We start from the raw sequence: 57,671 nt of genomic DNA, 5'->3' as shown, positions 1-57,671 counted from the left end.
CTTGGTCCTAAACCAATAAAGCTTGAATATCATCTAAGTGATGGTGGGTGGGTCTCAAGTGAAAGACCACGCTACTCTCACCCTTACGTGGTGGATAAGGTCCGTATACATTCAGAAGCAAGGCCATATAACCAGAAAGCTTGGCTTAGTGGTTTTGGAGCTTGTGTGATCCCTGCAAATGAAACGTTTTGTGAGGCTGAGGTCAATGTAAGTAGGACATCAGGCGAGGATACAGCCCAATTCAGTATTATGTAGCAAAAGAAGATGGATCATTTTCAGTGCATGGTGGGTATCTGTACACATTTTGGGATATGAATCCACCAACAATAGATAATGTCTCTGTTGATAAAACATTAGGCCAAATGACAGTACGGGTTATTGATAATGATAGAGTCAATAACTGGCAGATAAGTCATTGGGACACTAATGTGTTTAAAGCATATGCTGATAATGGTGAAGAACGGATCGAGCTGCCGCGTTCATCGTACACTTCACCTGACTATAAAACTAAAATTGCGACGTTTGATTTTGCTAGTCTGACCGATGGTAACTATTCCCTGTCTGCCGAAGCGATAGATACCTATGGGAACAGTGCTACGCAAAGTTATGGTGAGCAAATCTTAGTCGATAACACGCCACCAACGTTATCTGTCAATGTTACTGATGATGTCCAGTCTTTGGATGACGTTGTTATCAATCTTTCTGATAACTTAGACAGTACACCGAAGGTAACGTCGATTGCTTTAGTCGGCGGTCCGGCGGATGAATCTGTTCAATTGTCATGGCGTGAAGAGTCAAATGGTCGATTCCGTTTGGAATACCCTGTGATGTTCCCTTCGCTGGCAGAAGGTGAGAGTTATACTCTTACCGTAAAGGCTGTAGATAACCAGAGTAACGAAGCGACAAAAGCCGTAGTGTTTAACTATAAACCTCGTGAAATTACGCTTTCAGGCGGATTTAACGGCAATATGGCTATTCCGGCAGTTCCGTATGAGTTTACCTATGCAGACGGTAAGAACATCATCGAAACTGAACCTCTAACGTTAAGTGATGGTTCGGTCGTAACTGGCTCATACGACGTAATGGTGACATTGCGAAGTGATGCTCAAATTCCTTTGGTGGTAAACGGTATTCGAGTTGAACCAGGCCAAACTGCTGACATTATGAAAAATCATAGCTTTGCTTCTACTGGAGGACGATTAAGTATTCCAGTTCGAGCTGTTGATGGTGCAGATGCTGGCACAGCAAGCCTTTTGGTTATGACTACAGCGCCTAACTCACCAGTTTTGGTAGCCAATATCAAAACATGGAAAGCGAGTGAAAGCTTAACGGCCAATACCTGGGAAGTTCGACAAGTCATCGACAACTTCAATGTCCAAGTCTCTGCCGACTCAGGTGTACCATGTCGCTATTCGACGAACCTGCAAGAAGCTCAATCATCAGATCCTATCAAAGACCCTGTATGTTTTGTTGAGTGGGAGCAGATTCCAGATGAAGCCGAAGTGGTAAACAGTAATCGAGTTGCTGGTATATCTGGTCAAGCATTGCAGATCGGTGAACAGGATGTCACTTATGGTGTATATCTGTTTAACGGCGAAGATAAGGTAAAAATCGGCGGCGGTAACAGAAAGCTAAATGTGGTCTCTGCTTTGGGTTCAGTAACTTACTTACCAGAGTCAGATATTGCTCAAGTAGACCGTGTTATCCAGAACTTAAATGTTCAGTTACGACAAACCTCAGGTCCAAGCTGTATCCTGACGATGGATGCTGAAAAAGCCAAGCAAGATGAGAGTGGACGTGTATCCGAAGCGGCGCACAGAAGCTGCTTATTTGAGTGGAAAGAAGTTCCAGAAGGGCTGCTACAAGATACTCGATACGACACACCAACACTAATTGGTTCATTGGCAGAAAAAGCAACGGTTCCTTTAAGTTGGCGCGTTAGCATTTTCTCTCGTAGTGGAGCTCGTGTAGCGTTAGCGGATGAGACCTTTAACATCGAGGTTGTTGACCCAGCGGTTCCTCAAGTTGATCTGATGACCGATTATCACTTCAAGGACAACATCTACATCGTTCCTATGACTGGTGATTATTTCGGTGATGTCCAAGTGAATGCGAAGCCATCAGACTTGAGGGTTTCTATATCTAGGAACAATGAAACACTTGAGTCAGAAGTGCATTCATCCGGTATGGGTACAGCGATGAAGGTGAATCGTCGTATTCGAACAGATGACCGCAAACTGTGGGAAGAAGTAACTTACCAAGTTGACTCTTCATATGAAAAAGTACCTGAAATTAAGAGCACTAAAGAATATCGACTGATTGCAATGCCAAGCAAAGGTATTCGTCCAATGCTGTCAATGGATGGTAATACTGTTCTCGATATCCAAACGCTGAACGTAAAAGTCGATATACGCGATTTGTACCGTGGGAACGACGAATATGATGAAGCAACTATGGGGCAGTGGAAGGTTCGTCTGTCTCGTCAGATCTCTCCAGGAGAGATTGAACCAATGTCAGAATGGGTGGATGCAGAAAACGGTTCAGCTGAAATAGCAGTTGAAATGTCGAAAGTAGACTCTAGCTACATTCGATTTACCGCAGAAGCGAAGCTTGTTAGCCCAGTTGAAGGATATGAACGTATCGAGGCATCTCCAAGCCCAATTTTTGCTACGGTTCTTCGTGGTAACAAAATTGATGGTGAGGTTACAACTCGTCGTTTATCAGGTGCAGCTCCTTTCAATGCCGCTTTTAAGTTAGGTATTGTCGATCGGCTTGATTATCGTTCAGTTGGAGATGTCTTCTGGGAAGTGAGTAATGACGATGGTCAGACATGGAATGAACATGCTACAGAAGAGCGTAGAAAGTACAGTTTCGTAGAGAGTTTCGGTGTTGGTAAATATCTAGTTCGAGCTAAAGTTGTAAACGTAAACTCGGGCTTAGAAAAGTACACTGAAAATGTAGAAATTGTTTCGTATGAAGCGCTTGAAGTTGATGTTCCTGGTCCTGATACGCTCTTGGTGGGTAGTTCTTCTGAATACTCAGCGACCATTATGGATGGCGAGAACGCATTTGATGCAAGTAAAGCTGTGATTGAGTGGTCAGAAGATGGTGGTAAGACTTACACTACTGCGGCTCCACGTATCACGCTAACCAGAGAAGAACCACAACGAGTTAAGCTAATTGCTCGTGTACGTTCGACGATGGCTCCAGAAGATGATGCGTATGCGTATAGCCAGGCCAAGAAAACCGTAGAGTTTAAAGCTGTTAAAGCTCCGCGTATTCGTATTGATGGACCTCGTTTAGTAGAGAAAGACTTTACTTACAAACTAACCGCAGATACTCGACTGCCTTATCGAGATTTGGATGCCGAAGTTAAGGGTTTCTTCACGCTTCCTGATGGAACCATTATTGAAGGCAACACTGCTGAGTACGTTCCAAATCAAGCAGACTTGGATCAAGCTCGTGTTGAAATCAAATACACAGCATGGATCGACGGTTACAAGGAGTCTTCTACATCGGAAACGGTATACAAAGCTCGCGTATGGCAATATGTCTGGCCTGAGTTTGCACTCAGCTACAGAGCAAATGCAGATGTAGCACCAGCTATTGTTAGCGCTTCTGTTCGTCCTGTTGGATTCCGAGGCAAGCTTGAAGAGCCTACCTACGAATGGATCTTACCGGAAGGTGCAAAGCTTAAAGATCAACGAGACACGTCTCGCTCTTTTGAAATCACAGAGCCGGGCGAGCACCTTGTGAAGGTCATTGTGCGCGATGCTCGTGGTAACGAAGCAGAAGCTCAGTTAGCGATAACGGTAGGTCAAGCTGAAAACTATAAGGTAGAACTAGAATACTCAGGTTCAAATAAGCTAGATCGTGAACCTCTGGATGTTTTGGTTCGTCCATATATTGAAGGTGGACACCCAAGAGACCGAATTAATGTGATGCAGTACACCGTTAATGGGAAGTCTCTTGAAGACACTGGTCGTTATGGAAGAATGACGCTTGACGCGGGAGAACACACAATTAACTTCCGTATTAAGTCTGAAATGGGCAAAGAAGTGGAGAAAGAGTTGAAGATAAAAGTTATCGAAAACCAAGCTCCGGTTTGTTCTATCGACCACAGAGAAAGTACATTCGCATGGCTTGTGTATGCCTCATGTGATGATGTCGATGGTCGTGTGAAAGGATTTGAATGGACGCTTAATGGTGAACCTGTTGCCTCTTCATCACGAAGATTGACGATCAGCAAACGCAGCTATGATGCAATGCCAGAAGTTACTTTGACTGGTATAGATGATGCTGGTGGTCGCAGTGATCCTGTGACCCTTCAATAAAAGTATGACTATCTAAACCAAGCCCGGCACTCGCCGGGCTTTTTTGTCTCTCCGCTCTAATTGACCAAACAGGGCAACTACAGATGCAGGCTTGTATCCATATCCCGAATAAACTGCCAACTGATGAAAAAGTAACTGACGGTTAAAGGATAGGTATGTTGAAACAAGCAATAGCACCAGTGCTCATGCTGCTTAGTACTGTAGCAACAGCGAAAGATTTTACTGCTGCTGATGTGCAGAAAGCAGAGGCAAAGATTACTGGAATGGTTGAGTTGCCAATTTATGGCATCAATGCAGTAGAAAGTGACGGTCAAATCGTGTTTTTGTCAGAGAATGGACGCTTTGTTATTTCAGGACAAATCTACGATCTCTGGCAAAAGAAGCCTCTCAGTACGTTGACAGAAATGCGCGATGTCGCTGACCGATTTAGGCTACGTGACATGAATGTCGATATAGATGCGATGAATGTGGCAAAGCTTGGGACTGGCCCAAAAGAAGTAGTGGTCTTTGTTGACCCTCAGTGTGGTGCCTGCCACCAGCTAATGGAAGAGGCGAAAGCTCTTAAAGATGAATACACGTTTAAGTTTGTCGTGATACCTATTCTTGGTGATAAGTCAAACCGTTTAGCTCGCGCTCTGTCTTGCATAACTGACCAAGATAAAGCGTTTGAAGCGCTTAGCCAAAGAAAGCTTGGTTCCTACCCAACATCATGCAGCAGTAAACGTCATGATCTCACTCTGCTTACCGCACAGTTACTAAATATTCGAGGTGTTCCTTATTTGATTGCACCTGATGGGCGAGTCAACGCTGGCCGACCACAGAATATGGACCTGAAAACATGGCTGGAGAGCGATAAATGAACATTATTACGATAAGAAAAAAGCTCCAAGAAAAGCTTATCCCAGAGCATTTAAGAGCTGCTGGGATTGTCCCCGTGCTTGCGTACTCAGAAGATGATTACACCTTCTTGATGGATGATAAAAGCATTGGCTTTGGTTTCTACTGCCATCCTCTATGCGGGGCTGACGAAAAGATTCAAGAGCGTGTTAATGGTTTTATGAACCAGGAGTACCCGGCCAAAACCACCATGCAGTTTATCTTGTTTCGATCTCCTGACTTAAACCATGAAATGTATCGAATGATGGGGTTACGTGATGGTTACAGAGATGATCTGTTGACCTCTTCAATCGAGCAGCGAATGGAGTTTCTTCAAAAACATACGACCGAGAGAATGGTTGCCAAATGTAAGAAAGGAACATTTGATCTTGGTCTAATCCACGACCTAAAACTGTTCGTCACCGTAAAAGTGCCCATCAAACATGCCAATGAACCGTCTCAGGAAGAACTAGACTCTCTGGCAAACCTACGGACTAAAGTTGAGTCTTCACTAAGAACGATTGGTGTTCACCCTGTCCCCTTAACTGCTGTCGGTTACATCAGAACAATGAATACCATGCTCAATTGGGGGCCTGAGGCATCATGGCGAACAGATGGTTGCGATTGGGAAACAGACAAGCCCATTTGTGAGCAAATTTTTGATTACGGCACAGATTTGGAAGTTGATAAGAGCGGTCTACGTTTAGGCGATTATCACGTTAAGGTTATGTCTGCGAAGAAAATGCCCGACTCTTTCTATTTCGGTGATGCAATCACCTTTGTTGGGGATCTCAGTGGGGGCAACTCAGCTATTCGTGAAAACTACATGGTCGTGACAAACCTGTTTTTCCCAGAGGTTGAAAACACCAAGAATGCACTTGAAAGAAAACGTCAGTTTACAGTAAACCAAGCATACGGGCCTATGCTGAAATTTGTTCCAGTACTTGCTGACAAAAAGCATGACTTTGATGTTTTGTATGAGTCATTAAAAGAAGGCTCAAAACCTGTCCGTGTAAGTTACTCATTGGTGCTTTTTGCTCCTACAGCTGAACGCGCTCAAGCAGCAGCAACAGCGGCGCGTAACATCTGGCGCGAGAACCGCTTCGAGATGATGGAAGACAAATTTATCTCGTTACCAATGTTTATCAATTGCTTGCCATTCTGTACCGACCGAAAAGCCGTAAAAGATCTGTTTCGTTATAAAACCATGACCACTGAACAGGCATCAGTTCTATTACCGGTATTTGGCGAGTGGAAAGGGACTGGCACTTTCCACTCTGCATTGATTTCTCGTAACGGACAGCTAATGAGCTTGTCTTTGCATGATAGCGACACGAACAAAAACTTAGTGGTCGCAGCGGAATCTGGATCGGGTAAAAGTTTCCTTACCAACGAATTGATATTCAGTTACTTGTCTGAGGGGGCTCAAGTTTGGGTTATAGACGCAGGTAAGTCATACAAAGACCTGTGTGAACTGCTGAAAGGGGACTTTGTGCATTTCGCCGAAGGCTCCAACATTTGTTTGAACCCATTTGAACTGATCACGAACTGGAAAGAAGAAGAGGATGGTGTTGTCTCTATCGTCAAAGCTATGGCATCCGAGAAAGGCTTGTTGGATGAATACCAACTCGCAGGTTTAAAGCAAATTATGAACGAGCTCTGGGAAGTTATTGGCCGTGATATGACTGTAGACCACATCGCTGATAAGTGTTGTGAGTCTGATGAGCAACGAATTAAAGACATCGGTCAACAGCTATATGCATTCACATCAAAGGGTAGTTACGGTAGCTACTTCTCTGGTTCGAATAACGTTAACTTCCAAAACCGTTTTACAGTCCTGGAGCTTGATGAGCTACAAGGCCGCAAGCATTTACGTCAGGTTGTTTTGCTGCAAATGATTTACCAGATTCAGCAGGAAATGTTCCTCGGTGAACGTAACCGTAAAAAAGTCGTCATCATTGATGAAGCATGGGATCTGCTTAAAGAGGGTGAAGTTAGTACATTTATGGAACACCAATACCGTAAGGCAAGGAAGTACGGTGGAAGTATTGGTATTTGTACTCAGTCGATCAACGACCTGTATGAAAACCCTGTGGGTCGCGCTATTGCTGAGAACTCAGCTTCCATGTACCTACTTGGTCAGACAGAAGAGTCAGTAGAATCCGTAAAACGAAGTGGCCGTCTGTCTCTTTCCGAAGGTGGTTTCCATACCCTAAAAACTGTTCACACCATTCTAGGTGCTTATTCAGAAATCTTCATTAAATCAAAAGCTGGCATTGGTGTTGGCCGTTTGGTTGTAGGTGATTTCCAAAAACTACTTTATTCAACAGACCCGGATGACATCCGAGATATCAATAAGTATGTAGATCAGGGCTTAAATATCACTGACGCAATACGTCAAGTAATGCATCAACGTGGCATGGCCGCATAACTAAAAAGGAAAGGATGATGAACTTTAAATCAATTTTAATTGCGGCGTTGTTAGGTGCAGCTGGTGGATTTGGTGGTTCTTATTACTTCATGGTCAAAGAAACCGCAGCACTTCATGACCGATTAGCGTTAACGCCTCCAGTAGTTGTTGTGGATTTCACGAAAATTGCGAGCTCATACCCATCCGGAGCTGATGAGGCTGAGATCGAACAATTGATGCTTAAAACAAACAACGCAATCTTCAAACTCAAAGAAGCGGGGTACTTGATTATTGATGGTGCCGCTACTTTAGGTGCCCCTGAGGATATTTATTTACCTTCGGAGGTAATACTGGAATGAAGCTCATTGTTAGAAAAGAATCTTGGAAGCGATTTGCTTTAAAGGCTGCAATTGTACTTGCTCTTCTTTGGGTTGCTGGGACGTCCTTTGCGGGACGTTACCGAATCGGTTATGACCCTCAATTAGAGCGATGTTTACCTAATCATTCTGTCTACCTTATCGACCTAAAAGATAAAGAACTCCATAGAGATGCTATTTACGCCTTTTCAGCAAAGGGTATGGAGCCACTTTATGATGATGGAACAAGGATGTTAAAAGTCCTTTCCGGGATGCCAGGCGATACTGTTGAAGTCAATAAAAACTGGGAAGTTGTAGTGAACGGAGAGGTTAAACAAGTAGGGTTACAACTGGCTAATAAGTTGAATGTTCCTGCTAGTCATTTCTTTGGGAAAGGTGTTCTTCCAGAGAAACATTATTGGTTTCTCGGGGAAAGTATATCGAGTTTTGATTCACGCTATTGGGGAGATGTAAAAGATGAGCAAATCATTGGCCGCGCATATCCGCTTTTCTAAATTGTCTGTATTAGTTGCGGCCCTCATTTCAAGTTCTGTTTTTGCTAGTAACAGTCCTCTAACTAGCGAGGATATGGCTATCATCGAGCAAGGAAGAGAGTTGGCAGAGAAGGCTCGCCAAATGGAAGAGCTTCCTGTTTGGGCGAAGAATAAAAATCTAGATCAATCTCAGGTAGAAGCACGTCAGTTTTTTCAGCAATTACAAGAATCTGACCCCACGCTGAAAGCAATGGCAGAAAGACAGGCCGAAAAAAGTGTCTACACAGGGCACTCCACTCTTATTTTTGCATCTTACTCATTGGGAAAAGAAGGGCTGAAAGACGTCCTTGATACGGCATCAGGTGAAGATGATGTGGTAGTGGTTTTCCGTGGAATTCCGGATGGTATGAGCATTGGTGATGGCATCAAAGCTGTTCAAAAATTAGCAGAGCAAATGGACCCAGTGCCTAATGTCGTTATCAACTCTGTTTTGTTCCAAAAACATAATGTCACGTCAGTACCAACAATAGTCGTGCTTGAAGAAGAAACTAAGCCTGGACACGATCCCAAAGAACTCGCAAAAGTTACAGGTTTATCGACGCTGGAGTGGATAAGAAAAGAGGTGGATGCTGGTGAGTCTGGCGACTTCGGAGTTCGAGGTCCAGCAGTTGAAATTGCGGAGCAAGACTTTATCGAGAGAGCTAAAGCTCAACTAGCGGGTATTGACTGGGAAGAAAAGAAAGATCAGGCAGTAAAGCGGTTTTGGCATAACCAGCAGTTCAACGAAAGACCACGGGCACCACGATATAGAGAGCGATTGCTTGACCCAAGCATATACCTATCGAAGGACATAAGTACCGCTGAGGGAGTTGTGTTTGCTCGTAAAGGTGAGGTTATAAATCCACTTTGCGCTCACGGCGAAGAGTGTAAGCCGGGAACTCGTCAGTTTACTCAGGCCGTTATCATTTTCGACCCTTTAGATAAAAAGCAAATGGAACTGTTGACTGAACTTGTCCCTAAAGTGCAGCAAGAACGTGGGGTTCAAAGAGTCACATATATTGCTACTCAGTTTGAGCGCGATAGTGGTTGGGATTCATATAAACATGTTACGGACACAGTTGACGCTCCTGTTTATCTGCTTACGCCGGATGTAGTTAATCGCTTCCAAGTCGAGTACACGCCAACAGTAATTACAGCTCAAGGGAATAACTTTTTGGTAAGGGAATTTGATGTTAAGGAGGCTGTGGAATGAACCTGATCCCTGCATTTCAGACGATTACCTCAAATGGTAGCAATACTGTTGGAGCAGAAGTACTTTCTAGATGGCACCATCAAGGTCAAGTCTATGGTCCAGCAGACCACAAAACACCGATTAATTGGGGTATGGTGGATTTAGAGATAATGAAATCTCTGATTCCCCTTGTCCCTGTTATCGAAAGGCTTTACCCCAGTATTTTTATTAACGTATCGCCACAGACATTGAGCTTTTCAGACATGCGAATGAAGTGGTTCAAATTGTTGAAAGAGCTTACAGATAAAGCCCCATTCCAAGTAGTTATAGAAATCACGGAAAAGGTAACACCAGAACAGTTGGATAACGCATGGTCCTTACTTAGTCAGTTCAATGTTGCTTTAGCTATGGATGACTTTGGAGAAGATCACTCATCAGTTAGTCGCCTAACATCTTACTCTTGGCAATTTTGCAAAGTTGAAATAGGACAATTGAAGGGTTTGGCAGGTAACGCGGCGGTTCAGTATTGTCGTCTTAACAACATAACACCGATTGCAGAACGAGTTGAAAGTGTAGCTCAATCAGAAGTGGCAAAACTTCTTGGATTAGAGTGGCAGCAAGGTTTTTTGCATGGCAAACCCGTCACGTTCGACCTTGAAGTGAACTCATTAATAAAACAAGCACAAGTATCTGAGCCAGTTAGAGTTGGAGTTATGTCGTGAATAAAATATTGAATTCAATTTTATTAGTGGCCCTATTTGCCTTGGCGGGGACTGCTAAAGCTGATCCAGGATGCCAGAATGCAGAAGTCATTGGCCCTAAACTTTTTACTGATATCTGTTGGTCATGCATATTTCCGATTCGAGTGGCAGGGGCAACAATGAGCGGAGGTGGTGGTTCTTATCCGTCTGATGCAGTTGGGAGCTTTGTGTGCTTGCCAAGATAACAATGGGATACCACGACCAGGTGTAACTACGTCAATGTGGGAACCTGCTCGTTTGGTTGAATTTCAACGAGTTCCAGGGTGCTCTTCTGTGCTTAATGGAACTAGATTCCCCTTTGACAGAACGTTCCAAGGTCATCATGGAGAAGGAACGATGGACGGTGGTGATGGCTCATTTATGCATTATCACTTTTACGCCTTTCCTCTTATGACAATGTTGGAACTGTTCGTGAAGAAGACCTGCAATGCTGATGGTTACTCTGATTTAGATATTATGTACCTGTCCGAGTTAGACCCTACTTGGAACTCTGATGAACTTGCATTTTTTACTAATCCCGAAGCTGCTGCTGTCGCTAATCCTATAGCAGCGGCAGCATGTACAGCTGACGCTGCGGCTGCGAGTATTGGTAAGCCTCTCAAGCAGTTGTTTTGGTGTGCAGGTAGTTGGGGGTCAATTTACCCTTTAAGTGGAAACCAAAATGGTGGAAAAGGGGTGATCAAAGACAGTAGTCTACTTGCAACCCGTGTTCTAACAGCTTTGCATCGTCGAGGTTTGTCATGGAAGACGATGGGTTCTGATGCAATGTGTAATGGTGTCATAAGCCCAACATTACCCAAAACACAATACAAATTTACCTTATTGCATCCAGTCGCAGAAACAAATTCTTCACATGTTATCGGAGAGTCAACGTTAACGTGGGGGATAGGGAAAACAATTCCAGCAATAGGTCAAGATCCTATTTACACGATATGGCGCTGGAATGATTGTTGTAATAACTAAAGCTCAACAAAGAAATCACTAATAACTAGCCCCGTTTTGGGGCTTTTTCTTTATATGGAGGACATGAGCAGCGTAGGTAAACGACCCCAGTGTTGTCCAAAATGGACAGTTCCACAGTCTAAAGAAACTCGGTCGGGCGACTATCATGGCGATATATGTTGAGGGGTAATAAGAACGGGTTACAGGAATAAAGTAATGAGAAATTATACAAGGTTGATGAGGGCTGTCGCTTCTCTGCTAATAGTGACAACCCCTTTCTTGCCGATACATGCCTATGCTAACGGCAATAGCGCTAGTGAGGCAGGACGAGAAGCGCAAGTTTTAGCAAATGATTTAGTGTCTTCGTTCAAGTCCGCTCCAGGAGGAGTTAACAACGGAAATATTAGTTTTCCAACACTTGAAAATGGTCAATTTCAAAATGGTGGTGGAACTATAAATGTAAATGATTTATTTCCGGGTACAAGCAGCTCCAATAGTGACCCTTCAAGTTATTACTTCCCAGATGGAAACCCGAACTTAGGTGAACTAGAAGGTGTCTATAATGACAACAATGGTATGGATTCTATTGGTGGTAATGCAAAAAGCTCTCTATGGAGTGATGCTAATAGTGGGAGCCCCACCATATCAGGAGCAGCCTACAAAGTTCTCTTGGATGCAACAAACCAATCAAAGCCTGATTTCAGCAATGACCCCTTGATGAACCTTAGTAAGAAAACCTATGAAGACATTGATGTGATATCAGAAGGTTTTGGTGATTGTTCTGCTGAAACAATCATTAACAACAATACAATTGCAACGCATATACCAGATTATAGAACTTGTGAAAGGGTAACGGATAAAAGTGCCGATTGTGAAGTGTTGCATGAGTATGACGCTGAAATCATAAAATACCATGATGGCCCATTTAACATTAAGCCGTGTGGGGATGATTGTATTGAACTTTGGATCGGTAAAGTTGGCGATAACTACTGGTCAGGCTGGTGTACAATCTATGAGCAGGCAACACAGGTTAGAGTTGATAATCCTGATGCAATCATTTCAGCGACACTAGAATATGCTAAGTGGGATGACTATATGCAAGTATTAGTAGGTCCTCCTGGCAGTGAAAACAAAGTATGGCAAGGTCCGAATAGTAACTTCCCCCCAGAAACTCCCGGTGCATGTGAGCTAAGTACAAGTTGGCAAACTAACCCCAACACTGATGTGACGTCTCACTTTAAAAACACAAAACCAGGCGATGTGGTTAGTTTTAAAATCAGAGTTTCTGTTGCTGGTAATGGTGAAGGTTTTGGTCGGATAAAAATTAAGTACGATCGTTCAAAAGCAGTATTCAAAGACACATGGACCCCGCAGAGTTGTCTCGATGCAGCTGTAGGTATCCGAGATGGTTTTGCTTCTGGTCAATTCTCTTGTATTGAGCAACCATCTGATGTAAATGCGTCTGGTTGTGTAGTAAAAAATGGATTTAAAGTTTGCGAGGACATGTTGAGTGAGCCTCCTTTGCCTGGGATACCTAAGTTATGCACAAAAGTCAGAGTAAAAGCTGACTATGACTTCTACAAGGGGCAAATGGAGTGTTGGACTGACCCACAAGGAGAAATACAGTGCCCAAATAATCAAGGTGGCAACCTTGATTCATGTAAGGTTCTGGAAGATAACCCGCAGTGCGGTTTTGTTAGTTCTAAGTGTGTGGAAGGTGCTCAGGGAAGTTCAGGAACATGTTATGTGCAAGAAGATACCTTTGATTGCGGGACGGATGTTGATGTACCTACTTTAGACAAAGAAACAAACTTTACATGTGGTGGGCCAATAAAATGCATGGGTGACGAGTGCTTAGACGTTAATAAGACACAAAGTACCGACTTTGCCAGAGCTGCCGCACTGCTGAATGCTGCTCAGTTTATGACACAAGATATGGCGTGTACTGGTACTGATGGTAACGATAACCCAACAGGTACAGAAAACGTTATTTGTAAGGCTTTTGGTGGCGATCCAGGTGAATGTAAAAAAGCTGTTGGGGGGGCTCAGGATTGTTGTGAGAAACCAAGCGGCCTATCTATGGGAGACTATCTGACTCTTATGATGTCAGTTCCTAAACTGGATGGTGCCATTATGTCACTGGATAACGGCAGTGCAATTAAAGGTGCTTATCAAGCCATCCGTGATCCAGCCATTAGTGGTTGGACCGAAATCACCAAGCCGTTCACTTCATATATTGAGAACATTACAGGTGCGATTGACAACTTTACTAAACCAATCACTGACTTGGCAAAAGAGGCAATTCAGGCTCTCAAAGATGAAATCACCAAAATAACCAGTAAAGCTCTAGGGAATGCATCTGCATCAGGAAGCGCTGGTGTACCAGCTGGCGCATCGGAAGGTATGATGGAGCAAATGGTAGGACAACAGGCAGCGAGTGTACTAAGTGGTATTATGGCCGCGTATACCGCTTATGTTGTGGCTATGATGATCATTCAAATAGTTTGGAAGTGTGAAGAAGAAGAGTTTGAATTGAATGCAAAAAGAGCATTGAATAGCTGCACTAAGGTTGGTTCATATTGCAAATCAAAAGTGCTGGGAGCATGTATCGAAAAACGCGAAGCATACTGCTGTTTTAGCTCTCCACTATCACGAATTATTCAGGAGCAAGTAAGACCTCAGTTAGGAATGAACTTCGGCCCTGCAAAAGCTCCTCAGTGCGATGGTATTCCACTGGATCGTTTATCTGAGATTGACTGGACACAGGTAAATCTGGATGAATGGTTAGCTTTGCTGAGAGTTAATGGTCACTTTGACGATCCTGCTGGTATGACTTTAGACCGCCTTACTGGATCTGGTAGTGCGTTTAATGTTGATGGAACTCGACTTAATGCTCAAGAGCGAGCTGAGGAGAGATTGAAGGGGTCTGATCTCGATAAAACAAGAAAAGATGCGGGAGACTCCATCCTTCCAGATACAGGTGCTCCAGGTTATTAAAAAGACCAGTTGTATACACATTAAAGGCGCTCCCATTTTGAGCGCCTTTTTTCTTGTTTGAAATATTCGCTGAACCTGTTAGATTAAATCCATGAGGTTTGAGCGTTTCCCTCGGCATCCACCAGTGCCAAAACGTGATACCGCAAACCAGTTAACCTGAAACTAATGGCTGTGTTTGCGCGAGGTGGACGTAGCAAAAATTTTAAGCCAAGTGAAGGGATTAACTTATGGATACTCCATACCCAATTTATCCGTCTCAAACGGATGCATTCAAAAATATCGCCAAGTCATTTGCATCTCTTATAGCAAAAGAGTCCAAAACCAAAGTTCTGAGCGCATTCAAACGTAATGACTGGCTGGCTCAGTCTTTAGGCTATAAAGGACACGCAGATTTACTTCAATCGACTCAGTTTCGAAAGCAGGCCGACCAAGGCGAACCTTTAAGGTGCTTTCTTCACGAGAGCATTCGAACTGCGATCAGTCAAACATTCTCGTCAAAGATGCCAGATATACCTCCTCAAATTATTGAAAGGGCAAGTTTAGAAATGAAAGACGCCGAAGTGGTTTTGTCTAATACTCACCCAGAAGCAAAATTGCCTATGATGCTTGATGAAGGGAGTAAGTATTTTTCTGGGTCATTCGAGAAAATACGAGATGAAATAAACGCTGCGGCAACGCGAAAAAATTATGTGCCTGTTCTAAAGCTCGATTTTTCAGAATCACCATTCAATGTATACGCAGTACTTATGGAACATTCTGCCCTAAAAGCATTTAAGGTAGATCCTAATCGCCGCGATGTAGAATTGATTTATCTCAAGCCCAAAGGTGATACATCTAGTAGTAATTGGAAAATTAGAGCTTCACTAGATGTTTGGGGAGCGGAAACGATCCCTGCTGACGTGCTAAATGACTGGTGTGTTTTCCGTGACTGGTTATTGCAATTCAATCTCGTTGGCCGTACTCATATCTCTGAGAGATTGAAAGATCATAGATTTATTACTTTCCACACGCAGAGTCATCCTGAATACACACTTGAAAAGTTGTACGGAGATCTGAACAGTGAAGAAGATAAAAATCTGTTGTACGCATTGTTAAACCCTAACAAACGATTGATGAATGATGAATCGTCACGAATTGATAGTCGTGGTAATGGCTTCAACAGTACATTGAAATACTCATCGGAAATTTTAAAGATGATTTCGGGAGAAAAGGGTAGCAACAACCAGCGAGGCTGGACAATTGATGGTGTGTTTGAAAATGAAGCGATAGAACACTATGAGCCCATTCAATCAGGTTATGCTTTCCGATTAAAAGGTATGTCCACGGTAGTTACAGTGACATTGACGCCGAACGCAGAGACTGGCTGGGTCGATTACAAGCTGAGTCACTACATTAAAACTCCAGAACAAATGAGCAAATATGTTCCAAGTAGACAATCGGGTGACTATCTTGAGTATGCCTTGCAACGTGGAGTAACAACGATTACCGATTTTTATAAAATCGCAGTACGCAATGGTCACATTCCAGATGACTCGTGGCTAATAGCGAATAGTTAAAGTTAATGATGACATTTTTGACTTTCACATGTGAAAGTGAGAAACACAAAAAAGCCCTTCTGTTGTAGAAGGGCTCTCAATAGATAACCGACATAAAGCGTTAAGCTGCCTTTTCATCTTCCCCAGATTCAGCATTGTCGGCTTCGGATGCAATTTCTTCATCAGTAGTTTCTTGAGTTGGAGCAGCTGCTTCAACTTCATCTTTCTTGCCTTTGGAGTGCGCTGAGATGCGAGCTCTCTTCTCAATACCAATAATTCGGCCAGCAAGTTTGATTAAGCGTTGTTGCCATTGATAAGTGGCGTCTTTGCGCTGTTTGCTTGTGAGGATACTATTTAGCCATAGAGTATCGACTAACAACATCAAGTTATCTAACTTGCGCACTAGGTGAGCAAATTGAGCTACTTGTGGTGAGTTGATCTCGATATCGTACTGGTTTGGGCTTGTATATTCTGGAGCGCCTTCAATTCCGTTGTCTTCCATCAGCTTTTGTAGCTGATTAGTGGCGGTATCAAGATCAACGGATACTTTCTCGATGTGCTCCTGGATGATGCTTTCTACTTGGTCAATTTCATCTTGTTCACCAATGATTCGCAAAATAACATCAATCGAAAACAGTGAATCGGAAACGCGCTGAAAGCTGCGTTCGACTACACGTTGAGCTTGCAGACTGTTCACTTTCAGCACTCGTTTGAATACAGGGCGAGAAAGGTCCGCATTGTTGCGCTCTTTTTTGGTTGGTTGTTGTTCCAAAGAGGTTTCTGCTAAGTCTGTCATTTCTTTCTCCTTCAATTGAATACAGATACAGATAAACGCAGATACAGGATAAAAGGTCTATTGACGAATCCTTAGCTACAAATGTGCCCAGAACGGGCAGATAGAACGATTTATTACATTTTACGAGAAGTGCTATAGTAAAGACTCTTTAGTCGCTCTGCGGCTTTATGTGAGATAGCTGGTCTCCACAAACAATCAGCATTAATCATATGCCGTATGGCATTTCAAAACCCAATCGGGGGAACAATACCCCGACCAAGGGTGTTGCTCCCCTTAGTTTTATAAGGAGTAACACCATGCACATCATCACTTTCGTTTTTGTTATCGTAGCTAGTCTTGGCGCATTGTACGTAGGAGCAATGGTATTTGCGAAAGCATTTACTTTTCTTGCGTTGCAGTTCCAGAACTTAGGTTTGTTCTTTTGGAACAAAGCGAGTAACAAAGCGCGGTCTGTACAGGCCGTTATCAAAGAAAAAGCTGAACAAAAAGCGAAAGCTGTTCAGACTGCTGTTGTTCCTGAGCCTGCTCAAGAACAACCGACTCCGGCTAAACCTGTCGATGAATATGCTTATCTAGAAATTCCAACGTATATCCGTAAAGGAAAAACGCTGGTTTGGTAAGTAGATCTTTAAGGGTATAGCTCAACCAAAAGACTTGACTGATGAGATGTACAACACGTACATCTCATCTTTCATCTCTAAAAATAAAAACCTGACGGGGGCAACTACCCCGTAGGGGTGAGTTTGTCTCTGTCGTTTAAAAACGTTCAAAAAGGAGACAAATCATGAACAAAATTACATTTACTTTCTGGAAAGCCATCTTGAATGTAGTGCTGGGCTTAGGTACTGGTGCTGTTATTACTGGTGGTATTGGTCTTATGACTGGTGGTGTACATCCCGCAGCTGTGCTCGGAGCTAATGTCGCTGCTGTTGTTATGGGATTAGTTTTCATGGCAGCTTACGTTGTTGGTTCTATCATTCTGGTAGCATTTAGTGACAGTGGATAAATAGGCTCAATTTTGAGCTTAATTTTCGTTAGGATCTGAATGACACTTTGAGGACAGAACAATGACAACAGGAAGCCTGTTATATTTTTCGCTCATCTTGGGGGGCCTGATAGCTATCATTGTTATTGGGTTGATAACCAAGAAGATTGTAGAAAAAAAGTTAAACAAAAAGCACGATAATCGTGATCAGTAATTTAACCCTGGCGGGGGACCTACCCCAGAAGGGATAGGGTATCTCTGCTTAACAAGCAAGGTAACTTATATGAATACTGTACACTTTTGTGGATATGATTGTGATGTAAGAAAGATCCAATATCCAAATCAACAATTAGCTCTAGAGCTGGTGGCCTCGGACACAAAGAATAATAGTCAGCAAGGTATTATTCCTGGAGAGCCAGTTTGTGTTGCAACGGTTTGTTTGCCTGATTTCAAGTTCAAGCCACACCAGTCAGCGATCTCAGAGATTACTCTGAGTTGGCTGGTATTCTGGATGTACTTGAAGAAGCAAAAATTGTTAAACGCACAGGTCAGCAATTACCCACGGGGTATGTATCTGTTCCTGTTGTGAATGTGTTGATTTAGCTTTATAGCCATGATAAACAAGCTCCAATGGGGCTTGTTTTCAAAGCATGTAGTGGTACGTGTTTTGAAAACAAGCGTCATAGGAGTCATGTATGGTAAAAAACATGCCAGTATCAGGTATTGCTTTTAGCGGTACTCAGGTATTTGGCGTTTCAAATTCAAAGCCTCCATAACCTGGCTCTTTGTTACACAATGAAGGACACAGGCTAAGGAGGACAGTTCATGCCAAGTAAGATCCAATACAAATTACGTCCCTTTTTATACAGCAATAGTTCACTGTCTCTGAGTAGCGTGTGTTTCGTTTTCCATTATGTAAATGTTCATTCAAAGCAAATTGGGTCAGGAGAATTATTGCATTGGGGATAAGATAGTATGAGAGTTCACTTGTATGATGATTGCGTGGGTGTGTTGTATTTAGCCAGTGGCCGAACGATATCTATCAATCCACGACAATTTTGTAGTGTTATTGAAGCTCAAGAGGTTATTACTGACTGGGCTAAGCGTTTAGGTATTATTGGTCAAAATGACACTATATCCGCGTATTCATAATCAAATTCGGCCCAGTTTAGGGCCGAACTTACCAAGTCTTTTTAGGCATACGACAATTATGCCTAAAAGATTTTTGCTCTCATCTGAGAGTGAAGATGCGATAGCTGGTCGCTAAAAACAAACAGCAATTAACGTTAATTGAAATAGCCCAACCGGGCACACTTAGCCCGGTACGGGTCTAGGTGTGCCCACAACCAATTAGGAGCGCACCTATGTCTCAACAATATGCAAACTTCAAAGTACGTGATGTTTTTGGTATGCCGGATATTCCGGAAAAGATTCTCGCTAAAGGCTATGCCGATAGCAGCAATCCTTTTATTCCACAAACTCACGCCGATTACGTTTTCCGAAAGGAGTTCTTGAGAGAATGCTTAGCATTTTTGAATGATCCCTGCGGTGATGCGTACTATGTCACCGGACCAACAGGTTCTGGTAAAACTTCTGGCATTACAGAAATTACAGGGCGTCTCAACTGGCCTGTGCAACAAATTACGGCTAATGGTCGTTTAGAGTTCACAGATTTAGTTGGACATCATGCCTTGATTTCACCAAAGCCTGGAGAAACTCCCGTCATGCAATTCATGTATGGCCCTTTAGCAATCGCTATGCGTGAAGGCCATGTCCTCCTCATTAACGAGGTTGATTTGGTTGACCCAGCAGAGCTTTCCGGTTTAAACGACATTCTTGAAGGTCGTCCACTGGTTATCGCTCAGAATGGTGGAGAAATCATCAAACCACATCCAATGTTCCGCGTTATTGTCACTGGTAACAGTACAGGCTCAGGTGATCCATCAGGATTATACCAAGGCGTAATGATGCAGAACTTGGCCGCAATGGATCGTTATCGTTTCTCTGTTGTGCCATATATGGCAGAGCAAGATGAACGCGGCGTTCTGGAGCGAGTAGTTCCTCGTCTTCCTGACAACATTCGTAATGGTATGGTTCGAATTGCTAATGAAATTCGTAAACTATTTATGGGTGAAAACGGGGATGATGGACAAATCAGCATCACAATGTCTACGCGGACACTTGTGCGCTGGGCAAAACTAACGTTGCAATTTCGTGGTGCGCCAAATGCCATTGAGTATGCCTTACAACAATCATTGCTAATCCGAGCCTCAAGTGAGGAGAAAGAAGCTGTCATTCGCATAGCGAAAGACGTTTTCGGTGAGCAGTGGCGATAGGGGGATCTCATGGATACGCAAAACATGATTTGCAAACGTTACATCCGTGAACGTGGAACGACTATCGACAAGGTAATGCTTGGTTACAAGCCAGTTCAATGGTCCATCGATCCTGATGGGCCAACTGAATACCAATTGGTAGAGTTCTTTGAGTTAAACGGGTGGAAAGAGACTATCTTGCTCGATGGGCAGATAATCAGAGCCACCAGCTTAGATACGATTCCTGTCACCGTGAAAGAGAAAGAAAATCAGCATGTTGATGATCTGCTTAAAGAGGGGTACTCCTTCCTCGATGAAGTGCAGGTAAACGCCACAACAAAAGCTGTGTCTTCTCTTGAAGCCGAAACAGAATCAAAAGATGGTTACTCACTGAGCTGGTTGTTGTCATCGCCTGTTGATGCTTCAAATCATGCTCTACTCCGAGGGTTTATTGTCGGGGTCTTTACTGATGGTGCATCAAAGCTTGGCTTCGATGTTGCCAGAGAGAAAGGATCTCAATCTCAATTACCTGATGTTTTAATGAGAACCAATAAAGGGTATGAGCTAACTGTAAAAAGCGGCGCTAGCGAAAACACCATCTGTCCAACGATGTTGGAAGGTGCTGGGACGCTAACTGCTTCGGATGGCTATGAGCCTTTACTGATGTTCATTTATTTACAACGCAGATTTGAGCAGGAGTTTTTTAAAGATGATGAAAAACGCTTGGTTAAAATCTGTGGAGAAGATGGTGATCTGTTTATTTATGACGGATTTGATTCTTTGGAAGGAATATTTTTTGAGTTCGGATGGAATTACAACGAAGTTAGAGAAGCGGCAGAACGTCTTGGTTTAGTCGCCGAACTATTTCGATTGGATAACATTGATTGCGAAACCGAAGATTCCTATTTTTAACCCCTAGAGGGGCACTGTGCCCTAAGGGGTCATGGTGTCCCTTCCATCTCAACGGAGAGAACACCATGTCTACAAAACCAGAAACGAAATCATTAGTTGAAAGAATGGCTCAGCGGTTTGGGGTTGATGCTAAGAAGTTTTTTGAAACTTTAAAGCTAACAGCCTTTAAGCAGCGAGACGGAAGCGCACCAACTGATGAGCAGATGATGGCATTACTCATCGTAGCGGAGCAGTACAATCTGAATCCGTTTACGCGAGAAATATACGCTTTCCCCGATAAAAGCGGCGGCATAGTACCTGTTGTTGGTGTTGATGGCTGGAGCCGGATTGCCAACGAGCACAAGCAATTTGATGGGGTGGAGTTTGAATACTCTGAAAATCTTATTGAAATGCCCGGAGCAAAGGTGAAATGTCCAGAATGGGTGGAGTGTATCGTTTACAGAAAGGACCGTACACGGTCTATACGTATTCGAGAATATCTTGATGAAGTCTATCGTCCACCAGTCGAAGCAACGGGTCAGTACGGTCCTTACACTGTTATTGGCCCTTGGCAGACTCACACGAAACGACAGTTACGACACAAAGGCTTTATCCAAGGTCTGCGTATCGGTTTGGGGTTTTCTGGAATTTACGATCAAGATGAAGCTGAACGCATAATTGAAGGTGAAGCGCATGTTGTATCGTCAGAACAAACCACAAAACAACCAGCTGTCATTGAAGCCTCAAGTCCATTGGCCTTGGAGCATAAAAAGAAAATGGACCCACTTTTAAAACAACTTGCAGATAGAGCTATTGCGCAAAATGCGTGGTCAGCAACTCACGAGTATGTTGAAAGTCGGTTCTCTGGTGCCGAGTTGGAGTATGCGGTTCAATATTTGCGTGATGCAGAGATTGATAGCATGGAACCAGCTGTAACCCAAAAAGCTTCTATCCAGGAAAAGGGAAATGTTGACGATGTTCAATCTGAGTTACCAGATGAGCCGATTCAGCATGATCCTGATCCTATAGAAGAAGGTTTGCACGAACCTGATCCTGAACTGGAAGAGGGTGGTGACGGCAACTACTTTTAACCCCTTGCGGGGGAGTTCCCCCGCGATGGGGACTCCTCCTGTTAAATACAGGAGAGAGCTATGAAAATCGTCAATCTATCTCAAAGGAGCGAACAATGGTTGGAATGGCGTAAAGGTGGTATTACTGCTACTGACGCCTGCATCCTACTAAATCGTTCTCCTTATAAAACGGAATGGCGACTCTGGGCTGAAAAAACAGGCTATGCTCGTGAAGTCGATCTAAGTCTAAACCCTCTGGTGCGCCAAGGGGTTGAAAACGAAGATAAAGCAAGACGTGCATTTGAGGAGAAGTACAATGATATTCTCTTACCTGTTTGTGTCGAGTCAGTTCAATATCCATTGTTTAGAGCATCGCTCGATGGTCTACGAGGCAATGGTGAACCTGCTGAACTGAAATGTCCTAGCGAAACGGTCTGGAACGATGTTTGTTCTGAACTAAAAAACAGCAAGGCTTATCAGTTATATTACCCTCAAGTTCAACATCAGTTGTTAGTTACTGGTGCAAAGCAAGGGTGGCTAGTTTTCTACCGAAATGGGCAACTCAAGGAGTTTGTTATCACCCGAGATGAGCCTATGATAAAAGAAATTGTGGCTAAGGGCACAATCTTCTGGAAAAGAGTCACTGAGCGTAAAGAGCCTGAGAAAGACCCCAAGCGAGATCTTTTTATACCGCAAGGTAAGGAAGTGAACGAGTGGATTTACGAAGCGGAGCAGTACCGACTTTATGACGCAGAAATTAAGCAGTTGGAAGATAGGTTGCAAGCGTTGAAAGATAAGCGGCAACCTCACCTTGATAAAATGAAATCTTTGATGGGTGAATATTTCCATGCGGATTATTGCGGTGTAATGATCACTAAGTACAAAGCCGCTGGTCGGGTAAATTACCAAAAGCTACTTGAAGAAAAAGGTTCGAATATTAAGCCTGAGGATTTTAACTCGTATAGAGAGGAGACCTCAGAGCGTTACCGAGTAACGGTTACAGGCTCTGTTAACCCGAGGTACATTCAAGATGAAGAGGTTTTAGCCCCTTTAAACGATGTGTCTCTAGAAGTAGAGTCAGCCTATTTTTAGGCATAAATAACAAGCCCTTTGGGGCTTGTTTCTAAAGCATATCGCGTCAGTGTGTTTTAGAAACAAGCAACAAAGGGCATCTACAATGAAAACACAGAACTTCAAGCTCATGTACCTACATGGTGGCCGCTGGCTAGAACGTATCTACAAAGATACGATTTATGCCAATGTACAAAGAGTGGCAAACTCTTTCCCAAAAAGTGTTACCTGGTACATTGAGCCTATGTGAAATGTAGACATGAAAGGGGGAATGTATTCCCCCCCCTTTTCCATTGAAGATTGCTTTTTCGGTCTTCAACGGAAAAGGACGAATTCTACTCTCATCGAGAGTGAAGACGCGATAGCTGGTCGCTAAAAACAAACAGCATCAAACTCATTTCAATTTAACCCAACAGGGGAGCTTCTCCTGTTCGGAGTTAGCCTCCTGTCTATTGCACTAGGAGGCAACCATGAAAAACTACAAGCTATGTTATAAAAAGAAAGGTTCTCCGAACTGGATGACCCGAGTATTTAATGACACCTTGTACGACAATGTTCAACGTGTTGGAAATTCATTTCCATCCACCTTTACCTGGATGATTATTCCTGCGTAACTCACTTTAACTTTATAGTCCAACCGGGCACATCATGCCCGGTTCGGGACATGGTGTGCTTTCACTTTGCTGGAGAATAAACCATGTCAAAAGTTAAACATCTCGAAAATCTATGCGTTATTAATGCTGATTTTGATATCTGGAGTGGGCAAACTCGTTTGTCTGCATCTGACTTTAAATTGGGTGCTGGTGGTGAAATTCCACCAGAGAAAGTAGCTCAATTAGGGTCGAAAAAAATCTGTGATCCAGCGAAGCTGAAAGGCTTTCATCGCTTGAAAACAGAAACTCGACGTTTTTTGCTTAGCTATGGTATGCCATTCATGAATGGCTATGCTGTACCCGTAGCAAAAACTGATGAGATTTGCGCCAAGTTGGACAAGATTGACGTCGAAGTTCAACAGTTAAAACACGAGTTCGTTACTGGCTACAACAATGCCGTTGATGAATGGTGTCGAGAAAACCCTGAATACGAGACTGCTATTCGTGCTGGAGCTCTTCCTCGTGAAGAAGTAGAAAAACGAATTGGTTTTGAATATCAGGTGTTTATGGTTCAACCTACTCAAGATGAGCAAAGCGCACACAGACTTAATCGTAAGGTTGAGGAGTTGGGCGATGATCTCATTGCTGAGGTGGTAAATGATGCCAATGATTTTTACAACAAACGTTTAGCTGGGAAGATGCATGTAGCAACAGCTACAGGCGCAACGCTAAAAAACCTACGTGATAAAGTGGATGGACTGTCATTTTTGAACAGCGCATTCACTCCGCTCGTTAGCCTGCTCGATCAAACACTAGCAGGGTACGAAAAGCACGGAGCTGGAAAGCGTAATATTGAAGGTATGTTCGTCTTTCAAATTATGGCCGCTGTATTAATCATGTGTGATCGCAAACGTATTCAAGAATACGCTGGTGGTTCGCTTAGTGTTGATGATGTAGCCAAAACCTTGACCAGAGATGAACTCAGCTCATTAGAGTCTGGAGCTTCTGATCAAGAAGATGAAAGTGAAGGTGTTGAGAGTGATGAGGCACTGGAACAACCATACGTTCAAACGCAAAGCCAAGAAGTTAACCAAGAAGATGGTGAACAAGTTAATAACTTAGAACCTGAAACTATTTTGGATGACTTCGAAGCGTTTTTAGCCAACCGCACATCCAGTGCAAACCAAGATGACGAGGAAGATGATGCTTTGGAAGACAAAAGCGATGTCTCTTCTCAGACTCTGTGGGATGCAGACCTAAATTGTGATGACATTCCAGTGGAAGACTATAGCCAAGACCCAGCAGATTATGTTGGCAAGGACTTTGGTCAATCTCACTCTAATGATCATGTTGTAAGTCAACCTGAACAGCAACCAACTGAGCTTGATGATCAGGATTGTTATTTTTAACCCCCTCGGAAGGGACAACCACCTTTCCGAGGGTGGTTTGTTTCTTCTGTCCAAATTGGAGAAGAAATATGTCTAAAAAACGTACTGTTTATAATGCTTTACCCATCGTAGCTGCTGCTTATGGCGAGAAGTTTGGTGTTAAAGTTGCCTTGGGGTCAGATACCGCAAGCACTGATGGTCAAACTATCGTTATTCCAAATGTTCCAGATGACTATCCAAATATGGATGCTGTTTGGGGCTACTTGGCACATGAAGCTGCACACGTTCGGTTTACGGACTTCAATGTAGAAAGGCGACGCGCCTTGCACGCTCACCTAACAAACGTCATTGAAGATTGTCGTATTGAAAGAGCAATGCCTGGGGTCTATCCAGGAACAGCTTTGACACTGCACGAGATGGCTCGATACATGCTTCAAGCAGGCCATTATGAACCCGTGAGAGATGAAGACCACCCGGCATCCATCCTGTCTGCATACTGCTTGTATTGGTTGCAAACAGTTGGTGTAGGTCAAACTGCATTGCAAGAGCGTTTAGATGGCGCAAAAGCTGTGTTTGAAAGAGTTTTCCCTCAAGGTGTTGTTGTAAGGCTTAATGCCTTGCTACGTAAATGTGTGGACGCCAAATCAACTGCAAACGCTGCATCTCTTGCTGATGACATCATTAAGATGATCGAAGAAGAGAAAGATAGTGAAGAGCAGCAAAATCCGAAATCTCAACGTGAGCAATCACCTGAGCAGAAGGATAAAAGTAGTGACGACTCTCAAAGTCCAAATGGGCAGGAACAGTCGTCATCTAATGGCAATGATGAAAATAGCCAAGAACAACAGGGTGGCAGTAGTGGAGCGCAAAGTGAGCAAAATGAAAATAGCCCCGAAGTTCAAGGTAATAATAGTGAAGAGAACGCGAGCGGTAACAGTTCTCCTCCTAATGCTTCTCAATTGCTACAACAAGTACTAAGCGCTGGAAACAGTGATTTGCCTAAAAATGCGCAAGACGCTTTGAAGCAAGAGCTGAATCTGGTAGCCCAGCAAGAAGGTGATGATCGTTACCAAACAGTACGGTCAGCAATGGATATCCATGATCACAAAGAAGCAGGGCAGCGTCTCAATGGAGATGTGAAAAGTACAACTTCAAAAATCCGACAGCAGCTTTATGGATTGGTGCAAGCCAGCCAAAGAACTGCTCATAGGAACCAAAGAAGTGGAAAGCGTGTAGACACTCGTCAACTACATAAAGTTGTCATTGGAGATACTCGTATTTTCCAGAGACCAGAAGCTAAGAAGCGCCCTAATACAGCGGTTCACATTTTGGTCGATATGAGCTCCTCAATGGATAGCCCTGCCGGAAACGGTAAGCGCAGGGAAGATATTGCAAGGGAAGCCTCTTTAGCTATTGCATTAGCTTTAGAAAGCATTCCAGGGGTTAATCCAGCAGTAACGTTTTTCGGTAACAACTCCAATGTTCCTGTGTACAGCGTTGTAAAGCATGGTCAAAAAGTACAAAACCAAACTGGTAAATTTGTCTTCAATTCACGCGGTGGTACACCGATGGCTGAGGGCATTTGGTATAGCGCATTTGAGCTAACCAAAACCAGAGAGGAACGTAAAATGATGATTGTTGTGACAGATGGTGCGCCGAACAATGCACTGGCTTGTCACAAAGTTATCGGACTGTGCGAAGCCAGTGACATAGAAATGATTGGTATTGGTATTGAAACTACAGCCGTTAATCGACTGTTCAATACGAACATTGTCATCGAGGATGCTGCGGATCTACAAAAAACACTGTTTAAGTTAATGGAGCGATCGTTGACCGCTTTTGCTGCTTAATCAGTCCATGTATTGGCCCTATCCCGTCAGGGACGGGGCCTATTCATTTTAGGCGTCTAACTCCCTGATAGGGGGATAGCGTTGTATATTATTAGGGAGTATTTAATCATGATTATTGGGTATCAAATTGAAGATAAGCATGGTCGTAATTGGCATGACAACATTGACCGCGCTGACAACCCCTGCACGGTTCTAAGTTAGCAAAGTGCCATTAAAGAACTTAAAATACTGCAAAAAACCAGACCTGAACGCGACTTTAGAATGATTGCTGTATTAGAGGGTGACATTGAGTATCCATTTTTTGAATGGTCACTTACTGCGGCTAACGATCAGTATAAGACGCTTGGTGTTAGCATTTGTCATATTCCATTAGATGAGCATGAAGCACTAAATGAGCTATCCTATGCTCCAGACTGCAATATGATAATGGGTCGAAATACTGGCTGGCTCATCAAACTGTACGATGAACCTGAGAACAATCTTGGATATAACGGTATGGGGGAAGAATTTCACAATATCTTAGTTTCGGCAGTTAAAGCTGGGTATCGCATGATTGAAATTGATGCTGATGCTCAAGTTCATGACCAGTTCCCAATATTTTAATAACATTTAATACGCCCAGTCTCTTATCTGGGCTTTTACTTCACACACATTTTGAACCTGGTGGGCCAACTACCAGAAATAGGCGTCGGGTTTCCCGGCGCTTTCCTTGAGCCTTTCACTTTCACATGTGAAAGTCGAGAGATTCAAGGAAAGTGCCTTGTGCGCTGATGTGCGATAGCTGGTCGCCAAAAATAAACAGCATTAATTCACTTTTTATCACAGCCCTCGGGCACATCTTGCTCGACGGCATAGGTGTGTCCAATTTTTATGGAGAACAACCATGACTATCGCTCACACCGATACTGACTTGAAAATACAATCAGCTTTCCTTTGCGTTTTGACAGAGGGTTTTGATTATCCTACTGCACAAGATGCCTATGAGGCATATCGTGTGGCCGCAAACGTAGCAATCAAAAATCCAGAGAAGAAAATTTCTGATATGGGAATTAGCCTTTCTGGCCGACTGTTACCATCTCATCTCAAGACCTGCGCAGAGCTTGTCGATAGTGTTGACTATCTGGTTAGCACTATCAGTCTAGGGGTGGAATATTTTCTGGATCTTGCACAAGGCAAACACAGCTTGTTAACGGACCCAGAAAGCCTCATTGAATTAGATGGGGATGTGTTCAGAATCCATGAAACTAAACTTAGTTTGATGTCCATTGAAACTCCGTTGGAGCGTCATATCCCCGTTACCGACCTAGAAACACAAAAAGTTTATGGTTGGACTATTGATGGGGTTCTCGATGTTATTAACCGAGAAAGAAGTCCTGATTGGAGTGATTACACTGAAACAGATTGGGTTGAAGGTTGGAAGGAGTGGGTGGTTCCGGAAGGATACTATCAAATCCAAGAAGAAGATCTGAGACCTGACTACTTCACTGATTACAGTTCTGAGTTGTCGGATGAAAAAGTGTTTACACGTACTAAATCTGTCCAAAAAGAACCAAATGGTACTTTGACGGCAGGTGATGTATACGACTCAATTCATGACGATATGAAGGCTGTAATCGACGGCCCGTATCTGATTAAAGCTAATGGTGCATTAGTGACAGATACGGAACTAGAGGAGGTTTGCTTGACACTCTATTTTGGCGAAAAATACAGCCAAAGTATCATGATCAACTTTGATGAAATCTATAACGGCGTATTCCATGATGATACGACAATAAGTTTTTATTCAGGTTCTTTAAGTGAGCGACTCACATTAACTGTTGAAAAAATGCAGGTTGGTGTGAAGGCGAGCGGAAACATTCTTTCAATAGGTGAAGTCCACTACAACGTCTTTGACGCAACAGGGGAGCATGGAGCTGAAAATGCACTTGAGGCAATGAAAGCTTTGGGTAAACCAATGTTGTCGGCAGAGCAACTGTATAGCTCTCTCAAAGAGTTATGCTCAGAGACAAAAGGGCAATTCCAGATTATGGAAGCCCGGATCTAATACATTAACTCTAACGGGGCAATCACGCCCTGGTAGGCGTTGGTTGCCTCTTCAATTTTATGGAGACAGCCATGAGCACAAAAAACGCACATAAAGCAAAATACCATTTCTATTTCACGACCGCTGTACTGAAACATGCAGAGGACAACCACATCAATATCGGAGATTGTTTTGGGTATGGTGAAGATAACTTTGTTGTAGATCTTTATCCATATTCAAACCTCATCTATAGATGTGATGTGTTGACGAAATAGAAAGAGCCCCAAATAAGTGGAAAGAAAGTGAACTATTTGATTTGGTTGATAATCTTTCAGATTGTTTTTGGGGAATTATAGAGCGAGAAGGGTATGACGAGATGGATGCATCAATGCCATGCTTGGATGAGTTTGAGCTAGATATCAAACGCGCTCTAAATGTATTTGTAGGAATAAATTAAATCCTAAACCCTAAGGGGCCATCAAAGCCTCTAGGGCATTGCTGGCCTCTCAATTTTTAATGGAGGCCATTATGGCAATCGTAAAATTTAACATGAAAGAAGTACAACTGCTGGTGGATGAGCTTAATAAGACGAAAAGTTATTCACCAACAATGGATGATCTCTTTAAGCCTGCTCTATACAAAACAGGCAAAGCTGTTGATTCCAATGGAAACGATGAGGAACACAAAGATTTTGGATGGCCGGACTCCAGCCAGATAGACAAGTCTTTAGTCGAACCGCAGTTGCTATTGGTAAAAGATCAAGGTTTGTATCTTCTGAACAACGCAGATGTAAAAGAAAGTCCTCGCTCAAGAGGTGCTGTTGTCTATGCTCACGGATGTAATCCTGACAAAGATGACGACTTTTACGAAACTGCTCGAATGATATTTGGTGGTGATGATGGCAGCGTATCCATTCCGGTAGGTTGGTTTGACTTAGCGTATAAAGCTAATAAGCGTTATTTCAAGTTAAACGTTGCGCCAACACAAATTTCACTTGTCCTTAAATAACCCTTTCGGGGCCACTTGCCCTGAATGGGCAGTGGTCTCTATTAACTGGAGAATCACAATGACTACACTCGCATCCTTAGAATCAACGCTTAATCATGACATGGCAATGCGCCGTTTCTTAGATACTTTAAACCGTAATGAAATGGAGCGCTTATCTGGTGAGATTCACGCAAAATTCTACTGGAATAAGCGTAATCCACAGTGGTATAGCAGTGACAATGCTCGCTTATTTGCACTGCTGAACCGTGCCAAACGCATCATTAAGAAGCGACTTAAAACAGGACGAGTTAAACCAGAACAAACAGAGCATGGTTCGATTATCGAACGTAGTCACTTTCCACTAGGAGATACACTAACCTTTTGGAATTGCTACCTGAACGACTCTTGGAGAATTGCTCATCAAGACTCGTCATATAGTGCGTTCTGGTATAACGAGCGTGAGCTCAAATTGTGTACCTACTGTGAAGGTGATGTGGTCTTTATGACAGCTCCCAATAAGGAGATATATCGTAAGGATTACGAAAACCTTGATGCATGGTACACCGACAACCTTTAACCCTATAGGGGCACCCATTGCCCCTATAGGGAGCATGGTGTGCCCACCACAAGGAGGACACACCATGTTTACTACATCTGTTTGCTCTTACCCGAATCGTGGTCATTATGGCGACAACAAGTATCGAGGTAATTGCACCGGACACATCATTAAAGACTTTATTGAGTCATATATGATGAAACCTAATGGCTTAGTTGTTGACCCTAGTATTGGGGGAGGAACCAGTACTGAGGTGGCAAATGAACTCAAAGTTCGTTTTATTGGTACAGACTTGCATCAGGGGTTTAATTTGCTGCGAGATGATCTGTCTGCATTTCTTGGGGAGCCAGCCCACCTTATTTGGTGGCACCCCCCTTATGCAGACATGATCACTTTTTCTGGCAATATGTATGGTGAACCCAATAAATGGGATATGAGCCGTCTATCGTTGCCAGAGTTCGTGGAAGCTCTAGAATTAGCCATTATGAATATACATGATGCCTGTGAACCGGGAGGTCACTACGGTATTTTGATGGGAAACCTTCGACGTAAAGGCGAGTATTATAACTTGTCCAGTCTGGTTGAGCGTTTGGCTCCAGGTAAACTCGTTGATGAGATCATCAAGGTACAACACAACTGTGTCTCTGACCGGACCAACTACAGCAATAACAGTAAGCTGGTTCGTATCGCCCATGAAAAGTTACTGGTATTCAAAAAGCAAAATGCATCATCATCGCTTTCGCTTATCCCAGTAGCAGATAAACGTGCGGCCAATATGGTTGGAGTTACATGGAAAGCAGTGTTGCGTCGAGTGTTACAGGGTAAAACCTTATCGTTAGATGCCATTTACCAACAAATTGCACCTTACGCGAAACACCGACAAAACGAACACTGGCAAGCCAAGGTTCGTCAAGTGCTGCAAGATGAACGATATTTTGTTCGAGTGGATTCTGGGGTTTATACCCTAACAGAGTGAAAGCTAATGTTGACACCTAGAAAGGGCAGTTCCACATTAGAAAAATTCTCGAATTTATGTCGAAATACTCTAATACTCTGAGAAATCGGAGTACGTACCGTTTCAGGGTAATAAGCGCAGGGGGAAACGCCCCCTCGCTTTCCAAAGCAGTTTGAACTTACAAAGAGACTTTTTTGGAAAGTGCCTTTGGTGCTTGAGTACGTTAGCTGGACGTCGCAAATAAACAGCAAAATCACATCTATTAACCACCCTGGCGGGGCATGTCGGTGCAAGCTGGTAAGAGGGAACATTTCTTACCGTGCTGAACCTATAGCATATCTTAATGATGGTGAAATTTTGCCTTGCTGTGCTACAGCAACGTCAGATGTAACTGTCGATATCTAACCCCAACCCTGAGGAGCTTTAACCTACGGGTTGGGCTCCTCTTTACAAAGAGGAAATATGTATGACCAATCAATACCATCACGATTTTTACCGCAATAGCACTTTCCCTGTTGTTGTTTATGAATTGTGTGACGAGTCATTAACCATCAAGCCTGTAACAATTGAGGAGTACGGTTTAGCCACTCCAGATTGTACAGAGGAAAGCATTCTTTACTATGCGGAAGGCAAACGTTGCCGTTCGTCTGTAGAACACTTCTTCTTAACTCGTAATGATGCAGAAGAAGCTCTAGAGCGTTTAAGAATGTCCTTAACCACCAAGCCAAAATTAGAAGAACTCGCATACGCCCAAGCAACTGCTCAGTACCTGTCAGAATTAGGAAGTGCTGACAATTGGTTCATGGCTTACGAGTACCTAATAGAATGCGTTGAGAAAGGTGAAGAGCCCGATTTAACTGCATGGCAACCATTTGAACATTGGGAATGGAAAGATATAGCAGATCGTATAGACGATGAGGCTCAATCTATTCTTTCTCTGTTGAAACAGGTGTTAAAACTTGCGAAAGAGGGGATCGTTTATTCGGCCATAAATGACACACTCACAATGGATATGAACCAGCTATGTATGCAAAGCATGGTAGAACTAGGTGCATGTCAGGAGGTGTCCAATGAAGCTGAATAAACGAATAGCTAGTCAAGATGAGCATGGTCGTATTGCCAATATCATTAAATGGTGTAAGCGACACAACCAAACGATCAATGGCTTCCCTTACGGGGATGATTTGGTTGGTTCGGATGGAATTCATCTTGAATTGTTGGTCCCTCAAGGTACTTCTCCTGAGAAGTGTACCGATGCTTTGGTTCAAGGTTACTCAGAGCGAGATGTCGTAACCCATGCGGTGATTGAATGTCCCGCAGATTGGTTTAACGCCAACCTTGAATCTAGGCATTAGATACTGGCTTATAAACTCAGGGAGGTGAGTTATGACCATGCCAAATTCGCAACTAGTTATGTTTGCTGGAAACAACGTGGAAACTGTAGAGGAAGTTCGCTCGATGCAGCTTGCCGTTAGATGTGATGCTTTAAAAGCAAATTCATCGTCGGAAAGAAAAGAGCTCGAATCATTGGAGCTTTGGCTGGAAGAGCAAATTAACTCTCAGATTGTTGGATTTTAACATATGAAACTTAACCCCAAAGGGGCATACCTATGCCCTTTTGGGAGTGGGTTGCCTCTCAATTAAATTTTTAGGAGCAACCCGTGAATACTGCAAGCGTATTAACCTACGATGCACAATTACAACTCCCCTTCATTTTTGATGATCTGCTATTAGAAAATGATGAAGAGCCGATTGAAAAGGTTACTCCCTTAACAATCGTAGCATCATGTTCTGATCGTACAGTCGAGCAAGAGTTTGAAACTGAAATCGAAACTTGGACTGATGGGCAGATTAAAGAGCTAAGAGAGGCATTTTTGCGGTATAGCTTAAATGTCCTTGCTGACGGACGCTCTGGTAAAAAAGCAAAAGATGAAGCTTATGAATGGTTGAACTCTGATGAAGTTCATCCATTTTCATTTGTTACCTGTTGTGTGTTATCTGGTTACGACCCTGATGAAGTGCGTAACCTTTGCCAATACACACTCAGACAGTTAGCTAAAAGAAATAAGTAGCCACCAGGAGGGGGATCACCTGCTGGTGGACTCCTCCAAGTTCGAGGAGATTACAATGACTACTTCACTGAAACAGAAAGCAATTGGATTGGCCGCTGCACATGTCCTTAAATTCAATAATGAATATAAAGGGACATGGTATGACGGCTATTTGCTTTTGCTGGAATGTATGCAGCAAGATCGAGAACCTGAACATTGTGCCATCAGAGATGATGTTGAGTTTTGGTCATGGCATGAGGTAGTGCAATTCATTGATAAAGAGGCTGAAAACATTTGGAAGCCGATGGAAAATGAATTGGCTGACACCAAGCAACTGATTGTTCATGATGCTGCCTCGGGACTTGATAAGTTCTGTGGTATCGACGTTGAACGCTTCGGTGAGCTTGATAAGGCGTGTCAAACTATCGTTCTAAACAAAGCGGTAGTACTTGCTGTAGATAAGGTAAATCGAGATGAACCTGAGAGTGAGCAAACTAAATTCCATGTTCGTTCATATTCTGGACGGTTTATGTATGGTCGTACTTGTCTTGGGATAGATGTCCCCCCAGGAAAAGATCTTTCAGCAGTGGCAAGTTGCATGGGAAATTTATTCAAATTTCTAGGTACACCACGTCAAGATCAAATGGGCAAAGGTACAATCTATTATTGGCCGAATATCGAACAATGTGAATCACACGATGTAGCCTTGTAGGAAACTATAAGGTAGAAATAACAAGCGCAGGGGGAAATGCCCCCTCGCTTTCCAAAGCAGTTTGTACGTACATAGAGACTTTTTTGGAAAGTGCCTTTGGTGCTTGAGTACGTTAGCTGGACGTCGCAAATAAACAGCAATATATCAACCCTGACGGGAGAGCCTCCCGTCGGGAGCTCTCCGTCAATAACCAATAATTGCATGGAGAAGATCATGTCTAAAAACACTAACGATATTTTTACTAATCGCACCCCTTTGGAGTTCTGTGTTTATCCCAAACTAGACCGATGCGTTGGTCTACGTATAGGCTATCCACACTGTCGAGAAGGTGCCAATGGCGTTGTCTGTGAGGTTGAAGCAGAATATCCCACACTAAATACTCATTCGAGTGTAGCGTGGCCTCTGGTTGAAGAACTGAATAGCTACACCATCAAAAAACAGAAACAGATAATCGAGGATATTGATGAGGCTGTTGCTGAACTTTTAATGCACAAAGCCAATCTTCTAGAAAATATTCTAAAGCTAGAAGACGGTGAACTTGATTTAAACGAACAAGCGAAAATGCGCTACGAAGAAAACAGTAAGTCTTCTGTCGCGTGATTAGACTGCTATAGGCAAGGGTGATAACCAATGAATGTAGATCAGTTTATTGACGTGATGGGATTGCGATGCCCTGAGCCATTAATGGTGGTTCGTCGTGCAATTCGTCGTATGGGGCCAGGAGAAACACTCGAAGTGAAAGCTGATGACCCAGCTACCACGAGAGATATACCTGACTTTTGTCGCCACATGGATCATCACCTTGTGGAAAGCGAAGTAACCTCTCCCCCATACAAATACATAATCAAGAAACAAATATAAACCCCATAGGGGCGGAAACGTCCTATGGGATAGTTCCGCTCCTTTAATTTAGGAGAAAGGCATGTATATATCGTTACGAGGTCTAAATCACGAGCAATTAAAGTCCAAGATTATCGACCATCGAACAAAGCGCTCATACACTGTTGAAGAGGCTAATACCCCACTACCCAAACAGTCTATTGTCGAGGTAGGACGGCTTTCCTGTGTGTACACAGGTAAGAAATTGTCCCCAGCAGAAGTAAACGCTTATAACGGTTTTACTGAGGAATACAATCGCAGCACATGGCGGCCAGATCAGGATTTCCTCCTAGATCAGAGACATCGCTTATATCATGCAATTTGTCTCGACAACCTTAAACTTCAAGAATCTGCCTAAACCTATGAGGTAGTTCATTTCAAACACTAGCCCACGGGCGCACTTGTGCCCGTAGGGTACAGGTGTGCTCTTTATCTAAGGAGACACCTATGGCCGCTAAATTTATTGAGTTTGATTCACAAAAAGAAGCTATAAATCATCGAGCTAAAGCGGGGGGCTGGATTTTTTCAGCTTTCAGTGGAAAAGCGATATGGTTTAACACGACATTCACACCTCACAAGATTCTTTTATTGTCTTTCCTGCGTTTGAAGCTCTGGCCTACGAATTAGGCCGAAGCTGCTGGCAGCTGGCGGACAAGACTCCGGTACTAGTCGAAGTGGTGGATACCGAGCAGCCTTATATCGGCGGCGAAGACTTCCACTGGGCTCCGGCTTTAATCGAACGATCAGGAATGCTCAAGCTCGCACCAGCAGGTGAAGCCTTGGGTATGCCTATCAATGTAATGAACAATTCGGTCTATTTCGCTGCGGCGGATGGTCCGGACACAAGTTGCGGTCATCAACCAGCAAAATCAATTCCAATCCAAATGGCTGGAGATGAAATTCGCGTTATGGCCGCTTAACACTACCAATAGCTGAGGTGATTCCCAGAAGGGGTTCCTCAGCCTTACCAGGAGAAATCTATGTGTAAATTATCTATTTATCGTGCTGAACACGGTTCGTATACGGAAGCTCTAAAATGTGCAGCTGTTTACCACTCAACAGGGGATGAGCTTGAACCTGAATTTGTAGATGGTCCAGCTGGTAGAGTGACATATTTAAGTGATATGTATTCTGTCATACAAACAGTTTGCAACGCAGCTGGCCGAGACGATTTGGTCTTCGGTACAGTCATAAACAATATCTTTTGGGAGTTGGATGAGTTAATTGACCACTTTGAAAAGGTAAACCAGTGGCCTTGTGAGAATTACCCTGAGAAGGTTGAAAAGCTTGCTCAAGATGCTCACAAAGGATGTGGACTGATTTATGAACTCTTCGCAAACCGGTATATAGATGCGATTGATAACCTTGTTCTCGACTTACCTAAAGGAGTTAAAGAACAGGTTATCAAGCTTGCTGAAAATTACGGTTACGAAGTCATTACAGCGGAGCAGCAAACTGAAAGCCATGAAGAGCATTGGAATGATGACGTTCATTATTGCTCCCACGGCATAGATGCAAATTGCTGTCCGGCTGGTTGTGGCGATATTGATGATGGGCCATATGACGAAATGCAAGAACCCAGTGGCTATAACGAAGCCGGGGTGATTCATTCACGTATAGAAGGCATCGTCGGAAATATTAAGCAGGGAGAAACTATATCTCCATTAGATTGGTGCATGTTGAAAAAGTATGTCCATGATAATCCAGATGCGTGTTCTTGGTACGATGATTGTTTTGTTGAGCCATTAAATGGTTCACGAGAAACAGTTCGAAGTGCAGGAGAGCTTGTTAAGTATCTTCAAAGACAAATTCTGGATGCTTGCTTCGATTTTCGTTTAAACAAGCGAGTTGAAGCAGCGAAAAGTGAAAATGGTATTTTAATTCATTGTTCTTTATGAATTAACTTACTCTAAGGTGGATGCGGAGCTTGATAGCTCTGCATCCTTACCTCTTGGTGTCATTCTTGACATTTTCTAAAGGCGTTTGTTAGAGACGTTTTTGGAAAGTGCCTTGTGCGCTGATGTGCGATAGCTGGTCGCCAAAAACAAACAGCATTACTAATAACCCTACCGGGGATAGCTCTCCGGCAGGAGGCTATCTCCAAAAACTTATGGAGATATAGATATGTCAAAATTCGATCAAATTGCAACCGTACACAAACTGACAGTTGTTAAACAAGCTGATGAGCATGACTCAGAATTCGATGTTTACTTGTGTGAAGACCAGTTCGGTAACGAATGGGCTTTATCAAAAGAAGGAGAACCTGAGTATGCCGAGTGGGGTGTTTATAATTACATCGTTCGCAACAATGTTTGTATGATCACCACGCCAGTATCAACGCCTTGTATGTCTTGGGAGCTTGCAGATCTTCCCAAAGACTATAAAGGTGAACTACAAGTCGGCATGTCAATTGTCTGATACCTATTAACACAAACCCACAGGGGGAACTGACGCCCTGTGCGGCACAGCTCCCTCTCTAACTCTGGAGAGAGAAATGACTAAATTAAACCGATATGCACTACGAAGCGCGGTAGAGAAGATCGACGGATACTATCTGCCCCGCCCACACGAGCGCAACAAGACTGATGCTTTTGAGCGAGCTAAGCACGATTGCTTAGCAGCCTTACGCCAACAGATTCAAAAGATTGAGTCTATAACGTTTGAACAGTTCACCAGTAAAGATTCGCGCAAGTAGGGAGTAGTGTCATGACAGAAGTGAATAAAACAGAGCGTACTCCAGAGCAAATTGAACTGATCTGGAAGCACACTCATAAAGATATGAAAGGCGTCTCAAATGGTGTGAAAACCATCGTCTACCCAGCTCCTTATAGCTGTCTCGGAACGGTCGAAGACCTGCCTGAGGATGCGTACCAGGACAAGCTACGCTATGCCCGGTACAAGGAATGCTGTGAGAAACGAGATGAGAAGCTGCGGCCAATCATGGTGGAGCATGGTGTCATCGAGCACTTCGATAGCACAATGCAATGGCGTGACGAGCTCGACGACGTAGCGGTGTTTGCTGGATTTACTCTACAGGGTGAAGCTCTGGAAGCTCTGCTGACGGACGTCAAAGCTGCTGACATTACATATCCCAAAACAGCCGGGCTCAAGTACCTTTGATCTGGCATGTAAATTAACCCCAGGGGGAACAAGCGCCCTCTGGGTACTTGTTTTCCCACAACTAAAAGGTGAAGGAAAATGAAAGCATTAACCAGCCAAGAACTAAATATGGCTTTGGCCGCGTTACGTTGGATGCAGGAGACGATGGAGCAATCGAACCCAAAGGAATTGTCTGATTTCTTTGCAAGACTTCCTCATTTTACTGACGAAAAGCCGTTGAGCGGAGAAGAGATCGACACGCTATGCGAAAAGATGTACTCGCTTGACAAACCAGCCTTGCAAACTGATATAACCGATCTGGTCGATGGGTTAGGTGATAAAGTCTCGGCCTCGGTTGAGATAGGCAATATCGGTGGTGAGCTTTTGCTAAGTGCTAAAGGCTACTCAGATTGCAACTCTGAGGATAACGTTGGATTTCCATTGTTGATAGAAAACAACGCTGGAAATCTCCAATTGCGGGTTTGGGCTGATATAAATAAAGAAGATCCGACGCATGTGATCTCCTTACAAGGAGCAAAGAATGAGATGCGTCAGGAGTAATGCTCAATGAGCGGTAAGTGTGGGAATATCCCCGCACTTTCCCAAGCATCCTAGAGCAGGATTCTTCGGAAAGTGCCTTTGGCGCTTATGTGCGATAGCTGGTCGCCAAAAACAAACAGTACTTATTGTAACCCGCGTGGGGATAGTCCCTGCCGGGGGCTATCTCCATTCAACATGGAGATGACAATTATGAAAATTGAATCTGTAGTTCGTCTTCCAATGGAAGATTCAGGTTTAGGTCACAATATCGTCCGGTTAAATAACCGAAACGTAGACTCAAAGAGAAAAGATCCTAATCGTTTCTTTCGACGTGAGCCAGTAGTGATCTATAACCCCGATAACGGCACAAAAGTAATTCGATATGTAATGGGCAACCCAGGAACAATGTCGATTACCAAAAATGCTGTTGGTCTTGATTACGATGCCGTTGATGCTCTTGGAGTGAAATTTAAAGAAGAGGTATCACTGGAAATGCGGAGAGCTCGCTGGTGGGAAATTTACCAGTGGTTCTGGTTCCACCCTGACTTCTCTATTCGCTTATCAATCCGTCTTGGAGTGGTAGGCGCATTACTCGGCATTCTTGGTTTTTTCACTGGGATCACTCCCATCATTTTAGGCTAACGCCTATCCAAAAGCTCAGAAGCTCCAGAAGGGTGCTTCTGAGCCCACTCTAGAAGGAAATAAGCTTATGTATCAATACGATCATAAAAAACGAAATATTATTGTATCGGTTTTGACTGTTGTGGGTAGTTTGTGTGTTTTGGTGCCGCTTTTGGTCGCCATTTCGTTTGACTGGCCCCCGTTACTTACCGATATGGCCGCATGGTTTGAGAATGCAAAACAATATGCAGTAGCGCAGTTCTGGGGGCTCGTATTTGGAGTGCCTTGTTTATACATTGCATATCGCATTTATAATTGGCTGCCGATCATTCCTTAATATTTCAATATCAAACCCACGGGGGTGTATGTCCCTGTGGGGGCGTGCGCCCTCCATACTTTTTACGGAGGATACTATGCAACATCAACTTGACATGCTTGCGTCAGTTTGTGCTGATGAAACACCCGTTATTCATTCGCGCTGCAAATATTGCCAAATTTGGCGGTTCAGCAGCAAAAGTAGTGATCACTAAGCACGGTGGAGAGCTGTATGTGATCAAACACTGGCTGATGTCTGATGTGTGGGATTTTTTATTAAGCTCGGGAGCCGATGCTAAATACCCCTTACCAAGTTATATACGAGGGGGGGTACATTAAACTCCAACCTGATGTGATTAGTGGCTTAGTAAACAAAAACCCCGGCATTTTTGCTGGGGTTTTTTACTTATGAGAACCAAACGCCCTAAAAGGGCAAATAGACGTTTCGTGAACCATTTGGATTGGCGATAGACTAAAAAAAATGTCGGCTTTGCTGACGTTGAAAGGTAGCTGGCCTACAAGCAGCAACTACATTCTGAATGGAATACATTCCATCAGAAATCTGATTAAATATTTCGGTGTCAGGCCGAAAATACACCTCAAGAACAGTCCACAAGGACTCTCACAACTTAACCCACATGGGTACACGGGACCTATGTGGTAACTGTGTACCCTTCAAACTTCATTGGAGGATACTATGTCAAATTCAAACTATGGATTCCTAGCACTTGCTTTGCGTCAACGATTGATAAAACGCTGGTCACTGATGCATTCAGTACAGCCTGAATCAGTCTTGGAGCATAGTGCTACCGTTACGTTGCTTGCTCTTCTCGCTGGTCATGTCGCAAACCAAAAGGGGAACAAGGTCGATCTTGCCAAAATGCTTTCCCACGCAGCACTACATGATGTAGCCGAAGTTCTCTGTCAGGATGTTGTGACGCCAGTAAAAAAGGCTAATGACACTTTGGCGAGGGAGTTCGAGCGACTTGAAAAAGCTGCTGAGGAGCAGTTAATTCACACGCTACCTTTGGAGCTTCAAGGTGCAGTCGCGGAAGCATTTGCCCCAGGTGGCTATGAACAGCAACTGGTGAAAGCCTGCGATACCTACGCTGCATATATCAAGTGCAAACTTGAAGTGGCAGCTGGCAATGCGCTGGAGTTCCAAGATGCTCTCGACAAGATGATTGGCGTTGTATCTCAGTTGAAATCTGATTTCCCTGAGATCGAAGCAATAGATCAATGGTTCGGTGCTGGACTTAACTTGTCAGTAGATAAATTGCTGTCATGTAGCGATGACGAAGGTTGCTACATCAAATTTGTTACTGATCAGCGTCCGGGAGAGCCAGATATTCTTGCTGGAAATGAACAATCAGATCTTATTCTGACAGATCTCGAAGGCAAAGAGCTCAAACGAATCAAGCCAACTGCACCTTGGACTCATGAAACACTTTCCATGTTAACCATCTCTTCGGAATGGGCCCGTATGGGAGTTGAGGCATACCTTGGAAAGCAGTGGGTTGGGAGTACCGAAGTATGAATAATAATGACTTCAAACTAGTACAAAGAAATACAGATGAATGGGACAAAATGTGGAACGAATTGGCCCAACATCCATTAAATAATGGCGACGCGGTTTGTGAAGAGTCAGTTACTGGAGAGTGCTGGCAATACATGGGTACGCAAGGTGGTAAGCACAATTTTCGCCACCGCTGTCACCCTAAAACAGGTTGCCGCCAATACCTAGATATCGACGCTGTGACCGTATAAGTAAACCAATCTTTAAACCCTAACGGGGCATCAAAGCCCCTTTGGGGCCTTGGTGTCCCTCAATGACATATTTGGAGGATTCCATGTCAATTTGTGATGAAGCAATGTCTAAGGCCACTAACAAAGGCTATTTAATAACCGCAGAAGGCTGCACTCCAGTCGATATTCCAAAAGAAGACGGATTACAAACTATGTATAAGCTAATCGGCTGTAGCATGGTCCAGAGCTTTGATTGGGAGCTATCGAATGGAAAAACAGTCAGTCTTTATCTTGATGAAGAAGGACTGTTCAGTAGCGGTATCAAGCTCGGTTGTATATTACATGGTGCAGATTCACCTGTTGTAGGCAACATCATCGTGCTGGGTACTCCAGATTACAGCGATGGTGAAGGTTATGACACTTCTGCACCGGAAGACTTTGAAGAGCATCAGTTGATCGCTCGGAAAGGTCTTTTGGACATCTGTGCTTAACTATTAAATCCGAAATCATTAAAACCCTAAGGGGGCACCAATCCCTTAGGGGGAGGTGTCTCCTCAAAAAAACAAGGAGATAGCTATGATTAAAACTCATTTCAATAACCAACTGAAAAAACTTGGCTACCCAGAAGGTCTGACAATCGAGTACAGCCTTAGTTACTGTCAAGGTGATGGTATGAGTTTCTATGGAAACCTCGATGAGGATGATGTAGAGAAGCTTATGCTGCGAATTTATGACCAAAATACAGCAGGTGAAAACGCCGTACTTCGCGTAAAAAACCTTTTGGTTCGTAAAGAAGCATTATCTATGTTGGAAATATTAAGGGAAGCAGATATAGGATGTTGCAGAATGTCGATTGAGCGAAACTCTCATGGGCATCGGTACAGCCACTATAACTGCATGGATCTTTGTCATGAAGTCGATTTTGAAAGTTTCTCTGAGGAGCATTTTGAAGCGATTCGTGCCGCTGGTCTGGTAACAGGTGAAGTGACTGATGAGCACATCACTAGATGGCAAAGCATTTGGAACGACTTTGTGAGTCGTCTCGAACATGACATCAAATCTACATCCCAACAGCTTGAAGCCGAAGGCTATGCGCTGGTGGAAGGTACGCCATACGAAGAAGTTGTTTCCTGGGAGTTTAATACAGCTGACTACACAGTCCAGCTTAAAGAGCATCCCGAGCATGACTTTGATATTGGATGCTGGGACGAAGAGTTAGCATTACAAACAATACAGGATATTGTTGATGGTAAGCAGCGCTATCTGAGGTTGGAAGCTAAGATCCTCGACCGAGAGACGGAAGAGGAACTAGCATCTGAATCTATAGGTGGCCTGGTTATAGATGTTAATGACAGAAGTTATGGAAGTTACCGCCGCGAATTGGTCAGTAATGCCATAGCAGAAGTTCGTAAAATACAGCTCAAAAATGCTATATCAGAACATCATCAAATGCAGGAATCGTTAGTTCGTAAAGCGGCCTAACATTTTTACTTAACCCTAGAGGGGGGCTTGCTCCCCTTGTGGGGCAACCCCCTTCGATTTAAATAATTGAAGGAGAAACACTATGGGATTTTTTAGCTGGAAAACGTGTGATTCAAAAGAAAGCATCTCGAATGTATATTCTGGACGTCAAGTTCGCACTGTTTACTTACTACAACCTCATGGTCAGAAACCATTACAGGAAAATGCTTACGAGGGCTATGGCATATTTGGTGGAGTCAACGCCCATGTCTGGCTGGCAAAAGCAAACTTAGATAAGAACATTGCATCTGGAATGGATGACGAAACTTTGCGGATCATAGGGGTTTATCTGAGCTGTGGCTTTGATTTTTACCGAGATAAGAACAAGCAAGTTTATGCTTGTTCAGACAAGGTGATGGTGATAGAAGCTCTTGGCTTGTTTGACTTCCCGATTGTAAAGATAAATGGTTATGATGAAATGTTCACCGTCGATGGAGTATCTGGCACAATGGAACAGCATGAATGGAATGGACGTTTAACAAAGCAAACTCCGCCTTCAATTGCTTATCCTCTGAAATTTTCGTTTAACGAAAATGCGCGATATGAAGCCTATTCGGCATCAGAGTCGTGTGACAAGCAAGGATATTTCTACGATGATTAACAGTGAGGGGCGAAAGCCCCCACTTTCCCTTAGGTGTTATAGAGCACCTAACGGAAAGTGACGAATTCTACTCTCATTGAGAGTGAAGACGCGATAGCTGGTCGCTAAAAACAAACAGCATTCAATTTAAGTGAAAGTTCTCTTTCACCCTTCATAACCCAGTCGGGTACACCAACCCGACATGGGCCAGGTGTACCTGCAAACTGTAGGAGTACACCTATGTCTAACATTGCAATTCTGCAACATCTGCAACAACGTATGCTTGAAATTTCGAATGCGGAAAAACTACCTCTCCATTTCAAATCTAATTTGGAGATTGATGGTAAAGAGCTCGAACGTTTCAAAAGCAACCCAAGCGGTAAATTCGTTTGGTTACTGCGTCCTTCTGGAACTCAAATCGTTCCGGTCGGACTTGGCGTTAATCCCGTTCATATAACGTATTGGATCTGGTCAGAACAAGGACCAGAAACCAAAGCGTTTGTCGTGGATATCAACGCTGGCACCATAGAGAAGATTACTCATGAACAAGCAGAGAGCCTCATTATGATGCCTCCTTGCAAAATCTCTACTCTAATGAGTAAAGAAGAAGTAATCGAGAAAGTAGCTTACGTTCTCCGCGAAGGCGTAAACAGTAAGATTTGGGGAGCTTTTAATCCTCCATCTCTTGATGATTACGCTAAGTGGAATTGGATCGACTGGCTAACTTACTTCAAATCATCAGGTAATCACCTGATGCAATCCTTCTTGGGTAAGGCCATACGCAGAGTTAATGGTCAATAGCCCAAAATCAAACCCCAGCCGGGGAGAGCATCTCCGGTAGGGGAGCCTCCTTGGCTATTTTTTCCCGGTGTCGGGGTTTCCCTAAAGCCCCTGATACGGGGGGACTTAGGGAAGCCTCGATGTCGGGGTTTCAGCTAAGGAGAAACACTATGGATAACTCATATTTCTATAAAGCAGACGAAGTTCGTAGCCTCGCTAAGGGTCAATGGCTTTTCATTTTGGCGCATTTAATGCCTGAACTGGAACCAGCACTCAAAAAAGCGGGAAAGTCCCATGTTACATGTCCGTTTCATGGTGGAAAAAAAGACTTCCGTATGTTCAAAGATGCTCACGAAACAGGTGGTGCTATTTGTTCTTGCGGTTCTTGGCATGATGGCTTTGAGCTATTAAACCAAGCAAGAGGGTGGGATTTTGCTGAATGCCTACAGCAAGTTGGTGACTTGTTGATGGCTCCAAAGCATTTCAAGCGTCAGCAAAGCTCCAATAATACAAGTTCACCGCGCCGAGCACAGCAATCTGCTCCGGCAAAAGTGAATAACACCAAATACGATCCAAATCGTCGCCCTAAGTATCAGGGCACTTTAATTGCTCACGGTCAAGCTCCTTACCAGGACGACCCGATAAATGAACCAAGCTATTTTGCTTACATTCGTTTATCAACGGGCAATGAACGTAAGATTTGGGGCGTTGATCTAGAAAGAGCAATCGGAGAATGCGGTGCTGTATATGGTGATGAAGTCACTCTCACAAATTTGGGACGTGAAGCTGTTACCGTAATGCAGCCTGTATTTGAAGAAGGCACTGGAGAGATCATTGGTGAGAAACCAGTTCAAACACATCGCAATACGTGGTTGGTTGAAGTGAAAACTAAGAGTGTTCGTACTGCTAAACCAGAGTCTGTAGCGCAGGCAAAGGTTTCAAACAGCAGCTATGTCTCTCACTCTGCTCCTGGTTCTTATAACGAAGAGTCATGGGCTGATTCAAATGTTCCGACAGAACAACATGAGGATAATCATTCTTCATGTAGCCCTGTTGAGCATCACCAAGAAGCCGTAGTTGAACAAGAACATTCAGAAAGCAAGGTTGTTCCGCTCTTTGCTGAGCAGTCAAAGCCTTGGTTGATGGAACTTCAAGAGGAAATGCAAAAGAGAGCTCAACGCGAACGTGTTTACAATGCTCGCCTTTGTGAAAAAATTGAGAAGATCTGGAATGAATGTTTGCCCTTTAACTGTGCAGCAGCTGAGCCGTTACGTGCCTATTTCGTCAATCGCAAACTTTTGTTTGCACATGATGTAGTAGAACAGACAGACAGCCTGCGATTCCACCCAAGTATGTCCTATTACGATGAAGATGGTAATGAGGTTGGAAAATTTCCAGCCGCAGTACAAGCCATCCGAGACGCGAAAGGAAACTTGGTTACTTTACATCGTACATATCTGACCAAAAGTGGTAAGAAGGCCAAAGTAGAATGCGCTAAAAAGATGATGCCTGTTCCTGATGGATTGAGTGTCACTGGCGGTGCAGTTCGCTTAGGTATGCCAACAGAAGGAGTATTAGGTTTGGCAGAAGGCTTGGAAACAGCATTGTCTGGGTTCCGTGCTACTCACATCCCTACATGGTCCACAGTGAATGCTACTCTTTTGGAAAACTTTGAAGTTCCAGACGAGTTAGACATCCACACTGTCGTTATCTTTGCAGATAAGGATAAGTCGCTAACAGGGGAACGCTCCGCAAATGTGCTGAAATCTAAGCTTGAAAAGCAAGGATATACAGTTCATGTGCTGTTACCTAAGCTGCCCATTCCACCTCGTGCAAAAGGTATAGATTGGAACGATGTCCTGGTAACTCAAGGACAGATGGGATTCCCGCCGATTAGTACACTCCGCGAGTTTATTGCGCGTAGGGCAGGTGCTTATGGGCGTGTATAACCTAGCAGAAGTAAACACTGAGCCAGGTAACGAAGCTACTTGTCCCTTCTCACCTCCTTTGGGGTGGGAAGGTGATGAGAGCGCCTATCTAGAATTGATGCGTCAACGTTACAAAGACAGAAACTTCAACCAATTAATAATTGGAACTGTCTGGTGTTCAAAAAAAATGGACATACATTACTCTGGGCCGTTTGCAGAACAGGCAGCTCAGATTGTTAATAAACTCCGGTAGCATTTTAGCTACCGGACCATCTAATTACTGAGGGGAACCAAACCTGATGGGTCTGTTCGTCTCACCAAAGGAGAATAACTATGGATATGCCGCAACATCTTCGAAACCCAATGGTAGTTGAAGATGCAATGAAAAAAGCTGAGCCGCTTGCAAAGCAAATGGGGCTTAGTTCTATACCTGACGACATGCTTGAGTTGATCTGTCCGAACTTAACTTTCGCAGGACAATTCACGCCAGGGCTTTACGCAAGATTTCAGAGTGTGAAGCAACTACTGAAATCACTATCGGAACAACACAAACCTAAGCATGGCCATATTGTGAATTTAACGACACAATATGCGAGTTACGAAGAAGCAGTCTTGCTTTTACGTGAAGGTGAAATCAGAGGTGAGAATTTGATAGCTTCTGTGGGTGGAAAAAACCTAGATGATTTCGATATGCGAGATTATGGCATAGCGATGCATGTTGGCTGCGGTGGACCATTTAACCCCATTACTGATAAGCATATTCAAACACTATTCGAGTTCGATATGTTTGAGACTACTTATAACTTTTGGGGAGCTTATTGTGGTAATGGAATGATTGAAGTTACTGTTCCAATGAAGCGATGGTTTTTAACTTTGAATGAATAAATATTAATTTTTCAGTTTAACCCTGGAGGGAGATGTGCCCTCTAGGGGCTCTCTCCTTAAAAACTAAGGAGATAACAATGATTAAGTATATTTTTGGTTCATCCGGTAAATCGATACTTCGCCTCATGACTTGCTTTGATTTTTAACTCAAAAAATTCCCAATCACGATACCCATAGGCGACTTTGTTCAACGTCTTTATTCGGTTGTTCACACCCTCTACTCGACCACTACTCATCCTTTCATCATAAAATGCCAATATCCCATCCTTATGCTTTTTCAGGGTATTAGTAAACTTCTCTAGCATCACAATGCCTGAGTGGTTCGCTTCATCTATCCAACTTTCTAGCCATCTCTCTCCTTCGATCTTTGATGGCTGCGACCACAGCATTCTTAACTTCTCTTTTAAATAATAAACCACCGCTAAGGCTGATTGGCTTCGAGTGCTCGCTCCAACCTCGCTTGGCCCTGCTCATCTAACCTATCCGGATTACTCACCAATAACCAACGAGTATTCTTAAGATATTGAGCGTCATTTTTGCTACTCATCGAATTTTGTAATTCACGCCTGAACGCTGTCAGTTTTTCATTAAATCGCTTCACCACATGGAAGCGGTCAATGACTAACTTAGCCTTCGGAGCGTGCTGTTTTACCGAAGAAATGTATGCCTGACCCATATCGGTGGCGATAGCTTCAATCGGTTTTTTACAGCGCAGCTTCCGTTTCCAAAAACCGTCAAGGCTTTCGGACTTCTTTCCTTTCTCTGTATAAATGACGGCACTTGTTTTCATATCAATCACAACCGTCATGAAGCCACTTTTTGGGCCACAGTAAATCTCATCAATTCCAATGTGAGTGACGTTTTTAAGACAAGGTTGAGAGTATCGTTTTTGCAGGTAATGCTTCTGAATGTCTTTCACTGTATCCCAACAGACACCGCATAGCTTGGCAATGGCACTGATGGTTACGTTCAATGCCGACAGGGAGAGAACATACTGTTCAAAGCCCTTTGTGTAACGGACCTTGGGACGAGGGACAAAATTAAGCGGCAAATACCCGAATGTATTACAAGCTCGGCATTTAATCCGCTGGTTTGCTATCTGGATGTAACAGGGGTTAGTGCCAATTGGGGTAGCAATGAAACGGCGAACCTTACCTCCTTTTTTTTATGACATCACGACTACGGCACGATGGACATTTAATATGAGTATTGTGTGCTATGTGAAAGATGGTTACGTTACCATCAAACTCTGTAGAGCAATAATGGAAAGGGCCGCGTATTCCAAAGCGATGGTAAAGAAGTGAAGTTGACATTAACTAGCTATTTTTAGCGATATGATATCAGAAAAGCCATTCAGGTATCGATTTACCGGATGAACCATATTTTTAACACTTCATTAAGGCAGGAAGTGATTATTGATACCGATAGCAATATTGATGGATATCAATACCACTATATTAATGTTGTTGAACACATTGCTTCTGGTGGAGAGGTTCAAAGGTTTTATCAGGCTGTCGTTGTAACAAAAACTAGTAGTCTTACTTACCACGATAGTTTTGCTACAGACTGGTTTTTGATTAAAAACAATAAACTTTATGTTTGTACTGATGAAAATGGGGAATGTCTTGTTGAATATAGCTCTGAGCATGAAGGCGAAACATTGCCCCTGACTCCTTTTTCCCGAATTGAAATATGTGTAAATAAGAAGGACTCGGCAATTGGATACGCCGTAGCTGAGTTCGCAAAAAGTGTTATAGACAGGGTATTCAATGTCAATGTTGCAAGTATCCCTGTCGTTAACCTGGGATAGTTCAAAAGCGCAGGGGGAAACCCCTCGCTTTCCTAAGCATCCTAAACAGGTTTCTTAGGAAAGTGCCTTGAGCGCTGATGTGCGATAGCTGGTCGCCATAAATAAACAGCATTAATTCACTTTTTATAACCCACGAGGTACATCACCCTCTTGGGGTTGGTGTACCCATTTGAAAGGAGTACACCATATGAACCAAGCACTTCAATTGAACCCAACTCAAGTACGCGAACAAGCATCGGTAAGAAGGCTGGATTTTTAAGGCTTTGTTCATGCATTATAAATCTGCCGAGATTGGGCATTTCCGCGTTAGTTAACTAAGTGTTCTCTGGTGTATAAGTGTAATTCTATAGTAGAACCAAGAGTCTTATTATATGGGCAAGTTAGACGACACCGGAGAGTATTTACCTTTTGCAAAGAAGCATTTGGTATTAGGGAAAGATAACGGCGACACAAACATTAGCCTTAAATCAATTTGGCCGGAACCTAATTAAACATTGATAAACCCCCAGCTCTGCTGGGGTGACTCGCATAGGTTTGACCGTGACAACGGTATGTGTAACTTCTTTGCTCGACCAAAAGTAAAGAGGAAACAACCTATGCGAGACTATAAGAGTCTGTCTCATACTCGATGGGATTGTAAATACCACGTGGTGTTTATCCCGAAGAAAAGACAAAAGATGATTTACGGTGCCATCAGGAAACACTTAGGTGCAACATTTCATGAGTTAGCCAAACGTAAAGGCGTAACGATAGAAGAGGGGCACTTGATGAAAGATCATGTTCATATGTGCATCAGTGTTCCGCCAAAGTATTCTGTATCTAATGTTGTTGGTTATCTCAAAGGCAAGAGCGCTATATCGATAGCTAAGAAGTTTTGAGGTAGGCAGCGAAACTTTAATGGTGAGCACTTCTGGGCTAGGGGGTATTTTGTATCTACAGTCGGTTTGGATGAAGAGACAGTGCTTGAATATATAAGAAATCAAGAACAGGAAGATGAGCACCGTGATCAATTGAAGTTTGGGATCTAGCGCCTTGGGCGCTTACTTAAGCCCTTAGAGGGCGTCATCCAATAAGCCTCCGGCTCTGCCGGAGGTCATTTAACTGGCAAGAATTGTGTGATGATGGTCTGTCAGTTGAAGTATGCGCATATTTATCGGTTTACTATTCTGGTTGGAGGAATAACCCCCGTCCAGCTCAGCCATCTGTCAGTCAAGAGCAATGGACAAACGCATACGAAAAATCACTACTTGTTTTGCAAGAGTTGTTTGAAAACGTAGCTGACAATGATGATGTAAAGTTGCTACCGGAACGATTTCGGAGTCGGATGGGTATCCCTAAGAAAACTGGTAGGCAACATATTAGAGATGTTTACCCATTGTACGCTGTTGGTAGAGGTGAAAATAGAACCTACAAAACTCCGTTTGCCTTGACGCTACGACAATCATCTTTAATTCATTTGCTGCCAAAATTAGGGTGGCCTTATACAATCAAGCCATACAATGTTGACCTATTTCCGGTGGCCTTCGAGGGGGGATTCTACCGACTGTGCTCGATACAAGGAAAACGGTTTGTATATAAAGAAACAGAAGAGTTCCCTAACAAATTCAAAAGTGAAACGGATGCTATAAATGCATTACGTTGTCACATGAATTTAGATGTATCGCCCTATATCCCCAGAAAGAAAATCGAAACGATAAGAAACATACAGCTCAGCTATGATGTTACACCAGAACAATTCATAAACACGTTCAATTTTAGAGGAGTTCAGTTTGGGAGCTCTATGCCAGACAAAGAACGTCAACTGTTTGTAAACAATAGCTTTTATGCATTCAAGGTATTAGCTCATATATTAGAGATACCAGACGGATGGATAGGGCTTGGAGGACAACTTGGCATAGCTTTCGGCGCAAGGGGGCAGGGGAAAGCAAGCGCCCATTATGAGCCAGACCTAAATATCATCAATTTGACTCGGCGGAGTGGACCTGGTGCAATTTCTCACGAGTGGTTCCACGGAGTTGATGCTCTTCTGGCAAGGTCTAGAGGATATGAGGGTAAATTGATCAGTGAGTTTATTACTGGCGTAGACATGGAAAACGCACCTGATAAGTTCAGGAAAAACATTCTCCTTATGAGGAATATCATTACTAAGCAACTTTGCTCTGGTACTAAGTATTTCAATCAATCACAGAAACTGGCAGGCCAGAAGGGAGCGCGAAAATACTGGATAGAAAGAAGCGAGATGTTAGCCAGGGCTTTTGAAGCTTTTGTCCAGGACTCACTTATAAGCAAAGGAATAAGTTGTGATTGGCTTGTTATGGACACTTTACTTTCAGATGTGCCTAAAGAACATCATGACAAGCATCCTTACCCGCAAGGCGATGAACGCAAGAATTTAAACTACTCGATGTTTAATCTAATGAAAGGGATTTGGAGTAATTAGGTTTAGCTTCTTGATAAAAAGTAGTCGAGTAGAGCACCTTTTCTAATCTCCTTTTTTTTAAACTGATCAAGCATATAGAAAAAATCAACATGATCGATACCATACAAGTCAAGGAGAGCTAATGCATCAAATAGGTCAATCCCAGTATGACCATTTTCGAACTTGGAAATGAAAGATTGGTTAACACCGATATGGTTGGCCGCGTCAGCCTGAGATAAGTTGCTTTTTTTCCGAAGCTCCTTAAACAGGTCACAGACAAATAAATATTCACTTCCTCCTTTCTGATAGAAATTCACAAAACACCTTGAAAATTATCTAGTCCACGAGTTACGCATGAACATGCGCGTCAACGAAGCGACAAAATTGGATTTCTCTTGATCATTCATCCGGGAAAAGTTGGCAAGATACATTTCCCGTTGAGTTACGATTGTCATTAGATTTGCCTCTAGCGGAGATGATGAGTCAATCAATAACTGAATGCGTTCAGGGATCTCCTCGGCAGTGCTAATGTCAAAATTTGTATTGTTTAACAAGAACATGCTGTTTCACCCATAAGAACCCCGTAGGATTATACACCCAAAGGTCAATTATTCCGAGTGGAATAATTCGCAAGACTTTAGCCGAAAACCAACCGGATTGGCTGGTGGTGAAATATGCAACCTGAGGGAGGACTTTTTTGTCGCCACAAGCCAATGTGCTCGCACAATAAAGTTTGTTATGCATCCTTGAAAGTGTAACGTCTGTCTTAATGGTTAATATCTACGGTTGTAAGGGTGAACTGAACTAAAGCATAGTTCTTATAGAGGTAGTGCTTTCTGTGCTGATTGGAATCTAACAGAGGCGACAAACAGAGGCGATGTTGCCAAACTCATTTCTGCCCCATTATTAGCTATACCCGTGATCATTGAAGATGCTTGATTTTTTTGGGTAAGCGGATTAAATGGTTGATCTTACCTTTGCATGAGAGTGAGACAGACCGGCATCTCATCGGATTATCTGGTTGATGCTTCACCTACTGCTGGTGCATGTTTCCTTCGCTAATTCCAGCAAGAACCCCACACGCCTCAACTTCCCGGTCATCGTTGCAACTCGCTCTCAGTGAAACGAGTTGTTTCTCAAGCGCTTGCAGAGCGGTTATCTGCGACCGCACATGAGAGATGTGATCATCGAGCAAGGTGTTGACGGCGGTACAAGGCTGATGAGGGTCGTCCTGATAGCTCTGTAGTTCGTGAATCTCAGCCAGTGACAGGCCCAGGATTCTGCAGCGACGGATGAAGGCCAGCCCCTCACCATGCTTCTCGGTATAGACACGGTAACCGTTGTCCTGCCGATCAGGCGGCGGCAACAAGCCCTGCTGTTCATAGAAGCGGATCGTCTGTGTTTCGACCCCTACCAACTGCGCCAACTGACCAATGCGCATCAGCCTCCTCCCCAACGGATTCTTTACTCTATTGACCTTATAGTAGCTTTATAGTTTAAAATGGTACCACAACATTGTTCAAGTGGAGTCGTATCATGAGCAAATCCTGTGGTGGCGCCTGTGGCGGTGATGCAACGTCCGCAGCGGATACCGATATACAGGCCTCCTCCGAGGCGCCAGGGAGATGGGTCAGTGTTTATGCCGTGCCGAAGATGGACTGTCCATCAGAAGAACGAATGATTCGCCTAGCCCTGAACGGCTTTGAGGAGATTCGGGCGCTGTCCTTCGACTTGTCGAACCGCCGGCTGAAGGTCGTGCATGACGGCGAGGTCGAGCCCGTCACCTCGAAACTGAAGACCTTGGGGCTAGGCGCCTCGCTTCAGGAAACCGTCGCTGCAAATCCGGAGACCATCAAAGCCGCCGAGTTTTCGGCAGCTTCTGCTAAGCAAGAATCCGGGACCCTGCGCTGGTTGCTCGGCATCAATGCACTTCTGTTCGTGGTGGAAATGACTGCCGGTCTGATCGCCCGGTCCACCGGCCTGATTGGAGAATCCCTGGACAATTTTGCCGATGCGGCGGTGTACGGGCTTGCCCTTTATGCGGTTGGACATAGCGTGAAAATGCAGGTACGTGCCGCGCATCTTGCTGGTGTACTGCAACTGATCTTGGCTGTGGGCGTGCTCGTAGAGGTGGTGAGACGCTTTGTATTCGGTAGTGAGCCTGAATCGCTGGTGATGATGGCTATCGCATTCGTCGCATTGATTGCCAATACCAGTTGTCTGCTGCTCATATCCAAACATCGGGAAGGTGGGGCGCACATGAAGGCAAGCTGGATATTCTCGGCCAACGACGTGGTGATCAACCTGGGGGTCATCACCGCCGGCGCCCTGGTCGCGTGGACCGGTTCCAATTATCCGGATCTGATTATCGGCACCATCGCGGGGGGCATTGTACTTAACGGTGCCAGACGCATTTTGGCGTTGAAGGGTTAAATAATGCTCATTATTGGCAAAAAGCTCTCGCCGTATGCCCTATTGTCCATATCGGGCCTGCTGGCAGCGTCTGATCAGGCTGTAAAGTGGCTGGTGCAGCAATCAATGGCCTATGGCGAGTATGTTTCGGTGACCCCGTTCTTTAACTGGGTGCACCTATGGAACACCGGTGCCGCATTCAGTCTTTTTGCGAATGGTGGAGGCTGGCAGCGCTACTTTTTTATCGGAATCACGGTAGTGGTCTCGATTTTTCTGATCAAGCTGATCCTTGAAAATCGTCATAAAGGAGAAGCCATCGCTTACAGTCTTATCCTCGGTGGCGCCATGGGTAACCTGATTGACCGGGTCTTTCGCGGCTATGTTGTGGATTCCTTTGATTTCTATTGGCGAGACTGGCATTGGCCGGCCTTCAACCTGGCTGATATTGCAATTGTCCTCGGTGCCTTACTTTTCGTTTCCAGCAGCTTGTTGGGTAAAAAAGCAAACACCAATGCCGAGTCGGATGGATCTGACTGACACCTACGCCTATACAACACCATGACCGAACTTCCCGACAACATCCTTCACCTGCCGCAATACCAAGTACTGGGCTGCAAATCAACCGACGACGAAATGCACTTCCAGGTGGACGTGCCCGATCCCATCGCCTGCGAGGAATGCGGCGTGCAGGGTGAGTTCGTACGGTTCGGCAAGCGTGACGTTCCCTATCGTGATCTGCCCATCCACGGCAAACGGGTCACTCTCTGGGTGGTCCGCCGCCGATACACCTGCCGGGCCTGCAAGACAACATTCAGGCCCCAGCTACCGGAGATGGTGGACGGATTCCGTATGACACTGCGGCTGCATGAGTACGTGGAGAAGGAATCCTTCAACCACCCCTACACCTTTGTGGCGGCACAGACCGGCCTGGACGAGAAGACGGTGCGCGACATCTTCACGCCCGCGCCGAGTTCCTGGGGCGCTGGCACCGCTTCGAGACGCCCCGCATCCTGGGCATTGACGAGCTATACCTGAACAAGCGCTACCGCTGCATTCTGACCAACATTGAGGAGCGAACCCTGCTCGACCTGCTGGCCACCCGCCGCCAGGACGTGGTGACCAACTACCTGATGAAGCTGAAAGACCGGCAGAAGGTCGAGATCGTCAGCATGGACATGTGGAACCCCTACCGGGCAGCGGTCAAGGCTGTGCTGCCCCAGGCCCGTATCGTGTCGATAAGTTCCATGTGGTGCGCATGGCCAACGATGCCCTAGAGAGAGTGCGCAAGGGCCTCAGAAAGGAGCTGAAACCGTCCCAGAGCCGGACTCTCAAGGGAGACCGGAAAATCCTGCTGAAACGCGCTCACGAAGTCTCAGACCGGGAGCGCCTCATCATGGAGACCTGGACAGGCGCGTTCCCGCAACTGCTGGCCGCCTACGAGCACAAGGAGCGCTTCTACGGCATCTGGGACGCCACCACACGGCTCCAGGCAGAAGCCGCCCTGGACGAGTGGATAGCCACCATCCCGAAGGGCCAAAAGGAAGTCTGGAGCGATCTGGTCAGGGCAGTGGGAAACTGGCGCGAAGAGACCATGACCTACTTCGAGACGGACATGCCCGTCACCAACGCTTACACGGAGTCCATCAACCGACTGGCCAAGGACAAGAACCGTGAAGGGCGCGGTTACTCCTTCGAGGTGATGCGGGCACGAATGCTCTACACCACGAAGCACAAGAAGAAGGCACCGACTGCGAAGGTCTCTCCTTTCTACAAGAAAACCATCGGTTACGGACTGCCGGACTTCGCAGAGGAACTCAACTACGGAGTCGATCTATCAACCATCTGAGGGTGGTATCAGATTGATGGGGTGAAGGTGACCCATCAACCATTAAATCCGTATACCCATTTTTTTTAGAATCAGGATCATGCTACGAACCATGAAAATTACACTGACTCCTCAACAGAAACTGCAACTCGAACAAATGCACGATATTGAACGTGATAGTCGAGTTTGCGACCGTATTAAGGCTGTTTTGCTGGCTTCTGAAGGCTGGAGTCAGACCATGATTTCACAAGCTCTTCGGATTCATGAATCCACCGTTGCACGTCACCTTAGCGACTACGTTCTTTCTGAAAAACTTAAGCCTGAAAATGGCGGAAGTCAAAGCAAGCTTTCTGCAACTCAAACCATGCACCTAATCGAGCATTTGACTGAGAGAACCTATCCTCATACTCATCAAATTGTCGCCTACGTTAAAGAGACTTTTGGACTTGATTACACTGTCTCTGGTATGAACAAATGGCTTCACCATAACGGTTTTAGCTACAAGCAACCGAAAGGCGTTCCACATAAGTTTGATGAAGCAAAACAACAAGCTTTCATAGATGCTTACGAAGCGCTAAAGGCAAGTTGTGACGAGGATGAATCGATAGTCTTTATCGATGCTGTTCACCCAACCCTATCAACAAAAATATCTCATGGCTGGATACGAACTGGTCAAGATAAAGTGATTGAAACAACGGGAAATCGCAGTCGATTGAACATTCTTGGCGCACTGAACCTGTCAGATATCGGAGCTACTATTATTGATGATTATGAGAGCATTAACAGTGAAACGATAGTTCGCTTTTTCTGTAAGTTAAGAGAGAGTTATCCGTTAGCTCATAAGCTTCATATCATTTTAGATGGTGCGGGATATCACCGTAGTGACTTGGTCAGAGATGCGGCATTTGTCCTTAATATCGAGCTGCATTATCTTCCACCTTACAGCCCAAACCTCAATCCAATAGAGCGGCTTTGGAAAGTAATGAATGAGAAGTCGAGGAACAACGTTTACTTCAAAAGTAAACGGGACTTCAAGGCAGCAATAGACCAATTTTTTACTGTGACTCTTCCAGAGATCGCAGGCTCTTTGGCATCTCGAATTAATGATAATTTTCAGGTTCTCAAGCCTGCATCTTCAAGTTGATTCGGTATACACTATCTTCTCGTAAGCTCACCTTATGTCGGTATTCTTAGCTTAACGCGACTTCTGGATCCGGCTCTTTGGTCATTTTTCACGCAGATAACCACGAATCATTTCAATAGACCAGAACCATACAATATGACCAAAGATCTCTGAAATGTACTCGCTTGCAGGAAGGTGAGACCAAGTCGGAGTCAGCCCTAGCCACACAAAAACCGTACCATGCGTACAAACAGTGACGATCAAACCCGCCATTACACCTTGCCACATTTTTACTTTTGGAAAAATTTCATCGATCACACAGTAGCCGATGGCAAAAGTCAGAGAAAAAATGATATGAGTAACCATTACTGGGTTGATGATATGTTCAGCAAAAGTATAGACCGTTTGTGTTGGATCAATACCAAGATAATCTCTTAAGAAAATATAAGGAGGGTTAAATTCAGCACGACCATCGCTAATGGTTCTCGGTGGTAATGGGACTTCTGCCCCCCACTTAACAAAGGGGTCTGAAGCCCAATGGAACGAAAACATACGCTAAGCTTCTTACCCCGCTGAACGCTCACTTGCCAACTTTTTAGCAACCCGTATTACTGTACGACCTGAAACATTGGTAAGTTTGGTGGTATCACTGATACTCAGCTTGTTGACTACTCGTAGCTGATAGATTTTTTCGTGTAGTTCTGAATCGGCTTGCCGCCCTCTGTGTTTCCCTTCCTCTTTGGCTTTCTTTATTCCTTCAGCCTGACGGCGGCGGCGATCTTGGTAATCTTTTCTCGCGATAGCAGCTAGCATATCCATCATCATGCTATTTATAGATTTGATCATGGGGTTTTGCGCCCATTTCAGCGAAAAGTCCAATGTGAGCCCTCAGCCTTTTATTTATAAGGGCTGAGGGCTACGGCATATTTTCTTTCTTAGCCCTATAAAATACGAACATATGACAAAATCGCTTGGTGTTCACAAGATTTCTGAACCATTTTTAAGAAGG

General features: G+C 44.0%; 61 protein-coding genes and 6 pseudogenes (1 of these 67 running past the window's edge). 61 read left to right on the top strand and 6 right to left on the bottom strand.

What is annotated here, in order from left to right; translation table 11 throughout:
- From SU60_RS06095 to SU60_RS20995, 11 genes and pseudogenes are all read left to right on the top strand, one after another.
- On the top strand, positions 1 to 255 hold the 3' end of the coding sequence (locus SU60_RS06095; RefSeq protein ID WP_041154753.1) for a DUF4165 domain-containing protein. 1,086 nt of this gene lie to the left of the window's left edge; 255 of the gene's 1,341 nt are visible here — the last part of the coding sequence; its start codon lies off the left edge, out of view; it ends in the stop codon at positions 253 to 255.
- A 56-nt stretch (positions 256 to 311) separates the two neighbouring features.
- Positions 312 to 4,334: an Ig-like domain-containing protein gene (locus SU60_RS06090; RefSeq protein ID WP_245228367.1), complete on the top strand. Its 4,023-nt coding sequence runs from the start codon at positions 312 to 314 to the stop codon at positions 4,332 to 4,334.
- A gap of 155 nt (positions 4,335 to 4,489) precedes the next feature.
- Entirely contained in the window at positions 4,490 to 5,194 is a 705-nt protein-coding gene (locus tag SU60_RS06085) for a DsbC family protein (protein ID WP_014386716.1), read from the top strand.
- Positions 5,191 to 7,641, top strand: a complete 2,451-nt coding sequence (traC, locus tag SU60_RS06080; RefSeq protein ID WP_014386717.1) for a type IV secretion system protein TraC — start codon at positions 5,191 to 5,193, stop codon at positions 7,639 to 7,641. The genes SU60_RS06085 and traC overlap by 4 nt, the downstream gene beginning before the upstream one ends.
- 17 nt (positions 7,642 to 7,658) lie before the next feature.
- On the top strand, positions 7,659 to 7,979 hold the full coding sequence (locus SU60_RS06075) for a hypothetical protein (protein WP_041154752.1): 321 nt from the start codon (positions 7,659 to 7,661) through the stop codon (positions 7,977 to 7,979).
- Positions 7,976 to 8,491 (top strand): S26 family signal peptidase, encoded by a 516-nt coding sequence (locus tag SU60_RS06070; protein ID WP_041154751.1) that lies wholly within the window; start codon positions 7,976 to 7,978, stop codon positions 8,489 to 8,491. The genes SU60_RS06075 and SU60_RS06070 overlap by 4 nt, the downstream gene beginning before the upstream one ends.
- The gene (locus tag SU60_RS06065; protein WP_041154750.1) at positions 8,454 to 9,722 is read left to right on the top strand and encodes a TrbC family F-type conjugative pilus assembly protein; all 1,269 of its coding nucleotides are present in this window, start codon (positions 8,454 to 8,456) and stop codon (positions 9,720 to 9,722) included. Before SU60_RS06070 ends, SU60_RS06065 begins: the two co-directional genes overlap by 38 nt.
- Entirely contained in the window at positions 9,719 to 10,423 is a 705-nt protein-coding gene (locus SU60_RS06060; RefSeq protein WP_014386721.1) for an EAL domain-containing protein, read from the top strand. Before SU60_RS06065 ends, SU60_RS06060 begins: the two co-directional genes overlap by 4 nt.
- Positions 10,420 to 11,425: pseudogene (locus SU60_RS06050) on the top strand (TraU family protein). Before SU60_RS06060 ends, SU60_RS06050 begins: the two are co-directional and overlap by 4 nt.
- 195 nt (positions 11,426 to 11,620) lie before the next feature.
- Positions 11,621 to 14,401 carry a conjugal transfer mating pair stabilization protein TraN gene (gene traN / locus SU60_RS06045; protein ID WP_014386723.1) on the top strand — a complete coding sequence of 927 codons (2,781 nt, stop codon included), beginning with the start codon at positions 11,621 to 11,623 and terminating at the stop codon, positions 14,399 to 14,401.
- Between the two features lie 227 nt (positions 14,402 to 14,628).
- Positions 14,629 to 15,957, top strand: coding sequence for a hypothetical protein (locus tag SU60_RS20995; RefSeq protein ID WP_014386730.1), 1,329 nt, complete (start codon positions 14,629 to 14,631; stop codon positions 15,955 to 15,957).
- A gap of 100 nt (positions 15,958 to 16,057) precedes the next feature.
- Here the strand turns inward: SU60_RS20995 and SU60_RS06035 are convergent, their stop codons facing one another.
- On the bottom strand, positions 16,058 to 16,732 hold the full coding sequence (locus SU60_RS06035; RefSeq protein WP_014386731.1) for a DUF1845 domain-containing protein: 675 nt from the start codon (positions 16,730 to 16,732) through the stop codon (positions 16,058 to 16,060).
- 296 nt (positions 16,733 to 17,028) lie between these two features.
- Between SU60_RS06035 and SU60_RS06030 the strand changes: the two genes are divergently transcribed.
- The 43 genes and pseudogenes from SU60_RS06030 to SU60_RS05825 all read left to right on the top strand — a co-directional run bounded on the left by SU60_RS06030 (position 17,029) and on the right by SU60_RS05825 (position 47,073).
- Positions 17,029 to 17,352 (top strand): hypothetical protein, encoded by a 324-nt coding sequence (locus tag SU60_RS06030; RefSeq protein WP_014386732.1) that lies wholly within the window; start codon positions 17,029 to 17,031, stop codon positions 17,350 to 17,352.
- A 164-nt stretch (positions 17,353 to 17,516) separates the two neighbouring features.
- Positions 17,517 to 17,738: a hypothetical protein gene (locus tag SU60_RS06025; RefSeq protein WP_014386733.1), complete on the top strand. Its 222-nt coding sequence runs from the start codon at positions 17,517 to 17,519 to the stop codon at positions 17,736 to 17,738.
- A gap of 262 nt (positions 17,739 to 18,000) precedes the next feature.
- Complete coding sequence (locus SU60_RS06020) at positions 18,001 to 18,306, top strand: hypothetical protein (protein ID WP_052481498.1); 306 nt, start codon at positions 18,001 to 18,003, stop codon at positions 18,304 to 18,306.
- Positions 18,307 to 18,692: 386 nt separating this feature from the next.
- On the top strand, positions 18,693 to 18,869 hold the full coding sequence (locus tag SU60_RS21960; protein ID WP_164833035.1) for a hypothetical protein: 177 nt from the start codon (positions 18,693 to 18,695) through the stop codon (positions 18,867 to 18,869).
- Between the two features lie 212 nt (positions 18,870 to 19,081).
- Positions 19,082 to 20,053, top strand: a complete 972-nt coding sequence (locus SU60_RS06015; protein ID WP_014386736.1) for an AAA family ATPase — start codon at positions 19,082 to 19,084, stop codon at positions 20,051 to 20,053.
- A 9-nt stretch (positions 20,054 to 20,062) separates the two neighbouring features.
- The gene (locus tag SU60_RS06010) at positions 20,063 to 20,944 is read left to right on the top strand and encodes a hypothetical protein (RefSeq protein ID WP_014386737.1); all 882 of its coding nucleotides are present in this window, start codon (positions 20,063 to 20,065) and stop codon (positions 20,942 to 20,944) included.
- A 65-nt stretch (positions 20,945 to 21,009) separates the two neighbouring features.
- Positions 21,010 to 21,834: pseudogene (bet, locus tag SU60_RS06005) on the top strand (phage recombination protein Bet); the annotation flags it as partial.
- A 240-nt stretch (positions 21,835 to 22,074) separates the two neighbouring features.
- Positions 22,075 to 23,085, top strand: a complete 1,011-nt coding sequence (locus tag SU60_RS06000; protein ID WP_041154747.1) for a YqaJ viral recombinase family nuclease — start codon at positions 22,075 to 22,077, stop codon at positions 23,083 to 23,085.
- An 85-nt stretch (positions 23,086 to 23,170) separates the two neighbouring features.
- A complete protein-coding gene (locus SU60_RS21955) occupies positions 23,171 to 23,314 on the top strand; it encodes a hypothetical protein (protein ID WP_164496844.1) in 144 nt (47 codons plus the stop codon).
- Positions 23,315 to 23,761: 447 nt separating this feature from the next.
- Positions 23,762 to 25,066: a DUF3150 domain-containing protein gene (locus SU60_RS05995; protein WP_014386741.1), complete on the top strand. Its 1,305-nt coding sequence runs from the start codon at positions 23,762 to 23,764 to the stop codon at positions 25,064 to 25,066.
- Between the two features lie 68 nt (positions 25,067 to 25,134).
- The gene (locus SU60_RS05990) at positions 25,135 to 26,895 is read left to right on the top strand and encodes a VWA domain-containing protein (protein WP_014386742.1); all 1,761 of its coding nucleotides are present in this window, start codon (positions 25,135 to 25,137) and stop codon (positions 26,893 to 26,895) included.
- 261 nt (positions 26,896 to 27,156) lie between these two features.
- Positions 27,157 to 27,498 (top strand): DUF5983 family protein, encoded by a 342-nt coding sequence (locus tag SU60_RS05985; protein WP_041154746.1) that lies wholly within the window; start codon positions 27,157 to 27,159, stop codon positions 27,496 to 27,498.
- Positions 27,499 to 27,778: 280 nt separating this feature from the next.
- Positions 27,779 to 28,939, top strand: coding sequence for a ligand-gated ion channel (locus SU60_RS05980; protein ID WP_041154745.1), 1,161 nt, complete (start codon positions 27,779 to 27,781; stop codon positions 28,937 to 28,939).
- A gap of 71 nt (positions 28,940 to 29,010) precedes the next feature.
- A complete protein-coding gene (locus SU60_RS05975; RefSeq protein WP_014386745.1) occupies positions 29,011 to 29,193 on the top strand; it encodes a hypothetical protein in 183 nt (60 codons plus the stop codon).
- 253 nt (positions 29,194 to 29,446) lie between these two features.
- Complete coding sequence (locus SU60_RS05970; protein WP_041154744.1) at positions 29,447 to 29,926, top strand: DUF3085 domain-containing protein; 480 nt, start codon at positions 29,447 to 29,449, stop codon at positions 29,924 to 29,926.
- 58 nt (positions 29,927 to 29,984) lie between these two features.
- Positions 29,985 to 30,482, top strand: a complete 498-nt coding sequence (locus SU60_RS05965; RefSeq protein WP_014386747.1) for a hypothetical protein — start codon at positions 29,985 to 29,987, stop codon at positions 30,480 to 30,482.
- 64 nt (positions 30,483 to 30,546) lie between these two features.
- Entirely contained in the window at positions 30,547 to 31,437 is an 891-nt protein-coding gene (locus SU60_RS05960) for a class I SAM-dependent methyltransferase (RefSeq protein WP_041154743.1), read from the top strand.
- Positions 31,438 to 31,882: 445 nt separating this feature from the next.
- Positions 31,883 to 32,500 carry a hypothetical protein gene (locus tag SU60_RS22285; RefSeq protein WP_014386750.1) on the top strand — a complete coding sequence of 206 codons (618 nt, stop codon included), beginning with the start codon at positions 31,883 to 31,885 and terminating at the stop codon, positions 32,498 to 32,500.
- A complete protein-coding gene (locus tag SU60_RS05950; RefSeq protein WP_014386751.1) occupies positions 32,487 to 32,771 on the top strand; it encodes a hypothetical protein in 285 nt (94 codons plus the stop codon). Before SU60_RS22285 ends, SU60_RS05950 begins: the two co-directional genes overlap by 14 nt.
- Positions 32,772 to 32,802: 31 nt before the next feature.
- Entirely contained in the window at positions 32,803 to 32,994 is a 192-nt protein-coding gene (locus SU60_RS05945) for a hypothetical protein (RefSeq protein ID WP_014386752.1), read from the top strand.
- An 83-nt stretch (positions 32,995 to 33,077) separates the two neighbouring features.
- Positions 33,078 to 33,488 carry a hypothetical protein gene (locus SU60_RS05940; RefSeq protein WP_014386753.1) on the top strand — a complete coding sequence of 137 codons (411 nt, stop codon included), beginning with the start codon at positions 33,078 to 33,080 and terminating at the stop codon, positions 33,486 to 33,488.
- Between the two features lie 55 nt (positions 33,489 to 33,543).
- Entirely contained in the window at positions 33,544 to 34,179 is a 636-nt protein-coding gene (locus tag SU60_RS05935) for a hypothetical protein (RefSeq protein ID WP_041154742.1), read from the top strand.
- A gap of 213 nt (positions 34,180 to 34,392) precedes the next feature.
- Entirely contained in the window at positions 34,393 to 34,779 is a 387-nt protein-coding gene (locus SU60_RS05930; protein WP_014386755.1) for a hypothetical protein, read from the top strand.
- A 30-nt stretch (positions 34,780 to 34,809) separates the two neighbouring features.
- Positions 34,810 to 35,040, top strand: coding sequence for a sulfurtransferase TusA (gene tusA / locus SU60_RS05925; protein WP_041154741.1), 231 nt, complete (start codon positions 34,810 to 34,812; stop codon positions 35,038 to 35,040).
- Positions 35,041 to 35,101: 61 nt separating this feature from the next.
- Complete coding sequence (locus SU60_RS05920; protein WP_014386757.1) at positions 35,102 to 35,416, top strand: hypothetical protein; 315 nt, start codon at positions 35,102 to 35,104, stop codon at positions 35,414 to 35,416.
- 89 nt (positions 35,417 to 35,505) lie between these two features.
- Positions 35,506 to 35,685, top strand: coding sequence for a hypothetical protein (locus SU60_RS05915; protein WP_014386758.1), 180 nt, complete (start codon positions 35,506 to 35,508; stop codon positions 35,683 to 35,685).
- A gap of 122 nt (positions 35,686 to 35,807) precedes the next feature.
- Complete coding sequence (locus SU60_RS21945; RefSeq protein WP_159408529.1) at positions 35,808 to 35,978, top strand: hypothetical protein; 171 nt, start codon at positions 35,808 to 35,810, stop codon at positions 35,976 to 35,978.
- 60 nt (positions 35,979 to 36,038) lie between these two features.
- A complete protein-coding gene (locus tag SU60_RS22080; protein WP_014386760.1) occupies positions 36,039 to 36,956 on the top strand; it encodes a hypothetical protein in 918 nt (305 codons plus the stop codon).
- A 226-nt stretch (positions 36,957 to 37,182) separates the two neighbouring features.
- Positions 37,183 to 37,476: a hypothetical protein gene (locus SU60_RS05900; RefSeq protein ID WP_014386761.1), complete on the top strand. Its 294-nt coding sequence runs from the start codon at positions 37,183 to 37,185 to the stop codon at positions 37,474 to 37,476.
- Positions 37,477 to 37,552: 76 nt separating this feature from the next.
- Positions 37,553 to 37,753 (top strand): hypothetical protein, encoded by a 201-nt coding sequence (locus SU60_RS05895; protein ID WP_014386762.1) that lies wholly within the window; start codon positions 37,553 to 37,555, stop codon positions 37,751 to 37,753.
- Between the two features lie 11 nt (positions 37,754 to 37,764).
- Positions 37,765 to 38,178 (top strand): hypothetical protein, encoded by a 414-nt coding sequence (locus SU60_RS05890; protein WP_014386763.1) that lies wholly within the window; start codon positions 37,765 to 37,767, stop codon positions 38,176 to 38,178.
- A 78-nt stretch (positions 38,179 to 38,256) separates the two neighbouring features.
- Positions 38,257 to 38,718, top strand: coding sequence for a hypothetical protein (locus SU60_RS05885; RefSeq protein ID WP_014386764.1), 462 nt, complete (start codon positions 38,257 to 38,259; stop codon positions 38,716 to 38,718).
- A gap of 189 nt (positions 38,719 to 38,907) precedes the next feature.
- Complete coding sequence (locus tag SU60_RS05880) at positions 38,908 to 39,339, top strand: hypothetical protein (RefSeq protein ID WP_014386765.1); 432 nt, start codon at positions 38,908 to 38,910, stop codon at positions 39,337 to 39,339.
- 67 nt (positions 39,340 to 39,406) lie between these two features.
- A complete protein-coding gene (locus SU60_RS05875) occupies positions 39,407 to 39,655 on the top strand; it encodes a hypothetical protein (protein ID WP_014386766.1) in 249 nt (82 codons plus the stop codon).
- A 116-nt stretch (positions 39,656 to 39,771) separates the two neighbouring features.
- A complete protein-coding gene (locus SU60_RS05870) occupies positions 39,772 to 39,972 on the top strand; it encodes a hypothetical protein (protein ID WP_014386767.1) in 201 nt (66 codons plus the stop codon).
- 358 nt (positions 39,973 to 40,330) lie between these two features.
- A complete protein-coding gene (gene yfbR / locus SU60_RS05865) occupies positions 40,331 to 41,170 on the top strand; it encodes a 5'-deoxynucleotidase (protein ID WP_014386768.1) in 840 nt (279 codons plus the stop codon).
- Positions 41,167 to 41,400, top strand: coding sequence for a hypothetical protein (locus SU60_RS05860; protein WP_014386769.1), 234 nt, complete (start codon positions 41,167 to 41,169; stop codon positions 41,398 to 41,400). Before yfbR ends, SU60_RS05860 begins: the two co-directional genes overlap by 4 nt.
- A gap of 83 nt (positions 41,401 to 41,483) precedes the next feature.
- The gene (locus SU60_RS05855; RefSeq protein WP_014386770.1) at positions 41,484 to 41,870 is read left to right on the top strand and encodes a DUF3846 domain-containing protein; all 387 of its coding nucleotides are present in this window, start codon (positions 41,484 to 41,486) and stop codon (positions 41,868 to 41,870) included.
- 85 nt (positions 41,871 to 41,955) lie between these two features.
- Entirely contained in the window at positions 41,956 to 42,861 is a 906-nt protein-coding gene (locus tag SU60_RS05850) for a hypothetical protein (RefSeq protein WP_052481497.1), read from the top strand.
- 82 nt (positions 42,862 to 42,943) lie between these two features.
- Positions 42,944 to 43,501 carry a hypothetical protein gene (locus SU60_RS05845; RefSeq protein ID WP_014386772.1) on the top strand — a complete coding sequence of 186 codons (558 nt, stop codon included), beginning with the start codon at positions 42,944 to 42,946 and terminating at the stop codon, positions 43,499 to 43,501.
- Between the two features lie 219 nt (positions 43,502 to 43,720).
- Complete coding sequence (locus SU60_RS05840; protein WP_014386773.1) at positions 43,721 to 44,281, top strand: hypothetical protein; 561 nt, start codon at positions 43,721 to 43,723, stop codon at positions 44,279 to 44,281.
- Positions 44,282 to 44,430: 149 nt separating this feature from the next.
- Entirely contained in the window at positions 44,431 to 46,209 is a 1,779-nt protein-coding gene (locus tag SU60_RS05835) for a DUF7146 domain-containing protein (RefSeq protein WP_041154738.1), read from the top strand.
- Positions 46,210 to 46,521: 312 nt separating this feature from the next.
- Entirely contained in the window at positions 46,522 to 47,073 is a 552-nt protein-coding gene (locus SU60_RS05825) for a hypothetical protein (protein ID WP_032073025.1), read from the top strand.
- Positions 47,074 to 47,171: 98 nt separating this feature from the next.
- Here the strand turns inward: SU60_RS05825 and SU60_RS22875 are convergent.
- A pseudogene (locus tag SU60_RS22875) lies at positions 47,172 to 48,124 on the bottom strand (ISL3 family transposase).
- A 321-nt stretch (positions 48,125 to 48,445) separates the two neighbouring features.
- On the opposite strand from SU60_RS22875, the gene SU60_RS05815 reads away from it, so the two are divergent.
- From SU60_RS05815 to SU60_RS05805, 3 genes and pseudogenes are all read left to right on the top strand, one after another.
- A complete protein-coding gene (locus SU60_RS05815; RefSeq protein ID WP_041154737.1) occupies positions 48,446 to 48,883 on the top strand; it encodes a hypothetical protein in 438 nt (145 codons plus the stop codon).
- A gap of 596 nt (positions 48,884 to 49,479) precedes the next feature.
- Positions 49,480 to 49,911 (top strand): annotated as a pseudogene (gene tnpA, locus SU60_RS05810) (IS200/IS605 family transposase).
- Between the two features lie 296 nt (positions 49,912 to 50,207).
- The gene (locus SU60_RS05805; RefSeq protein ID WP_041154736.1) at positions 50,208 to 51,323 is read left to right on the top strand and encodes an LPD1 domain-containing protein; all 1,116 of its coding nucleotides are present in this window, start codon (positions 50,208 to 50,210) and stop codon (positions 51,321 to 51,323) included.
- Between the two features lie 2 nt (positions 51,324 to 51,325).
- Here SU60_RS05805 and SU60_RS05800 read toward each other — a convergent pair whose 3' ends face one another.
- Positions 51,326 to 51,619, bottom strand: a complete 294-nt coding sequence (locus SU60_RS05800; protein WP_014386779.1) for a helix-turn-helix domain-containing protein — start codon at positions 51,617 to 51,619, stop codon at positions 51,326 to 51,328.
- Positions 51,620 to 52,335: 716 nt separating this feature from the next.
- Complete coding sequence (gene cadR / locus SU60_RS05790; protein ID WP_007148576.1) at positions 52,336 to 52,743, bottom strand: Cd(II)/Pb(II)-responsive transcriptional regulator; 408 nt, start codon at positions 52,741 to 52,743, stop codon at positions 52,336 to 52,338.
- A gap of 95 nt (positions 52,744 to 52,838) precedes the next feature.
- Between cadR and SU60_RS05785 the strand changes: the two genes are divergently transcribed.
- The 4 genes and pseudogenes from SU60_RS05785 (at position 52,839) to SU60_RS05770 (ending at position 56,683) form a co-directional block, all read left to right on the top strand.
- The gene (locus SU60_RS05785) at positions 52,839 to 53,735 is read left to right on the top strand and encodes a cation efflux transmembrane domain-containing protein (protein WP_004364974.1); all 897 of its coding nucleotides are present in this window, start codon (positions 52,839 to 52,841) and stop codon (positions 53,733 to 53,735) included.
- 3 nt (positions 53,736 to 53,738) lie between these two features.
- Entirely contained in the window at positions 53,739 to 54,251 is a 513-nt protein-coding gene (lspA, locus tag SU60_RS05780) for a signal peptidase II (protein ID WP_027013448.1), read from the top strand.
- 21 nt (positions 54,252 to 54,272) lie between these two features.
- A pseudogene (locus SU60_RS05775) lies at positions 54,273 to 55,560 on the top strand (ISL3-like element ISPpu12 family transposase).
- Positions 55,561 to 55,651: 91 nt separating this feature from the next.
- Complete coding sequence (locus SU60_RS05770; protein WP_102595949.1) at positions 55,652 to 56,683, top strand: IS630 family transposase; 1,032 nt, start codon at positions 55,652 to 55,654, stop codon at positions 56,681 to 56,683.
- An 81-nt stretch (positions 56,684 to 56,764) separates the two neighbouring features.
- On the opposite strand, the gene SU60_RS05765 is transcribed toward SU60_RS05770, so the two are convergent.
- Positions 56,765 to 57,214, bottom strand: coding sequence for a DUF1440 domain-containing protein (locus tag SU60_RS05765; protein ID WP_245228366.1), 450 nt, complete (start codon positions 57,212 to 57,214; stop codon positions 56,765 to 56,767).
- Positions 57,215 to 57,226: 12 nt separating this feature from the next.
- Positions 57,227 to 57,508 (bottom strand): annotated as a pseudogene (locus SU60_RS05760) (recombinase family protein); the annotation flags it as partial.
- Positions 57,509 to 57,671: the final 163 nt, after the last annotated feature.

Origin of the sequence: Vibrio mytili (assembly GCF_000830505.1) — a bacterium.
In the GTDB taxonomy this organism is placed as follows: Bacteria; Pseudomonadota; Gammaproteobacteria; order Enterobacterales; family Vibrionaceae; genus Vibrio; species Vibrio mytili.
This window is presented reverse-complemented; position numbering and strand designations above follow the sequence as displayed.

Bases quoted from the DNA above. Each gene is read 5' to 3' on its own strand.
- SU60_RS05770 (WP_102595949.1), top strand. From the start codon at position 55,652: ATGAAAATTACACTGACTCCTCAACAGAAACTGCAACTCGAACAAATG.
- SU60_RS05920 (WP_014386757.1), top strand. From the start codon at position 35,102: ATGTATATATCGTTACGAGGTCTAAATCACGAGCAATTAAAGTCCAAG.
- SU60_RS05890 (WP_014386763.1), top strand. From the start codon at position 37,765: ATGACAGAAGTGAATAAAACAGAGCGTACTCCAGAGCAAATTGAACTG.
- SU60_RS05850 (WP_052481497.1), top strand. From the start codon at position 41,956: ATGATTAAAACTCATTTCAATAACCAACTGAAAAAACTTGGCTACCCA.
- SU60_RS06075 (WP_041154752.1), top strand. From the start codon at position 7,659: ATGAACTTTAAATCAATTTTAATTGCGGCGTTGTTAGGTGCAGCTGGT.
- SU60_RS05895 (WP_014386762.1), top strand. From the start codon at position 37,553: ATGACTAAATTAAACCGATATGCACTACGAAGCGCGGTAGAGAAGATC.
- SU60_RS06035 (WP_014386731.1), bottom strand. From the start codon at position 16,732: ATGACAGACTTAGCAGAAACCTCTTTGGAACAACAACCAACCAAAAAA.
- SU60_RS05945 (WP_014386752.1), top strand. From the start codon at position 32,803: ATGACCATGCCAAATTCGCAACTAGTTATGTTTGCTGGAAACAACGTG.
- SU60_RS06015 (WP_014386736.1), top strand. From the start codon at position 19,082: ATGTCTCAACAATATGCAAACTTCAAAGTACGTGATGTTTTTGGTATG.
- tusA (WP_041154741.1), top strand. From the start codon at position 34,810: ATGAATGTAGATCAGTTTATTGACGTGATGGGATTGCGATGCCCTGAG.
- SU60_RS05900 (WP_014386761.1), top strand. From the start codon at position 37,183: ATGTCAAAATTCGATCAAATTGCAACCGTACACAAACTGACAGTTGTT.
- SU60_RS06090 (WP_245228367.1), top strand. From the start codon at position 312: ATGAATCCACCAACAATAGATAATGTCTCTGTTGATAAAACATTAGGC.
- SU60_RS05980 (WP_041154745.1), top strand. From the start codon at position 27,779: ATGACTATCGCTCACACCGATACTGACTTGAAAATACAATCAGCTTTC.
- SU60_RS05970 (WP_041154744.1), top strand. From the start codon at position 29,447: ATGGCAATCGTAAAATTTAACATGAAAGAAGTACAACTGCTGGTGGAT.
- SU60_RS06070 (WP_041154751.1), top strand. From the start codon at position 7,976: ATGAAGCTCATTGTTAGAAAAGAATCTTGGAAGCGATTTGCTTTAAAG.
- SU60_RS05805 (WP_041154736.1), top strand. From the start codon at position 50,208: ATGGGTATCCCTAAGAAAACTGGTAGGCAACATATTAGAGATGTTTAC.
- SU60_RS05885 (WP_014386764.1), top strand. From the start codon at position 38,257: ATGAAAGCATTAACCAGCCAAGAACTAAATATGGCTTTGGCCGCGTTA.
- SU60_RS05840 (WP_014386773.1), top strand. From the start codon at position 43,721: ATGTCTAACATTGCAATTCTGCAACATCTGCAACAACGTATGCTTGAA.
- SU60_RS05785 (WP_004364974.1), top strand. From the start codon at position 52,839: ATGAGCAAATCCTGTGGTGGCGCCTGTGGCGGTGATGCAACGTCCGCA.
- SU60_RS05960 (WP_041154743.1), top strand. From the start codon at position 30,547: ATGTTTACTACATCTGTTTGCTCTTACCCGAATCGTGGTCATTATGGC.
- SU60_RS06020 (WP_052481498.1), top strand. From the start codon at position 18,001: ATGAATACTGTACACTTTTGTGGATATGATTGTGATGTAAGAAAGATC.
- SU60_RS06060 (WP_014386721.1), top strand. From the start codon at position 9,719: ATGAACCTGATCCCTGCATTTCAGACGATTACCTCAAATGGTAGCAAT.
- yfbR (WP_014386768.1), top strand. From the start codon at position 40,331: ATGTCAAATTCAAACTATGGATTCCTAGCACTTGCTTTGCGTCAACGA.
- SU60_RS06085 (WP_014386716.1), top strand. From the start codon at position 4,490: ATGTTGAAACAAGCAATAGCACCAGTGCTCATGCTGCTTAGTACTGTA.
- SU60_RS05765 (WP_245228366.1), bottom strand. From the start codon at position 57,214: ATGTTTTCGTTCCATTGGGCTTCAGACCCCTTTGTTAAGTGGGGGGCA.
- SU60_RS05995 (WP_014386741.1), top strand. From the start codon at position 23,762: ATGTCAAAAGTTAAACATCTCGAAAATCTATGCGTTATTAATGCTGAT.
- SU60_RS20995 (WP_014386730.1), top strand. From the start codon at position 14,629: ATGGATACTCCATACCCAATTTATCCGTCTCAAACGGATGCATTCAAA.
- cadR (WP_007148576.1), bottom strand. From the start codon at position 52,743: ATGCGCATTGGTCAGTTGGCGCAGTTGGTAGGGGTCGAAACACAGACG.
- SU60_RS05845 (WP_014386772.1), top strand. From the start codon at position 42,944: ATGGGATTTTTTAGCTGGAAAACGTGTGATTCAAAAGAAAGCATCTCG.
- SU60_RS05815 (WP_041154737.1), top strand. From the start codon at position 48,446: ATGAACCATATTTTTAACACTTCATTAAGGCAGGAAGTGATTATTGAT.
- SU60_RS05930 (WP_014386755.1), top strand. From the start codon at position 34,393: ATGTCTAAAAACACTAACGATATTTTTACTAATCGCACCCCTTTGGAG.
- lspA (WP_027013448.1), top strand. From the start codon at position 53,739: ATGCTCATTATTGGCAAAAAGCTCTCGCCGTATGCCCTATTGTCCATA.
- SU60_RS05915 (WP_014386758.1), top strand. From the start codon at position 35,506: ATGGCCGCTAAATTTATTGAGTTTGATTCACAAAAAGAAGCTATAAAT.
- SU60_RS21955 (WP_164496844.1), top strand. From the start codon at position 23,171: ATGAAAACACAGAACTTCAAGCTCATGTACCTACATGGTGGCCGCTGG.
- SU60_RS05950 (WP_014386751.1), top strand. From the start codon at position 32,487: ATGAAGCTGAATAAACGAATAGCTAGTCAAGATGAGCATGGTCGTATT.
- SU60_RS06025 (WP_014386733.1), top strand. From the start codon at position 17,517: ATGAACAAAATTACATTTACTTTCTGGAAAGCCATCTTGAATGTAGTG.
- SU60_RS05985 (WP_041154746.1), top strand. From the start codon at position 27,157: ATGATTGCTGTATTAGAGGGTGACATTGAGTATCCATTTTTTGAATGG.
- SU60_RS06010 (WP_014386737.1), top strand. From the start codon at position 20,063: ATGGATACGCAAAACATGATTTGCAAACGTTACATCCGTGAACGTGGA.
- SU60_RS05975 (WP_014386745.1), top strand. From the start codon at position 29,011: ATGAGCACAAAAAACGCACATAAAGCAAAATACCATTTCTATTTCACG.
- SU60_RS05860 (WP_014386769.1), top strand. From the start codon at position 41,167: ATGAATAATAATGACTTCAAACTAGTACAAAGAAATACAGATGAATGG.
- SU60_RS22285 (WP_014386750.1), top strand. From the start codon at position 31,883: ATGACCAATCAATACCATCACGATTTTTACCGCAATAGCACTTTCCCT.
- SU60_RS05875 (WP_014386766.1), top strand. From the start codon at position 39,407: ATGTATCAATACGATCATAAAAAACGAAATATTATTGTATCGGTTTTG.
- SU60_RS21960 (WP_164833035.1), top strand. From the start codon at position 18,693: ATGAGAGTTCACTTGTATGATGATTGCGTGGGTGTGTTGTATTTAGCC.
- SU60_RS05880 (WP_014386765.1), top strand. From the start codon at position 38,908: ATGAAAATTGAATCTGTAGTTCGTCTTCCAATGGAAGATTCAGGTTTA.
- SU60_RS05855 (WP_014386770.1), top strand. From the start codon at position 41,484: ATGTCAATTTGTGATGAAGCAATGTCTAAGGCCACTAACAAAGGCTAT.
- SU60_RS21945 (WP_159408529.1), top strand. From the start codon at position 35,808: ATGCTCAAGCTCGCACCAGCAGGTGAAGCCTTGGGTATGCCTATCAAT.
- SU60_RS06030 (WP_014386732.1), top strand. From the start codon at position 17,029: ATGCACATCATCACTTTCGTTTTTGTTATCGTAGCTAGTCTTGGCGCA.
- SU60_RS05825 (WP_032073025.1), top strand. From the start codon at position 46,522: ATGGATATGCCGCAACATCTTCGAAACCCAATGGTAGTTGAAGATGCA.
- SU60_RS05990 (WP_014386742.1), top strand. From the start codon at position 25,135: ATGTCTAAAAAACGTACTGTTTATAATGCTTTACCCATCGTAGCTGCT.
- SU60_RS05835 (WP_041154738.1), top strand. From the start codon at position 44,431: ATGGATAACTCATATTTCTATAAAGCAGACGAAGTTCGTAGCCTCGCT.
- SU60_RS05965 (WP_014386747.1), top strand. From the start codon at position 29,985: ATGACTACACTCGCATCCTTAGAATCAACGCTTAATCATGACATGGCA.
- traC (WP_014386717.1), top strand. From the start codon at position 5,191: ATGAACATTATTACGATAAGAAAAAAGCTCCAAGAAAAGCTTATCCCA.
- SU60_RS06065 (WP_041154750.1), top strand. From the start codon at position 8,454: ATGAGCAAATCATTGGCCGCGCATATCCGCTTTTCTAAATTGTCTGTA.
- SU60_RS06000 (WP_041154747.1), top strand. From the start codon at position 22,075: ATGAAAATCGTCAATCTATCTCAAAGGAGCGAACAATGGTTGGAATGG.
- traN (WP_014386723.1), top strand. From the start codon at position 11,621: ATGAGAAATTATACAAGGTTGATGAGGGCTGTCGCTTCTCTGCTAATA.
- SU60_RS05870 (WP_014386767.1), top strand. From the start codon at position 39,772: ATGAAACACCCGTTATTCATTCGCGCTGCAAATATTGCCAAATTTGGC.
- SU60_RS05935 (WP_041154742.1), top strand. From the start codon at position 33,544: ATGACTACTTCACTGAAACAGAAAGCAATTGGATTGGCCGCTGCACAT.
- SU60_RS22080 (WP_014386760.1), top strand. From the start codon at position 36,039: ATGTGTAAATTATCTATTTATCGTGCTGAACACGGTTCGTATACGGAA.